Raw genomic sequence first — 57,671 nt, 5'->3', positions numbered from 1 at the left:
CCTAAACTATAAAATCGAAGGCAGCGAAGACTTTCTGACGATTGCCACAACACGTCCAGAAACCATTTTCGGTGATACTGCGATTTGTATCAACCCAAACGACGAACGTTTTCAACATTTAAAAGGAAAAAAAACCATCGTTCCTATTTGTGGAAGAGTGATTCCAATTATCGAAGACGAATATGTTGATATAGAATTCGGAACAGGTTGCCTAAAAGTAACACCAGCGCACGATATGAATGACCGAACGCTGGGCGAGAAGCACAACTTAGAGATTGTAGATATCTTCAATGAAGACGCTACTTTAAATAGTTTCGGATTGCATTACCAAGGGCAAGATCGTTTCGTAGTACGCGAAGCCATCGCCAAAGAATTGGAAACTTTAGGTGCGTTAGCCAAAACAGAAAGCCATATCAATAAAGTAGGAACATCTGAAAGAACCAAAGCCGTAATCGAACCACGTTTGTCCGATCAATGGTTTTTGAAAATGGAAGAACTCGTTAAGCCTGCCATCACAGCGGTATTAGAAACCGAAGAAATAAAATTATATCCAAAAAAATTTGACAACACTTATCGTCATTGGTTAGAAAATATCCGCGATTGGAATATCTCACGCCAACTTTGGTGGGGACAACAAATTCCTGCTTACTATTACGGCGACGGAAAAGAAGATTTCGTAGTAGCTGAATCTATCGAGGAAGCACTAATCTTAGCAAAATCTAAAACCGGCAACCAACAATTGACAACCGACAACTTAACACAAGATGTTGACGCGTTAGATACTTGGTTTTCATCTTGGTTATGGCCTATGGCAGTTTTCGGTGGTATCATGGATCCCGAAAGCGAAGATTTTAAATATTATTACCCAACGAATGATTTGGTAACCGGCCCCGATATTTTATTCTTCTGGGTAGCGCGAATGATCATCGCGGGTTATGAATACACCGGGAAAAAACCTTTTACGAATGTATATTTAACAGGATTGGTGCGTGATAAACACCGTCGTAAAATGTCAAAATCACTTGGAAATTCACCTGACCCATTAGATCTGATTGATAAATTCGGAGCCGATGGCGTTCGTGTTGGATTGCTTTTAAGTGCTTCAGCCGGAAACGACATCATGTTCGATGAGGAGTTGTGCAACCAAGGAAAAGCATTCTCGAATAAAATATGGAATGCGTTCCGACTCATTCAAGGTTGGGAAGTTTCCAGTGCAATTCCACAACCTGAATCGTCTAAAGTAGCCATCGAATGGTATGAAGCGAAATTGCAACAAACGCTATTGGAAATTGAAGACCATTTCGAAAAATACAGAATTTCAGATGCTTTAATGTCGATTTACAAATTGGTTTGGGATGATTTCTGCTCTTGGTTTTTAGAAATGATTAAACCGGCATACCAACAACCTATTGATAAAGTTACGTTCGATAAAGCGATTGAAATGCTCGAAAGCAATTTGAAATTATTGCACCCGTTTATGCCTTTCTTAACCGAAGAAATTTGGCAGATTACAGCGCAAAGAAATACTGAAGAAGCTTTGATTATCTCAGAATGGCCAAAACCAAAAGCTTTCAACGCAAACTTAATTTCAGATTTCGAAACGACTATCGAAGTGATTTCCGGAATAAGAACGATTAGAAAAGAAAAGAATATTCCGTTCAAGGATGCGATTGAACTCAAAGTCATCAACAATGATAAAAGCACAACTTATTTCGATTCGGTAATTACCAAATTGGGGAATATTTCAGACTACACCTACGTGAATGAAAAAGTTGATGGTACTTTATCATTCCGCGTAAAATCAAATGAATATTTTATTCCGATTACTGGTGCAATCAATGTCGATGAAGAAATCAAAAAACTGACAGAGGAATTGAATTATAATCAAGGTTTTTTAAAATCGGTTCAGGCCAAATTATCGAACGAAAAGTTTGTAGGTGGTGCACCGGAAAAGGTCCTCGAAATGGAACGCAAAAAAGAAGCCGATGCGCTTGCCAAAATTGCTACAATTCAGCAGAGTTTAGCAGGTTTGAAATAATAGAAAAATCCCGGTGTGACTATGACATCGGGATTTTTTTATCGCTTGATGATTTTTTGGTTGACTACCTGATGTGGTAAAATAATTTTCAGGAAATAAATGCCTGAAGCCAAATCACCCAAATAAAGTGACGCGGTTTGGGCAGTTCCTTCCCAATTTTTTGTCATAAGCTGCGCTCCGGAAGCGTTGAATAATGCAATAGATTTTATAGTAGAAAATTCACTCAAGTCGATTGTGAGTTCGTCGGTTGCAGGATTAGGATAAACTACTGTCTGCTGCTCCAGAAATTGTGCTGCCGCAAGCGTAGAGGTATTTCTGAGAATCACCAATCCGTTGTTGTAATCAGCGATGGCCAAGTCTTTGCCACCATCATTATTGACATCGCCCACGGCCAGCCCATCAATATCGTAATGCGTAGCATAAGGAATAGCGTGATTGGTATAATTGTAAAACAGGTTGTTGCTATCCTGCTCGTAGCAACTTACGCGTAAAGCACCGCCGTTTACAACGATGATTTCATTTTTTGAATCGTTATTCAAATCAGCAATAGCGATGGGCTCGACGCAATCATAAGCATCAACCAAAATCACGTCATCCAATAATCCGGATGCATTCTGATACCAAATGATTATTTTGCTGCGTGGCACATTTCCATAATTGGTTGCCGCAATATCAATGAGGCCGTCGTTGTTTAAATCGCCTACTGCAATGCCGTATAGGTATGGCGATGAACCGCTTATCATTGGCGCATCATATTCGGTATGATTACCGAAACTGCCTGTGTTGTTTTGATAATAAATATGGATGCTTGCAGTTGTTGCATAAACAAGGTCTTTAAGTCCATCATTATTCATGTCTGCTACGGCCATTTCCCTGTATGGTACTGCTGGTTTGGGAAAGGTAACGGCGTAGAAAGTACCCGGAGAAGATTGAAAAAAAACTTTTAAATCCTGCTGATAGCTTGTGCTGATAGCAATATCGGGAAGCGTATCGTTATTGAGATCGCTCACTTCGAGGGAATTCACCGACAGGTTGGTTTCTATTTCTGTCAAAGCATCAAGTGTGCCCGAGTCGTTCTGATAGAGAATGCCGATTTTCGTACCATAGCCCAAAACAACATCATTGCGTGAATCATTATTAAGATCGATGATTTTCAATGAAGTAATGTTTGCTCCCGAGCTTGTCGATTGGTAAGGGTATTTTGCCGGCGCATCGAGATTGCCTGCCGTATTTTGCAAGTATACTAAAATACGGTAATCGTTTTCGAGGTCGAAATAGAAACCATTACCCAATGCAACGTCATTCAATCCGTCGTTATTGAGATCTCCAATTGCTACTGCATCTGCCGAAGATCCGGTGACTGTAGCCGCAAAAGGGGCGAATTGGATTTGGCTGTGAAGGCTACCGGATAAAAAAACGGCAATCGCAGCGAGTATAATTCTTTTGATTAACATGTGGTAATTCTAATTAGTTTTTAATGGCTTCGTCATAACGCTCCCCAACTTTTTTCCAATTAATCACATTAAAAAACGCATCAATATATTTTTTGCGTTTGTATTGATAGTTCAAGTAATACGCATGTTCCCAAACATCTAAAGCCAAAATCGGAGTGCCTTTTATCACAGCATTCGACATCAAAGGATTGTCTTGATTGGCGGTGCTTGTGATTTGTAATTTTCCGGCTTTATCAGTAACCAGCCAAGCCCAACCCGAACCAAATTGCTTCGAAGCGGCATCTTCAAATTGCGTTCTGAAACCTTCAAAAGATCCAAAATCTCTATTAATCGCCACAGCCAAACTATCTTTAGGTTTTGCGGCAGGTTTCGAAGCCATGTTTTCCCAAAATAAACTGTGATTGTAGTAACCACCGGCATTGTTTCTTAAATCGGCATTGCTTACATCCAGTTTTTTTAGCACTTCTTCTATCGATAATTGATCGAGTTCTGTTCCCGCAATGGCTTTGTTTAAATTGTTGGTATACGTGAGGTAATGTTTAGAATAATGCAACTCCATTGTAAGTGCATCAATATTGGGTGCTAAGGCTTCATAACTATATGGTAGCGCCACCATTTTGAAAGTTCCGTCGTCAGCTTTAACATCTTCTGGGCTTCCAATGAGCATTTTTTCTTCTTTTGATGGAAGCGGAACTTCGACAACTTCTGTTAGTTTTTTGTTATTGCAAGAAACCAACACAAGGCAAATTACGCTTATGAAAATGAAGTGTTTTTGTTTCATGGATTTTATTTTTTGGCTAGTGCTAAAATAGCTTCAATGTATAATTCTTTAGCTTCGTCGGAAGACAAATGACTAATTTGCATCCAAGCATTGGTTTTGAATGCATCTCGAATATGATACGTATTGGTTTTGGAAGGATCTAAAGTACCGAATGTAGCTTGCTTATAATAAGCATACAAACGCAATTGTACATCTTGTGGAAGCGATGCTTGCGACATGTCGTCTGCAATAGCAACGGCTTCTTCAAAACGTGTATTTAAATCTTTTGTGGTCATGCAGTTTTTATAGCAATAATGGTTTTTCCACCAACAGCAACTTCGTTGAGTTTGACGTTGATTTCGGTACCTAAAGGTAAAAATAAATCGACTCTTGAACCAAATTTTATAAATCCGGCATCGGTTCCTTGAACGACTTGCATTCCGGTTTCCGCATAATTGACTATTCTTCGGGCTAGTGCTCCGGCGATTTGGCGGTATAAAATTTCTCCGAAAATACGATTCTCCACTACGACAGTGGTTCTTTCGTTTTCAGTACTGGCTTTTGGATGCCATGCTACCAAATATTTTCCGGGATGGTATTTACTGAAATTAATTTTTCCATTGACAGGATAGCGTGTCACATGCACATTAATCGGCGACATGAATATGGAAACCTGCAGACGTTTGTCTTTAAAATATTCATCTTCGAATACTTCTTCAATCACAACTACTTTTCCATCAACCGGTGCAATAATATGGTTGTCATTAATCGCAACATCTCTTTTTGGATTTCTGAAAAATTGCAATATCAATAATAGCATGATTACAATTAAAACTTCGACTGCTTTTTTTACCCAAAAAACATCAATGAATCGATCTGCTAATAATAAAAATAGTACCGTTAGGGTAGTGGCAATCAGAATAATTTTTCCGCCTTCTTTATGAAACATAATTTAAAATTTGATACAACAAAAATACAAAAGGTCCTGCAAATATAATACTATCGAGGCGGTCTAAAATGCCACCGTGTCCGGGCATGATTTTTCCGCTGTCTTTTACACCCGCAACGCGCTTGAATTTAGATTCGATTAAATCGCCTATAGTTCCTAAAACACCCACGATTATTGCGATAATCACCCAATAGATAATAGGTTGAAATATGTAATATTGTGCAATGAATACACTAGAAATAACCGCGAAAACCAATCCACCCAAAAATCCTTCAATGGTTTTTTTTGGGGAAATACGTTCAAACAACTTTCTTTTTCCTATTGATTTCCCTACAACATAAGCCATCGTGTCATTAATCCAAATTAAGATAAATAACCCAATAATTATTTTAGGATTGAAGATAGTATCAATTAATGGCAATCTGGTAATTAATAAAAAGGGGAAAACGATATAACCAATCAGGTATAAATACTTTGATGCTATGGTGAGATCAGCTTCTTTATTTTCGAACAAAAACAACATGGCTTTTATCGATATAAAAAAAGTGACAATCCAAAAAATGAAATCGATAGTTTGATTTTGTATGAAAAAAGAAAATGCGATGTAAGCCAGTAAAGCTAAAGGAAATGCAATGCGTTTTGGAAGTTTTACAAGATCACAAAATTCGCTGACGGTTAGCATTAGCAATATACCAAATAATGCTAAGAAACTGTTGAGATATAAAGTGGCTGAAATTAATATAGCGATATATAAAACACCGGAAAGCGCTCTTGTTAGAGTTTCGTTCATTTTAAAGATCTTCTAAAAGAAGTAAATACAAGTTTTTTGCAGAACTACCATATTGTAAAAAGTCTTCTTCTTTGGCTTTTTCAAAATATTTTATAGTAGTGATATTCGTCGGATAATCTTTGTCGTATTTCTTTTTAATGGCTCTGAGACCATCGCTTTTGCTTTCTAAAATTTGACTCGTAGTAGCCAAAATCACCATATTGACGGGCAAATCATTGGGTTTGTTTTGCTTAATTTGATTCGATGAAAACAGAATGGAGCCTTCGTCAGCAATTAGATTTTCGCAACTAGCCAAAAGGAATTTTGGTTCTGTAGTGTTTTTGTAAACGAGTTTGTTTTCATCGAGCATCGTGAATAGTTTGGGTTCAAAGCAAGCTGCTTCTGATTCAAACCAATCATTTTCTTCTAGTATGTGTTCAAAATGATCTTTGACTTCGGTTAAATCTTCGCAGTACAAAAATTTACCACCGTTTTTCTTGAAGTTGAAGGTGAACTTTTCATCAGCGGGAGCCGATAAATGTGCTTGTTGAGTGTTGAACTCACTTTGCTTTTCCTCGTCTGAGGAATCATTACCTGCGCCGAAAAATTTTCTGAAAAGACTCATATAGGGGGTACTCGTTATTAAAATAATTTGGAAAACATCCAAAGATAAAAAAATCTTAATTCAAATGTGAGATTGAATTAAGATTTTTTAAAATTTTCGCTTTTTATTGAAGATTATAAATCCATTTCTTCTTGCAGATTCGAATCGAATTTTCGCTTTCCAAAAATAGCTTCCAAATCATCTTTAAATATCACTTCCTTTTCTATCAGAATATCAGCAAGTTGGTTCAATTTATCTTTGTTTTCTTCTAAGATTTGTATGGCTCTTTCGTATTGACTTTCAATCAATGCTGAAATTTCTTTATCGATGACCATTGCGGTTTCTTCTGAATAAGGTTTTGAGAAATTATATTCGCTTTGACCTGAGGAATCATAATAAGTCACGTTTCCGATTTTTTCATTCAAACCATAAATCGTAACCATCGCTCGAGCTTGTTTGGTTACTTTTTCCAAATCGCTCAAAGCACCTGTAGATATTCGATTGAAAGTTACTTTCTCCGCAGCTCTTCCACCCATAGTGGCACACATTTCATCCAACATTTGATCCGGACGAACAATCAATCGCTCTTCGGGTAAATACCATGCTGCTCCAAGACTTTGACCGCGCGGAACGATAGTCACTTTCACTAAAGGTGCGGCATGCTCTAACATCCAACTTACTGTTGCATGTCCAGCTTCGTGTATCGCAATGGCTTTCTTTTCATCGGGCGTCACGATTTTGTTTTTCTTTTCTAATCCGCCGACAATTCTGTCTACAGCATCAAGGAAATCTTGCTTATCAACGGCTTCTTTGTTGTTTCTGGCAGCAATCAAAGCCGCTTCGTTACATACATTAGCGATATCAGCACCCGAGAAACCTGGAGTTTGTTTGGCTAAAAAGTCGGTATCTAAATTGGGTACTTTTTTAAGTGGTGCTAAATGCACTTCAAAGATTTCTTTTCTTTCACGAATGTCTGGTAAATCAACAAAAATTTGTCTGTCGAAACGCCCGGCACGCATTAAAGCTTTGTCTAAAACATCAGCTCTGTTGGTTGCGGCAAGTACAATTACATTCGAATTGGTTCCGAAACCATCCATTTCTGTCAAGAGCTGGTTCAAGGTATTTTCACGTTCGTCATTGCCACCCGAAAAATTGTTTTTTCCACGGGCGCGACCGACTGCGTCAATTTCATCAATAAAGATAATAGCTGGTGATTTTTCTTTCGCTTGTTTGAATAAATCGCGCACTCTCGATGCGCCAACACCTACAAACATTTCCACAAAATCAGAACCTGACAAGGAGAAAAAAGGTACTTGAGCTTCACCGGCAACCGCTTTGGCAAGCAATGTTTTTCCGGTTCCTGGAGGTCCGACCAACAAGGCGCCTTTTGGGATTTTCCCACCCAAATTGGTGTATTTTTCAGGGTTTTTCAAAAACTCAACAATTTCTTGTATTTCTTCTTTAGCACCTTCCAATCCAGCAACATCTTTAAAAGTAGTTTTGATATCGGTTTTCTCATCAAACAATTTTGCTTTCGATTTTCCAATATTGAAGATTTGTCCGCCGCCACCTGGGCCACCGCTGCTCATACGTCGCATGATAAAAATCCATATGCCGACAATGATTAGGATGGGCAATAAGTTGAATAAAATTTCCGACCAATTGCTTTTTGGTAAGAAGTTGTAGTCTTTCAATTTTCCTTCAGCCACTGCCGTTTCTAATTTCTTTTGGAAAATTTCATCGTTCCCAATATCAAAAACATAATGTGGGCCTTTGGTGTTTGGTCGGTTCAATAAATCTTTGGCTACGGCTTTGTGCGTGGCAAGTTTTAAAGCTTCTGGTGTTAAGTAAACTTCCGCTTCTGATTTATTGTAAACAATTACTTTTTGAATGTCGCCATGCTCTAAATACATATTGAATTTAGACGAAGTTGTTTTGGCTAATTCCTGAAAGTTTGATCCGCCAGTAGCAAAGCTTATAAATAAAAAAAGCAAGATGACGCCGCCATATAGCAACCACGGACTTACTTTTAATTTATTTGGATTTGGTTTATTGTCGTTGGCCATTTTCTTCGGTTTAGTATTTATTTTCTATGGTAGTGATTTTGGCATCGCCCCAAAGGCTTTCGATATTATAGTATTCACGGATGTGTTTTTGAAATACATGCACCACAATATTAACATAATCCATAAGCACCCATTCGGCATTATCCGAACCTTCTACATGCCAAGGTTTGTCTTTGATTGCTTTTGAAACTGTTTTTTGAATGGAGTTAACAATCGCGTTAACTTGTGTATTTGAATTTCCGTTGCAGATAATGAAATAGTCACATGCGGAATTGTCTATTTCTCTTAAATCTAAAATGTCAATATCGTTCCCTTTTACTTCTTCAATTCCTTTGATGATATTAGCTAATAATACATCATTATTAATTGTCTTTTTCGCCATTTATTATTTTATATATGTTTGCAAAGTTATCATTTTTTGTGATTAATTTTGAACCTTAACATAAGATTAAATTCCCACTTACAAATAATTCCGATGCGCTTAGTCAAACTCGATGCCATAGATTCTACAAATGATTTCCTCAAAGATTTAACGCGGCAGCAAATGGCGGAAAATTTTACGGTCGTTACGGCTGAAAATCAAACCAAAGGCAAAGGTCAAATGGGTGCAGTTTGGAATTCTGAAGTAGGCAAAAACCTTATTATGAGTGTTTTGATTAAGGATTTTATTTTAGATTCAAAGGATGTTTTTAATTTGAATATTGTGGTTTCATTGGCGGTTATTAAAAGTTTAGAAAGTTTGAATATTCCGAAACTCAGCATCAAATGGCCTAACGACATTATGTCAGACCATAAGAAAATTGGCGGGATTTTGATTGAAAACAGTTTCAAAAGTGACAATTCGATTGATTCGATTGTGGGTATTGGACTCAATGTAAATCAAATTCATTTCGAAAACCTGCCGCAAGCTTCTTCATTAGCATTACAAACCAATACTGTTTTTGACAAAGATGTATTGTTGCATTTGATTGTCGACAATTTAAAATCGACTTTAAAATCTTGGAATACAGCAGCAGTTTCGTTAAAAGAAAATTACACGAATCGACTTTTTAATAAAGGTGTATTGATGCCATTTCAAAAACCAGATCAATCTATTTTTATGGGGATGATTTCCGGCGTAACAGCAACCGGGCAATTGGAAATGCTTTCCGACCAAGGCTTGCCTTTGGATTTTGATGTTAAAGAAGTCAAGATGATTTTTTAATATTCCGCTTTTACACTTTAAGTTCCTTATGCTTGAATGATAGTACTTCTGCTTCAAAAGAAATATTATTTTGTTTAGCAGTATAATAAAGATTGTAGATATGATTGCTTTTGGTAATTTTTTCAGCGATTTTTCTTGACAATTCCAAGTCATTGTTTTTGACTAAAATAATATTGATTTTCTTTGCTAAAATTGGAATTAAATACTTTTTATATTTTGGATTGTGGCAAGTTATTTCTATTTTATCAATAACATCAAATGCCAAATCATATTGTTTTTCATTGTAATAAGTCGCGGCTAAATTCAATCGCGCTTCTTCAAAAGTATTTGAAATGGCCAATGCTTTCAAGTAATATTCTTTGGCTTTTTCTTTGTCGCCTAGATATTCATAACAAACGCCTAAGTTATTAATCACCTGAATTTGATACGGTGCTTTTTGATAAGCACTTTCAAAATACGCCATACTTTGATCCATTTCATTTCGATTGAAACTCGCCATGCCTTTAAACCAATCAATCGGAATGCTTGTCGGATCAATCGTATAGAAATAACTGCTCGCTTTATTGGCATAATATAAAGTTTCATCCCATTGCTGATTGGCTTTAGCGGCATACATTTTCACGGTTTCCATTTCGCCTTTCAATCGAAAACCACTAACTATTAAGGAATAAAAAGAAGCTGCTGCAGCACAATACATTAAAATATTAGCACCCATTTTCGGTTCCGATTTCAACTCTTTTTGCAGATAGTAACTTGATGTTGTTATCGCAAAGAAAAGCATCAATAGGATTTGATGTTCGATTCTTTCCATAGGAAAATCAAAAAAGGAAATTACAAGATATCCTGAAATGCCGGCGAGTATATAAATGAAATTCCATCTTTGAACCGATTTAGTGTTCCGGATTAAATACAACAATTGATAATAAATAATCCCAAAAATGAAGCAATAAGCCATCAAACCCAAAACCCCATTTTCACATAAAATAGTTAAAAAATCATTGTGAGGCCGTTGCAAAGTATCGATGCCGTTGGTAATAGTAAATTCCTCAAATTGATTCAATCCGTATTTAGGGAAATTCACTTGCCAATTGCCTAAACCAACACCCAAAACCGGATTTTCTTTCCACATTGATATAGAATTATCCCAAAATTTTGTTCTTGAAATCAAGGTTTTATGGCTAGTAATTCGACTGAAGTATAGCTCAGCAGTATTTTTTTTAGAATCCGAAATTTCTTGTGTTTTTGGTATAATAAAATGAGTGTAAATAACAACAGACAATAGCACTAGCACAATGCTTCCAATGCCGAAAACTCTTTTTCGAATGTTGTATTTAATTTTTAAATAGCTACATCCAACAACCAATGCAAAAACCACTACAGCCAGCAAAACGGCTCTGGTTCCTAATAGTAACAACATCGGAAAAGCACTGACGATGGCAATGATTGAAATTATTTTGATTTTTTTCGATTGTAATAAACCCATCAAAAAAAACGGAAAGCAAAGAAAAAGTATAGAAGAAAGCAGGTTTTTATTAGCAAAAAAACTTTTAATTAATCCAGCGCGTCGGAATATTGCTTCGCCATCGATGGTTTTTTTAATAAGATGATAATAGGCACCAAGTGCAGCAATGATACCGATGCCGATACAAGCTTTAATTAAAAGATTGCTGTCGATTAATTGATTGTAAAGCGCATGAATCGTGACGATTAAAAACGAAAAAATCACCAACTGTTTCGATAAAACATAGTGACTTTCTGAAGTAAAATTCCCGTAAGTAGAAACCATCGACAGCAATAAAAAACTCGCAATTGCTATATATAACGGGTTTTTATAAGGTATGAAACGTTGGTTTTTTGGAAAATACAACAACAAAACGACAACCAATAAAAAAATGCTGAGATAAAGTTGTCTTGGAATTAAAACCGGATCAATAACGAAATAAAAATGAACAAATGGCAGCAATAATAAAAAAATAAAATAGGCTTTTTCTATTATTTTGGCTTTCATTTCTTTGTAGTTTGTTGCAGTCAAATATACACTAAAAAGGAAATGTTCTTATGAATTATTTAGGTTTACAAAGAAAATTTTTCGCCTAAATAAAATTTAATCAATGCATTATTATACAACAATTCGTATTTCGATTGAATCAATTGCGCTTGCGAATAATTGTAACTCGCTTTGGTTGCATTCAATTCGTTGATGTTGATTTTCCCCAATTCAAATTTTAAAGCATCCGCTTGGTAACTTTTTTCAGAAAATTCAAAAGCGATTGAAGATGCTTCATTTTTCTTCATCGAAGTTTTCGTATCCGTGATGGCTTTCATGACTTCTTTTGAAAGTTGATTTTGCTTGATTTCCGTGTCGATTTTCGATTGTTTGTATTGTATTCTCGAAGTTTTAATTTTCGAATGACTTTCCAATTGACTGAAAATCGGAACGACCAAATTGAGTCTGAAAATATTCACTTCATTATTTTTCAACTGATCTTTAAACGGAAGCAAATCTTCTTCATTGTCCTGATATTGCGTTTTAGTATATTGCGATCCGTATTGCGCCCGCATCGATAACACCGGATAACGTGAAGCTCTTGCTATTGCCAATGCTGCTCGCGCCTTTTTTTCTCGGAATTTACTCATCGCTAAAGACGGATTCAAATCGAGTGCTTGCTTGATTAAATCGTATTGGTTTTGCTCAGTTTCAACCTTTGCATCGAGTTGCAAAATGGGTTTGATTAAAGTAATTTCCTTATCTAACGGCAAGTTCATCAGCTGTTTCAAACTCACCATATTGTCGGTTAAATGATTTTGGTTGGTAAGTAAATTAAGTTCTTCCGATGCTTTTTGCGATTTGATTTTAAACACTTCGCCTTCGGCAATCGTACCGGCTTCAAATTTTAGTTGTGCCAATTCTAATTGCTTCTGGCTTGATTCGATTTGCTTTTCATTCGCGGCAATGATTTCTTGTAAATACAAAATCGTGATGAATTTTTCAGCGAGGTCAATCGTCATTTCATTGGTTACTTTCTGAACATTCGATTGGTTGATTTTGTATTCTTGTTTGGTGTATTTAATCGTATTCAACGCAGTAAAACCAGCAAAAAGATTGTAAGATGCATTGATGTAACCCACATAATTTTTGATGTCGGTGTTGATGAAAAGATTCGAATTCGGATCCACTTCACGGCCCCAAGAATTTTTATTTTCAGCCGTTCCGTAAATACTCGGAAGCAATTTTCCATAGCTCGAACGGTATTGCGTTTTGGCAATGAGCTCACTGTTGATGGCTGATTTCAAGTCCAAATTGTTAGCCATGGCTTTGTCAAGACAATCTTGAAACGACATCATGTCTTGCCCGAATGTCACATTCGAAACAATAAAAAACAGTATGAGTATTCGTTTTTTCATTAGTTGACGTTATTGTCGATCTTGTTAAATAATTTTTTGATGATGTATTGATAGAGTTGCATTCTTTCAATAATCACTTCGCCTTTGAGTTTGTATCCTGCTTTGAGGCTGATGTGCGGATTGTATTTTTTAATAGTAGCCAAACAATAGAACGTTTTATCTACATCTGAAGGTGAAACATACGTGATTTTTCCTTTGATAGCGCCATATCTATAGTAATTGTAAGCATCCAACTTTAAGTTGATTTCTTGTCCGTTTTTGATGTACGCCAAATCTTTTTCATCCAAAACTACTTTAGCATAAAACGCTTCTTTTTTGGGTGCAATAATTGTCAACAAATCGCCTTTGCTGAGGATTTCTATGTTTTGTTTGGCGTTGAATAAATTCGATATTGTGCCATCAATCGTACTCAAAATCACCATTTTTTTCAATTCATCTGCGATGTAAGTCAGGTTGTATTTTCCGTCTTTGATTTGCGTTTCCAATTCCACCAAGTCGCGTTTGTAGTTTTGCAATTCATTATCAACGTCAATGATGTTGCGTTGTAAATCGTTTTTCGAACGTTTGTAATTGTTTGAAAGGTTCTCGAAATCGTAGTTTTTAGCACCGTAATTCGATTTTCCTTCGACTTGCGATTTCTTGTCGTCGATATTCCTGTTTTTCGTATCGGTCATTTCGTATCGAGAAATAGCACCTTTGGCAAACAAGATCGAATCGGTTTTGAATTTATCGGTCAAGATGGAACTTTGCTGCGAAGACAAATTCAATTTGTTGTTCAACGCTTCAATTTCTAAAGCCGTTTTCTTACGGTCGGTTTTGTAAATACCCGATTGAATACGCAACAATTGAATCAACGAAGATTTGCGATCGTCTGTGTTGGCAATCAGTTTCTTGATGATATCAATCTTGTGCGTTTTCGATTCTAAGTCGGTGTTTAATACATTAAAATCAGATTCTGTCTTTTTGTTTTCCAGTACAAAAAGCGTATCGCCTTTTTTGACTTCTTGCCCTTCTTTGACGGCAACTTTCAAAACTTTGACTTCGTTGGGTGCGCTGATTTTCAATTGTGGTGTGTCAGAGTAGATTTGACCTTCCTTGAAACTTACGGTATCGTTTAACCTCAAAGCAAAAATCAATACAACAACAACAATTAAAAAAGCAACTAGAATCTTATTAAGTATTTTAATAAAATTGATCGACCTCGTGTTGTAATATGTAGAGTTCTCCATTGGTTATTTTATATTTTTTCGTGAAGTTAATATTTTTTATAGGTTCGTGTGAAATGATGATGTATGTTTTATCACCATCATTATCGATCAAAGTTTCTACTTTGCTTCGAGATTCTATATCCATTCCTGAAAGCACTTCATCAAGAATAATGATTTCTGTTACGGCGAATAAAGCACGCAAGAGTAGAATTTTTTTACGTTGTCCGGTAGAAAGGTTTTTACCATTTTCGTTGATGATAAAATCCAAACCGTCTTCTTTGGAAGCGATGAAATCATAGAAATTGATATCTTTCGCTTTGTCGAGAATGGATGAGAGATCGATGTCTTTTCCTAATGCAATATTATTATAAATACTGTCATTAAACAAGATGTCTTCATTGGTTACCAACAAGATTTTTTCTCTCATTTTCTCTTCATCGTAGAATTTCTTATCCCGATTGTTGATTAAAACGGAACCCGAATCCGGATGATAGAGTGTTGTCAGAATTTTGCTGAAGGTAGATTTCCCAGATCCATTTTGTCCTTCAATTTTAATTTTCTCCCCTTTTTTGATTTTTAAGTTGATGTCTTTCAAGACAAATTCATTCGGCATATAACCATAATGGATTCCTTGAAATTCAATCTTATCAATCGTAAAATCTTTAATGCCTTTAGTGGCTCTGACTTTCGTGTCTTCATCAAAATCTAAATATCTTTTTAGGATGACTTCATTTTCCTGCAAGGTCATGTTATCGTCTAAGATGCCTTTCAAAGAAGAAAATATTTTAGAAGACAAAGCGATGAAAGTTACAATCTGACCTAAAGTAATAATCTGTGTTTCTATCGCCGATGTTGTTAAGAACACCATAATCAATACCGATGAGAAGATGATAATCACGGCCACAACGAATTTGTTGACCAAATCAACATAACCGTTTCGCAACTGAATTCTCAAATAATCATTGATGCTTGAGTAAATTTTATTCGAATGAAAACGTTCAATTTTGAAACTTTTGATCACCTGAATTCCTTCCACTTTTTCCATCATTTTAGAGATGAAATCGGCTTTTCTGATGTAACGCAATCTTTCGTTTTGTTTGAGATAAGGTGTGATGAATTTAAACCAAACCACAAACAATATCATAACGGCTAAGACAATTAATGTTAGCGTTTTATCGATAAAAAACAATATGAATAACGAATAAACAGAGACACTCAAATCGACTAAAATTCCCGTAAAAAACTTCATGAAGAAGGTTTTCAGTTTCATCGAATCGCTCACACGCTCCATCAAATCTCCTTTTTTGTATGAATGAATGTAAGCCAGTGAAGAGCTGTTTATTTTTTCATCGAAAGAAAACAAGAAATAACGATCTAATGCATTACCCAAGTGAATGCTCACGTAGTTTTTGTATAAGGTCGTAAACAAGTCGAATACTTTATAGATTCCTAAACCAACCGCAAACAAAATAAGGGTGTTCAAATTGTAGGTTGGTAATACGTTATCAATTAATATCTGATTCGTAAATACGGCTATTTGCGCTGTTGTTGCAGAGAATAAAGCCGCAAAAATATAGATATACCAAAGTTGTTTGTAATCGCCCAATTGTTTGAAAAGTTGCCAATACAAACTTCCTTTTGTTTCTTCAGGAAAGGTAACTGTGGCTTCTTTTTCTTCGTTCGATTTGACTACTAAAATTAGTGGCGCTTTGTTTTTGATTTTGCCTTTTTCTAATTCTAATGTTTTGAAGTTATTCGGAACACTTGAAATTTCTTGATTTCTCAATAAATCAGTTAAGAAGCTTTTTTCAGCATCGAAATCTTTGAACCCGAAACTTTCTTTTAAGTATTTGAAATAAGTCAATTTATTGAAAACCGTCGCATGACCATTCTCATTAATGGCTTCATCCAAATTGATTTTGTATTCTTTGAGATCTTCCGAACAAATCGCTACAATTTTGTCTTCAGTTTCAGCAAAATCCCAATCGGTTTTATTGCTTAAAGCTTTGTTTTTGATTTCTTGTAAGGACAAAAAATACTGACTTCCTTTATTTGGATCGTAGACTTTAAATTTTTTCCCTTTGAGTTCGTTGACTACAATATAGCGTGAACCATTCTTGTGTTTTACAGGAAGAATAAAAGGAAATAAATCTTTGATGTTGGCTTCGTTGCCTACGATGTAATTGGCATCCAAAAGTTTGAAAGTAGCATCAAATCCGTTAGCGTCTAGGAAAGTTTTTAAATCGGTAAGCCGAGATCCTTTCTGATCTAATGGAATGTTTTCTTCGATATAATTACGAGAAATACTTTTCTCATAAATATTGAAAACCGTTTTAATTGCGCTGATTCCGCAATCATTACTCTTGAGTTGTTGGTCTGTCTTTGGCATAGATTTGGGGTTTATCTTAGTCCAATTATTTCATTAATTATATGTTACTAAAAAGTTAATTAAATAATCTGAAGCAATATTAGATAGAATAAATTATACCGTCTAAAAATTTCTATAACTAACCTGAAAACTCGATAAAATGCTAAATTATATGCATTTAGCGTAGTTCGTCGAAATAAAAAGCCTTCCAGCGAAATACTAGAAGGCTTTTTTTATTTGACATGCTAATTAGTTGTTATAACTTATTCATATTCAATGCTAAAGTTTCTAAAAATTTACTGATTGGCCCTTTAATCATCATCGCCATCATCGCATTGAATTCGCCTTCAAAAAACAATTGAACCTCTGATTTATCATCAGAAACGGCATCAATTTTAGCAGTTAAAGTAAATGGTAATTTATCACTTGCAGCACCAAGTACTATTTTATTCGGTGCTATTTTCTCTTTCATTTTCAATTTAATTTCGGGCATGCCTTTCAAACCAAATAGGAAAGCATCGTCTCCGATTACTTCAAATTTCGCAATACTTTCGGGCATTAATTTTTCGAAATTCTTTACATCAGACAACGAATCGAATAGGTGTTGTGCTGATTTTTCTACGCTTACTTTGGGACTTTCTAAGTTCATGTTGTTTTAAATTATTTTAATATTCAATAGCAATTACTGAATATTCTATGCTGTTATAATGTGGTTTTTTTGATTTCAAACTAAACTTCGATGCCCCAAGAATCCGGTGCAGCACTCCATTCTTTTAAAGCGTTTTGTTCTTCTTCGGTGATGTACTTTTTGGCAACGGCTAAGTTCAATAAGTTTTGGTAGTTGCTCAACGTATACAAATCGACGTGCGCGTTTTTGAAGTTTTCTTCAGCAATATCAAACCCATAAGTAAAAATAGCAACCATGCCTTTTACATTAGCACCCGCATCTTTTATCGCTTGAACTGCGAGTAAACTACTGTTGCCAGTACTGATTAAATCTTCCACCACCACCACGTTTTGGCCTTTCTGTAAAAAACCTTCCACTTGATTTTGACGGCCGTGTTTTTTAGGTTCAGGACGCACATACACAAACGGTAAACCCATATATTCAGCGACCAACATACCGATTCCGATAGCTCCGGTTGCCACACCAGCTATGACATCGGGCTTCCCAAATTGCTTTTCGATGTTTTTAGAAAATTCTTCTCGAATATAATTTCTTATCGCAGGAAAAGACAGTGTGAGTCGATTGTCACAGTAAATTGGAGATTTCCAGCCCGAAGCCCAAGTAAAAGGATTTTTAGGATTCAATTTAATTGCATTTATTTGCAAAAGCAATTCGGCTGTTTTTTCGGCAGTGTCCTTATTAAAAATCATAGATACAAATGTATAAAGTTTTTGTCAACGATAAACCTTTTTTTTTAACAAATCAAATCGTTAAAGAGACTGATTTTAAAATGTTTTTATTGGAAAGCACAGATATCAAGAAGCTTGTTGTTAATATGTATAACAACAAAATTAAGAAATGTTATCTGTATTATCCTGATGAAAAAGCCATGTTTAAAAAATTGAAGGAAAAAATCCCGGTTCAAAGAGCCGGCGGCGGATTGGTGTACAATAAAAAAGGCGAAGTTTTATTTATTTTCAGAAACGGAAAATGGGATTTACCCAAAGGTGGCAAAGAGAAAAGAGAAAAAATGAAACTCACGGCCATGCGTGAAGTCGAAGAAGAAACCGGTGTAAACTTATTGACGATTACCAAAAAGCTACAAAAGACCTATCATATTTTTAACCGCAATGGTATTTACAAACTCAAAATTACGCATTGGTACGAAATGCAATCTGATTATGAGGGGATTCCAGTCGGTCAAGCTGAAGAAGGTATTGAAAAAGTATCTTGGCTCAATCCTGAGCAAATTAAAGAAGCATTGCTCAATTCGTATGAAAATATCAAATTATTATTTGAATAAGAGAAACTCCTTTAATAGGAGTTTTTTTATTGCCATTCTGTACGTCTAAAGATTTACCTTTGTACCATGAAAAATCAACACCATTCCAACAATATTCTACTCAATTTAGGCATCGAAAACCTCAATGACATGCAAGTCGCTGCGCAAGAAATCATACTACGCGACAATAATGTTTTATTGCTTTCACCAACAGGTTCGGGAAAAACTTTGGCTTTTTTGCTTCCGATTTTTGAAATTTTGGAACCTGAAATCAAAGATGTTCAATGTTTAATTCTAGTGCCTTCCCGTGAATTGGGTTTGCAAATCGAACAAGTCTGGAAGAAAATGGGCACTGATTATAAAGTCAATGTTTGTTATGGTGGACATTCGATTGATACGGAAATCAAAAACCTAAGCAATCCGCCGGCTGTTTTGATAGGAACGCCAGGCAGAATTGCGGATCACCTAGATCGCGGCACTTTTAAAACCGAAGCCATTCAAACTTTAATTCTCGATGAATTCGACAAATCATTGCAATTGGGTTTCCATGAAGAAATGTCTTTCATCATCAACCGATTGACGAAACTCAACAAACGCATTCTAGTTTCAGCCACATCCGATATCGAAATCCCAAAATACACACGCGTCATTCACCCGACGGTTTTAGATTTTATTCCTGAAGCTGAAGAAAAAACGAACCTGTCGCTCAAAATGGTGGTGTCGAAAGAGAAAGATAAAATCAACAGTTTGTTTCATCTGATTTGTTCTTTAAATTCAGAATCAGCGCTGGTTTTCTGCAACCACCGCGATGCCGCAGAGCGTATTAGCGACACTTTAAACGAAAAAGGAATTTACGCAACCTATTATCATGGTGGCATGGATCAAGACGAACGCGAACGCGCTCTAATTCAATTTCGAAATGGAAGCGTAAGTTATTTGGTGACCACAGACTTAGCCGCACGAGGTTTGGATATTCCCGAAATGAAACACGTTATCCATTATCATTTGCCTTCAAAAGAAGATGAATTCACGCACCGAAACGGAAGAACCGCACGTATGTTGGCTTCGGGAACGGCTTACATCATTATCCACGAAAGCGAAAAAAAATTAGATTACATCGATTACGGCATGAAAGTTCTGAATGTCGATAATAATACAAAACTCCCAAAACCGCCTGAATTTCAAACCATCTACATCAGCGGTGGCAAGAAAAATAAACTCAACAAAATTGATATTGTCGGTTTCTTTTCTCAAAAAGGAAAACTAGAAAAAGGCGATTTGGGCTTGATTGAAGTCAAAGATTTTATTTCTTTTGCAGCTGTAAAAGCCACTAAAGTCAAGGATTTATTGAAACTAATCCGCGACGAGAAAATGAAAGGAAAGAAATTTAAGATTGAAGTCGCTAGGAAAGTAATTAAGAAAGAAGAAGATTAGACTATAAGACTATAAGATTTTAAGACTATAGGATCGAATCTCATAGTCTTAAAATCTTACAGTCTTACAATCTATTTTTTCACTCGAACCGCATCGGGTACCAACATCTCATACTCGCCACCATTGCGAATCACATCACGCACAATACTCGAACTGATATAAGACGTTTTTGCCGCGGTCAATAAGAATACGGTTTCTATTTTAGAAAGCCTTCTGTTGGTGTGTGCAATCGCTTTTTCGAATTCGAAATCGGCGGGATTTCTTAGTCCACGTAAGATGAATTCCGCTTTGAGTTTTTTACACAAATCAATCGTCAAACCTTCGTAAGTCACTACCGAAACCGTTGGTTCGTCAGCGAATGCTTCTTCGATGAAACGTTTTCTTTCGTCGAGCGTGAACATATACTTTTTCTCTGCATTGATTCCAATCGCCACCACAATTTCGTCAAACAAAGGAATGCTTCTTTTGATGATGTCGTAGTGCCCAAGTGTTATTGGGTCGAAGGAACCTGGAAATATGGCTTTTCTCATTTTTTTTGGAGTTGCTGAGTGACTGAGCTTATGAGTCACTGAGTTTTTACTTTTTATACGATAACATTTCTGTTACTATTTTATATTTCGTTTTTGAAAATCAGGAGCTATTTACTTCGTCAGTTCGCTCTTTAGGAGCTCGGGTCCTGCTATCCGCCATATCTTTTGCGCCGAAAACCGGCACAAAAGGATAAATGCTGCTATCAGGGCTAGGGTTTCTCGTCAACCAAGACAAACTCAGAAACTCAGCGACTCAGGCACTCAGAAACTATTTCAAAGCTAACTCAATCGCATTGGTGAATAAATCTTCGAGCGAAATCCCCGCAACTTTCGCCTGCTGTGGAATTAAACTTTCAGTCGTCAAACCCGGAATCGTATTCATTTCTAACATATACGGTTCGCCACCAACGAGGATGAATTCGCTTCTCGAAAATCCTTTCATCTTTAAAATTTCATACGCACGTTTGGCTACAGCATTGACTTTTTCTGTGATTTCAGGCGAAATTCTCGCCGGTGTAATTTCCTGTGATTTCCCTAAATATTTTGCTTCATAATCGAAGAAGTCATTGTCGGAAACTATTTCTGTAATTGGTAATACCGTTACTTTTCCTTGATAATTGATCACCCCAACAGAAACTTCGGTGCCATCAAGGAAACTCTCGATGATGATTTCGTTGCCTTCTTTGTAGGCGACTTCAATAGCAATCGGCAATTCGTTTTCAGATTTTACTTTTGAAATTCCAAAACTCGAACCTGATTTATTGGGCTTTACAAAACATGGTAATCCGACTTTGGCTACGATAGCAGCAGTATCGATGTGTTCGCCTTTGTTGAGATAATAGGATTCGGCGCATTTGATGCCATACGGTTTTAACACGGAAAGCAAATCACGTTTGTTGAACGTTAATGCGGCTTGGTAATAATCGCACGAAGATTGTGGAATTTCGAGCAATTCGAAATAGGCTTGCATGAGTCCGTCTTCGCCCGGTGTACCGTGAATCGCATTGAATACTGCATGGAATTTTATTTTCGCACCGTTGATGCTGACTGAAAAATCATTCTTGTCAATCGGATATTCGTTGTTGTTGTCATCGACATACACCCATTTTTCTTTGAAAATGTGGATGCGGAATCCGTGGTATTTGGTTTTGTCTAAGTATTGATAGACTACGTTCCCGCTTTTGAGTGAGATTTCAAATTCGCTGGAATAGCCGCCCATGATGATGGCAATGTTTTTCATAAATGGATTTTAAGATTTTAAGATTTTGAGACTGTAAGATTTCAAGATAGCAAGATCGGTCTTATAATCCTACAGTCTTACAATCTTATCGTCAGACCCTAGCCCCGATAGCAGCGGTATCCTTTTGCGCCGTTGTTCGGCGTGAAAGATTTAGCGGATAGCGGGATTAGCTCCTGATTATAAATTTAAACAAAATTATCATTTTTTTTGAAACGGAAACCCTTTATCTTTGTCGAAACAATTTTGACATGAGTTTAAAGGATTATCTGAAGAGCCGGGTTTTTGTCGTGCAAGTTTTGATTGGCGTTTCGATCATTGCCGTTTTGAGTTATTTGTTCTTTCATTGGCTGACGTTTACTACCGATCACGGCCATGAAATTACGGTACCGGATTTGCGCAAACTTAGCGAACAGCAGGTAGAAGAGAAGTTAGATGATCTTGATTTGGATTATGTATTGCTCGACAGCGTTGATTACAACAAGGATTTTCCGAAGCATAGTGTCGTAGAGCAAGATCCGATTGCGGGTTCGAAAGTGAAGAAGAACAGGAAGATTTATATTAAGATCAATTCGTCGGGTTTTACGATGGTGAAAATCCCGAATTTGATTGAGAAAACCTATCGACAGGCGGTACCGACTTTAAAATCGTTAGGCTTGGAAGAAGGTACGATTACCTACAAACCTTATTTAGGAAAAGATATGGTGCTCGAAATGCGTTGGAACGGCAAGAAGCTGAATCCTGGCGATAAGGTGTTTAAATCTTCGAAAATCGATTTGATATTGGGCGACGGAAAAGTGGGTTTTGATGATACCCAACTTGATAGTATTCCGCCAGCAACTGAAACTCCAGCCAATGCAAACTAACGACGACAGTCCTGAATTGGAGGACGAATTATACGAGCATTTCCGATTTGATGTTCCCAAAGGACAATTGCTGTTGCGGATAGACAAATTTTTGATGAATTTGATTCCGAATGCAACAAGAAATAAAATCCAGCAAGCGGCAACGAATGGTGATATTTATGTGAATGATGTTGCTGTAAAATCGAATTATAAAGTCAAACCGCTTGACGTTGTGCGCATCCTTTTAGCGCATCCACCGTTTGAAAATCGCGTCGATCCTGAGAATATTCCGCTTGATATTGTTTATGAAGATGCTGCTTTGTTGTTAATCAACAAGCCACCGGGATTGGTCGTGCATCCGGGTCACGGTAATTATACCGGTACTTTGGTGAATGCTTTGGCGTATCATTTCGAAAATCTGCCGATGAATAGCAGCGAACGTCCGGGCTTAGTGCATAGAATTGATAAAGACACTTCAGGACTTTTGGTAATAGCCAAAACCGAAGCGGCGATGACACATTTGGCGAAACAATTTGAAGCTAAAACTTCCGAAAGAGAATACATCGCGATTGTTTGGGGCAACGTCAAAGAAGATGAAGGCACGATTGAAGGCAACATAGCACGACACGTGAAAGATCGCATGCAAATGGCAGTTTTTGCCGATCCTGAAATCGGAAAACCGGCCGTGACGCATTATAAAGTTTTGGAACGTTTTGGTTATGTAACGATGGTTTCTTGTATTTTGGAAACCGGAAGAACGCACCAAATCCGTGTGCATATGAAACACATTGGGCATCCATTATTCAATGATGCTCGTTATGGTGGTGATTTGATTTTGAAAGGGACAACGTTTACGAAATACAAACAATTTATCGACAACTGCTTTAAGATATTGCCGCGTCAGGCTTTGCATGCTAAGACTTTAGGATTTGTGCATCCGACGACGGGTGAAATGATGCGCTTTGATACTGAACTTCCTGATGATATGAAGGAACTCATTGAGAAATGGCGTGGATATTCTAAGTCGAATGCGGCAGGCGAGGAGGAGGAATAGACTGTAAGACTGTAAGATTTTAGGACTGTAAGATCGAATCTTATAATCTTGAAATCTTACTGTCTTAAAATCTTACTGTCTTAAAATCTTACTTACAATCCCGCTTTAAAAGTATCTCCTTGCTGAATATCCCCCGATTTAAATCCACGATTGAACCAATACATGCGCTGTTCAGAAGTTCCGTGTGTGAAACTATCAGGATTTACATGTCCTTGCATTTTTGTTTGAATGGCGTCGTCACCAACAGCATTGGCGGCACTTAACGCTTCTTCGATATCGCCAGGTTCTAACATCTGATTGACTTTTTGATCGTAATGTGTCCACAATCCGGCGTAGAAATCAGCTTGGAGTTCTAATGCGACGGATAATTTGTTGGCTTCGGCTTCTGATTTTCCTTCTTGCAATTGTCGCATTCTGGTGGAGGTTCCTAATAGATTTTGCACGTGATGACCCACTTCATGTGCAATGACATAAGCAATGGCAAAGTCGCCACCTTCGGCTCCAAAGCGCGATTTTAATTCTTCGAAAAATGCCAAATCCATATAAACTTTTTTGTCGGCAGGGCAATAGAATGGACCGGAAGCTGCAGTTGCAGAACCACAACCGGTTTCAACATTGCTCGTAAACAAAACCATTTTTGGGTTTTCGTAGGTGAGTCCGTTTTCTTCAAATACTTTTTTCCAAATGTCTTCTGTATCGGCTAGAATGGTGGCGCACAATTCGCCCATCTCTTTATCGGCAGGCGATAATTCTTGAGTGGTTTGTTCTGTGGTTTGACCTTGTTGCATTTGTTGTAACATAGGTGCCAATTGTTTGGAATTTTCTCCGCCAAACACATTTATCAGTAAAATAATGATGCCGATTAATCCGCCACCTAATGCTACTTTTCCGCCTGAAACACCGCGTCGGTCTTCCATATTATCGCTTTGTCTTCTGCCAATCCATTTCATGATTTTATGATTTTAAATTAAACTTTAACCCATTTTGCTATAATCATTTCCAACGTGTCTTTGATAATTGGTTTTGACGCGTAATCATCCATACCAACTTCCAAACATTTTTCTCTTTCACCCACAACAGTTCCTGCGGTTAATGCGATAATCGGAATGGCTTTGGTTTGCATTTCGCGTATCTTTTGAGTGGCCACATAACCATTCATTACGGGCATTTGCACATCCATAAAAATAATATCGATGTCATATTCTTGGAATTTGCCAATCGCATCCTGACCATCAATGGCTTCAATGATGGTAGCGTTTGGCAGAATTTGTTTGATTAAAGTTTTAGCTAGCAGCATATTGATTTTATTGTCTTCTGCGATTAAAACATTGACAATAGCACTTAAATTATTGGCATAAACATTTTCTCCTTTAACAATTGCTGATGGTTTGGTTGTGTTTCCCGCATCTTTGTCGGTCGCGATTTCTAATTCTACATCGAAGAAAAACTCACTGCCTTCTCCAAACCTACTGATAAGTTGCAAGTGGCTTTCCATAAGGTTTAACAGCTGATTCGATATGGATAATCCCAAACCAGTTCCGCCGAATTTTTTGGTCGTCGAAGTATCTTCTTGCGAAAAAGCTTCAAATATTTTTTCCTGATTGTTTTTCTTGATGCCGATCCCGGTATCTTTTACAGAAAATCGAAACATGGCTTTGTGTTCGTTTTTCTTGATGATGTGAATTTGAAATTCTATTGTCCCTTTTTCGGTAAATTTAACCGCATTGCTCAACAAGTTGATTAAGACTTGCTTCAATCGAATGTAATCGATATAAATGAATTGTGGCACTTCTTCGTCGATGTCTAAAATCAAATCGATGTTTTTGAGATTCGATTCATACTTAATCAATTCAATGACTTGATGCGACAAATCGATGATATTGTATTGCTCTACATTGAGCTCAAGTTTTCCGGATTCAATTTTAGAAAAATCGAGAATGTTGCTGATGACTTCCATCAATAAATTCGCCGATTGGTTGATCGTGTCCATATATTGTTTCTGGAAATCTTCGAGTTTGGTATTCATCAGCAAATCGGTAAAGCCAATGATTCCGTTGAGTGGTGTACGAATTTCGTGACTCATATTAGCCAAAAATTCCGACTTGGCTTTGTTCGCCGCTTCAGCAATTTCTTTTTCTTTGAGGATGTTCTCGGCTAATTTTCGTTCGGTAATATCGATAAAGATACCGCCGACAAACTCAATTTCACCATCTTTAATAATAGGTTCACCAAATTCTTCGACCCAAACCGAATGCCCGTTTTTGTGGATGATGCGATAGGCGAGATGCACTTTTTTTCGTTCACTGAATAACTTCCTCGCCACACCCAAAAATTCATCAATATCTTCGGGATGCACCAAATCGATGTAGTATCTTTTGTTTTCTAAAAAGTCCGCTTTGGGATAACCGGTGAGGTTTTCGATTTCATCATTCAAATATATTTTCGACCATTTTTCATCATACTTTGAAAGGTAAACCGTTCCCGGAATGTTGTTGGCTAAAAGACGGAATTTTTCTTCACTTTGGTGAATTTCGTTTTCATTGTCAAGTCGCTCGATCGCGGAAGTGATATTACTCGACAAAATCTGCAGCATATTGATTTCGTCGTCCGACCAAGTTCTTTCTTCATCAATTACGTCGAGACCAATAAAACCGGTAAATTGATCTTTAACGAAAAGTGGAAAAATCAGAATAGATTTAATTTCATTATTGAGCAACAAGCTTTTGAGAACGCCTTCTTCTAATTTTCTGGTGTGGGCTTTAAACAGCTTGCGTTCTTTGGCTTTACTAACGATTTCATGGAAATCTTCATGACTGAAATAACGCAAAGGTGTGATTTGCAATGCAACATTTTCTTTGCCCCATTTGTATTTCTGACGGAACAAATTGGTGGTCGCGTCGTTTTCATAATAATAAAGATGGTCAACATTAGTGACGTTTCCTATAATTGGAAAAGCGTCTTTGAAGATTTGTATTTGCTCTTTTGTATTGATGAATTTATCAGTAAACATCAGCATCGCGGAAAGCAATTCACTTTTGTAAACCAACTTCTTTTCGGCTTCTATACGCAATTGCGATTCGAGGGCGACGATAATTAAATCACTAACCGATCTTGAAAAAGCTACGTCTTCATTGTCCCATTTTTTTATTCTACCCACCGATTCAAAGCAAATGATACCTCGAAGTTGACCATTAATAAAAACCGGCGTATCGAGTATCGAGCAGATTTTGTTTTTCGGAATATAATCCAAACACAACTCTTGCGTAATGGGATTGTTGTATACATCATTAGCAATGACTTGCATTTCGTTTTCGATGGTTTCGAAATAAATTGGGTATTGACTTCGGGTTAATGTAAATCCTTTTTCAAATTTGTTTTTATTAACTTCATACAGATTCTGACATTTGAGTTTGTCAGGAAAATAATTCCAAAAACTGGCACGTTCGATTTCCATTGTTTTGGAAGCGATTTCTAAAATTTCTTTAAGAATGCTGTCGAAATTCTCTTGACCGGAATAACTTTTGGCCATGAATTTTTTGAGCGTATCATTGAATTTTTGAATTTTCTCCTGGCTTTTAATTTTAGAAAATTCAATATTTTTAAGAATCGTAATATCTCTGGCAATAGCTGAATATCCTATGGTTTTACCAGCGTTATCTCTTTTGGCATTGACCTTTTGCGATACCCAAAATTCTTCGCCATTTTTTTTAAATACAGGAAATTCAATGATGTCATGGTCATCGCGTTGAAAATCAATAGCATCAAAATATTGTAATACTTTCACTACATAATCGGGTCGAATGAATTCTGTAAAATGGCGGTTCATGACTTCTTTAGCACTGTAGCCCAAAGTTTTTTCGCAGAATTCATTGATGTAAGTAAAATTCCCTTCGCTATCGGTTTCAAAAATAATATCATTGGCCGATTGCACCAGGTTTTTATATTGGTCTTTTACTTGAACTTGTTCGGTAACATCTTGGCCAATTCCGATGACCAAATCGTCGTTGAACTTTTTGTCTTTCCATTGGATGTATTTGTAGTCGCCGTTTTTGCATTTGAGTTTTCGAATGTGCGAACGGTTGTCGACGTATTCTTCATGATAATCTTCACCGATAAAATCAGGATCTTCAGTCAAAACCCAAAACCCAAAACCCAACATTTCTTGTGGTGTATATCCTAAAATTTCGATGACTGATTCGCTGCAAAAAGACACTTCTCCTATTTTGTTGGTGGCGATGGTAAGCGAATTTCCTTTGTTGACAATCTCATTGGTAAACCTGAATTTATCCTGAGTGTTCAGAAAGGTGATGTGTTGGATGTAATGAATGAACATAATCAGGAAACAGTAATTGAGTAAAATCAATGTCAGATTGAACGGCATCCATTCCTGATGGATCGTTACACAAAGAAAAGTGATGACGATGCTCACAAATACCCAATAGATTTTGACGGGCTTCAATATTTGAAATGAAAAGAAAAAAGCCACCACAAAGCCCAGTATTGGGATAACGTCAGATCCATGCAGCACCATATTGTGCGCTATAAAAGCAAAGTACAATAGAAAGAATCCAATGAAAGTAGCATGGTTGTATCGATTGAAGAATTTATTCTTTTTGGTTAAAAAATAAAGCGAAATCAATACAAACCCGATGATAAAGCTTGAAGCGAGTTGGCTTCTGGATCTGACAGAATAGATTTCGAAGATGATTTCAAAAATCGGCAAAAGGATTCCGAGGAATAAGAAGTACAACTGGTATTCTTTATCAAAAGATTCGAGTTGCATGTAATTTTCAACATTTTTGTGGTGAAAACGGTTGTTGATTTTAAAGAAATTGAAAGCTAAAAAACCCAACAAAAAAAACAGTAGTGGAAGAATGACCCAAAGCACGTTCGCCTGATTGGTGATAAAATCGATTGTTTTAAGACTTTGATACAAAGAAGTATTGGCGTTGAAAGTTGTTTCATTAGATGAAATCAAATTCGAAATTGTACTTCCGTCAAATGGTATAAATCGCATTGTTTAATTTACTTTCAGTTGCTGTTTTATTGCTCGGTCTTCGGATTAGAAAAGTATGAAAAAAAGTTATACAAAAACTATTTATATTCTCAATTGAGATGTTTTGTTTTGGTTGAATCTGTTTTTAGAATTTATTCATTTGACACTTCTTCTGATGCTATTTCCGGTGTTTCATCGCCAATGATTTCGCTGTAAACGCAATAGTACATCGAATAGATGAATGGAATGGTGAAAAAGATTCCAATACACAATCCAAAAATACCCAACATCACCATAATGCCGGAAACAATCAGCAATCCGAATAAGATAAAAAATTGCTTGGAAACGATGAGAATACTGGCTTCGATGGCTTCCATGGCTTTCAAATCACCAAAGATAATCAGCGGAATCACCAAGAAAGTTAACACCGCAAATGACAAACTAATCACTATGCCGATCCACTGAAAACCAACCCATTGCAGGCCTGAAGAAAAAATATTAGAAAAAAAGGCGATGATCAGCGCAGCAAGAACAATTTCCTTGAAGTGTTTGCTGCGATAGTAATCAAAAACAGTTCCGACAGAGTAATTGTGACCTTTAGCAGCAGATTGCGCCATTTTAATAAAACCCGCGGTTAATGGACTGCAGAAAGCACCCGCAATCGATGCAAAAATAACGTAGCCTACGAGCCACATGGGCGACATATTTTCGACTCTAAATTGCGATAACGTATCGGTAGAAAATGCAATTCCAACAATGCCCACAGCAATAATTCCGATAACAATAAACATTAATATGGTAATCAGCAACATCGCTATTCCGGCGTTTAAAGCTATTTTTTTATAGTTTTCGAAAGCTTTGTTGAAAACGGTTCCGAAGTCGATATGGTATCCGTTGGCTTTGATATTCTCAAGGGTTTGTTTTGTAGTTTGCATGGTTTGTTTTTTTTGTTTTGTTGTTTCAATGATACGATTTTTTGTTTAATCGTGAAATCGTTTAACCGTTTATTTGTTTAATCGAAGAATCGTATCATTTGGATGTTGGTTTTTAGGAGCTATTTCCCGCTTTCCACTAAATCTTTTGCGCCGAACCACGGCACAAAAGGATATCGTTCCAATCGGGGCTAGGGCAATATCGTAGCGTGAAGTCGCGTGAGATTTGATATTAAGAGGAGGACAGCCAGTGGCTGTCAGGTATTTTACAGTTGATTAAGAAATTTAATGTTCCTATTTAATCGGAATTGCGTGAGGGATAGAACAATTGTCTGAGCTCTTTTTGTGGCGGCGTTCGACGCAAAAAAGCGAGTGTGAAAGCCCGACCCTTGTGGTCACGCCCAAAGTAAAAATCGAAGAACCAACTTTTCACAAATAAACAATTCCTTCGATTAAACGATTCCACGATTCTAAAACCAATCGAGCAGTTTCCGAGCCAATGAAAGTTTACCTTGATAAGGCGCATAGCGAAACGGTAAATCAAGCCAATTCGATTTTTTAACGATGGCTTTTCGGTGCGAAAACGTATCGAAGCTCCAACGCCCGTGATACGCACCGATTCCAGAATGACCAACGCCGCCAAAAGGCAAACGTTTGTTGGCAAAATGAATGACCGTATCGTTGATGCAACCGCCACCAAACGAATAATTTTGAATCACTTTTTTACAGAAAGCATCATGGGTTGAAAAGACATACAGCGACAAAGGTTTTTCGTATCGGTCGATGATTTTTGAAAGATCATCTTCGGTTTCGTACGACAAAATGGGTAGTATTGGGCCGAAAATTTCGTCTTTCATAATCAAAGATTCAATGCTGGGTTCATCAATGATTGTTGGTGCGATGTATAAATCTTCTTCATTGGTTTGGCCACCAAAAACTATGTTGTTGCCTGGCATCAATTGGGTAAGTCGTTGCCAATTTTTGAGATTGACGATGCGGCAAAAATCTTCTGAACTTTGCGGGTTTTCGCCGTAAGCACTTTTGATGGCTGTGGTTAATAAATTGATGAAAGTGGTTTTGACTTTAGCATGAACCAACAAATAATCAGGAGCAATGCAAGTCTGTCCGGCATTGATGAATTTTCCCCAAACGATGCGCTTGGCGGCCAATTCTAAATCGGCGGTTTCATCAATGATGCACGGGTTTTTTCCGCCCAATTCGAGTGTGGTTGGTGTGATAAATGCGGCGGCGGCTTGCGCTACGATTTTGCCAACTGCGGCGCTTCCGGTAAAGAAAATATAATCCCAACGTTGTGTGAGTAAGTTTTGAGACACAGTGCTATCGCCTTCGATGACTTCGACTTGTTGCTTTTCAAAAACTTTCGCAATGATTTCGGCTGTAATTTTAGAAGTGTTCGGTGTGAGTTCCGATGGTTTTAAAACCACTTGGTTTCCCGCTGAAACTGCCGCAATTAAAGGGCAAAGCGCCAATTGAAACGGGTAATTCCACGGTGCGATAATGAGTACTTTTCCGTAAGGTTCTTTGTAAATAAAATCGCTCGATGGAAAATTTAAAATCGCAGGAAAAACGCTTTTAGGTTTAGACCAACGACGCATGTTTTTGATGGTCGTTTTTAATTCGGATTTTACAAAACTGGTTTCTGTGAGCACACCTTCGAAAAAGGGTTTTTTAAAATCATCATACAGTGCTTTAAGAATCTGATCTTCGTGAGTTTCGATTTCCTTGAGCAAGTGAATTAGTAATTGTTTTCTAGAGTTGATGTCGGTTTTGTAATTCATTTTATAAAACTTTGCCATTATACTTTAAGCACAAATGCACGAATTTATTTAATTCGTGCATTGCTATTATAATCGTTAAGGTTGCGATTTGCTATAAAAACGCCCAACGGAAACCCATATTCAAATCGATTTGTTTACTGTCGTTAATCAGCGCACTAATTACAGAGCCTGAACCCATATAGAATCCGCCCAATCTGAAACCAAGTCCAGTATTACCGCCTGAAAATTCGTTATGAGAAAACGGGATATAAGCTTCGAAAAAACCGAGGTTTACTCTTGGAATGATGCTGAAACTGTTTTGTGCCGTGATTTGTGAATTGCCATTGTTGTCTTGGAGTTTTTGTTGTAGCTGCCCTGTGATGAAGAACTTGGTGTAAATTTTAAAGTCTGCGTAAATATTAAATGTAGTAGGAAGTTTTACTTTGAAATCTTGGCTTATTTTATTTTCTTCTAAATAGCCAGGATGGCTTAAAAGGATTTGTTCAACATCCTTAAGGCTATTGACATCCTGAAATTCGCTTAAATCTAGCCCAAGTCCAGGCTCTTGTATCTTGAGCGTATAAGAATCAGAAGCATTGTCACTATCACTGAAAGTCATGCTTCCTATATTTTTCAATGACATTCCTGCATTGATTTTATATTTTTTAGGATCGCTTGGATCTTTCCATTGGTAGTTGACTCCAAGATCCGTTGCGAATCCGTGTAAACCACCAAAAACGGAACTGGTATAATCGCTGAAATCGGTTCCGTTGTCAGACAGATTTCCTGAATATGAAAAGTTAAGTTGAGCATTTGCATTGTTAAGATAAGCGCCGGTTGGTCCGGTTGTGATTGTCCCACTAAAAGCGTCAACACCTAAATTGGTATAAGAACCGGGAAACAATAATTTCATGGTAATACCCGCATTGAATTTATGTTGATCATCTTCAAAAACAGTTCTTGCTGCAGAAAGACCAATTTCTCCCCAAGAAGTACCTGTAATTCGTTGGTTATAATCATTGCTTATCGTGTTTGAACCAATAACTACTAGGTCATTGGTGTTTAGGAGCGCATCACCAAGATTCGGGTCAACATCAATCACATTGGCTTTTACATATCCTTTCGTAGTAAATGCAAAAACCCATTTTTCCCAACGCATTGCAGCACCCGGACCAGCAAATTCTAAATCTACACTAGCATTGACTGCTGAACTTCCTTCAAATATCAAATCTTCAAGATCCGTATCCGAATTGAGGTCGCTTAAACTGACAATATTATTTGAAAAATTGAAACTCATACCGTAGATATTCACTTCAAATTTTTTGGAAAGGTTCGAAAATTCGGCGGGATTGAGTGCCCCATTGAGTATTCCTGCCCGACTTGAAGTGTTGACTCCAATAAAATGATCTTGAGCAAAATTAGTGGTGGCGTTAACCAACAATATAAAGAGAAGTAGGTTTTTCATGATGTATGGGTTGATTGTTTAAAGGTAAAATCAATGTAGAATAAAGGTAAAAATACGATTTAAAGTTTCTTAAATAGCATTCCACACCGAATTATTTGGCACTGCAGCTACAATTTCAAGTTTCTCTTTAGAAACCGGATGAATAAAAACCAATTTCCTCGCATGAAGATGAATCCCGCCATCAGGATTACTGCGGTCGAAACCATACTTCAAATCGCCTTTAATTGGACTGCCGATCGCTGACAACTGTGCGCGTATTTGATGGTGTCTTCCCGTATGCAAATCGATTTCAAGAACGAAATAAGAGTTGAGCTCTTTGATAATTTTGTAGTCGAGTTTGGCCATTTTACTATCAGGAACTTCTTTGAGATGCGCTTTCGAAGTATTGTTTTTCTCATTGCGTTTTAGGAAATGCACGAGCGTATCTTCGGCTTTTTCGGGTTTGTTTTTAACTACTGCCCAATAAGTTTTCTGGGTTTCGCGGTTGCTGAACATTTCGTTGAGTCGTGTTAATGCTTTGCTGGTTCTGGCAAAAACTACAATACCTGTAGTCGGACGATCGAGTCGATGCACTACGCCTAAAAACACTTCACCAGGTTTGTTGTACTTGTCTTTGATGTATTCCTTGACAACTTCCGAAAGCGGTTTATCACCGGTTTTGTCCCCTTGCACAATATCGCCGACACGCTTGTTGATGACAATGATGTGGTTGTCTTCGTGGAGGATTTGGAGGTTGGTTTTATTAGATAGTTCTTTCAAAAGAATAGTTGGATTATGAGACGTTAAGACTGTAAGATTTTAAGACCCTAAGATTTACTTTAGTGTAATTTGGAAGCTGTATATCATTTTTGTGAGTGCATTAATTTTTGAGAGTAATGGATTTAAATTTTCATCTGTAATAAATCCGAGGTCTGATGAAATTAATAATTGTGTCTCGATTTCATAAGCTGAACCAATCGCAATCTCTAAGAATCGTGCAAAGTCTTTATTTGATTTTCGTGATGAACCTTCAGCTATATTTGATGGAATAGAAACAGCAGCTCGTCTTAGTTGATTGATTAACTCGAATCTTTCTTCATTTGGAAAATTACTTGTCAATGTATAAACTTGTGTACAGAAAACCCTACTTTGTTTCCAAATCTCTAATTGTTTGAATTGGTGCATATACTAATTTTATGGCGTTTAAATAATCTCATCTTACAGTCTTACAGTCTTACAATCTTACAGTCTAATCTAATACTGCTCCGATGCATTCGGAAAATCCCTCGATTTCACATCACTAACATACTGCCCAATTGCACTTGTCATTTGCTCGTATAAATCTAAATACCTTCTCAAAAATCGTGGACTGAACTCATTGTTCATTCCCAACATATCATGAATGACCAATACTTGCCCATCAACACCACCACCAGCACCAATGCCGATTACGGGAATCGAAATGCTTTTGGCTACACGTTCTGCCAAATGCGCAGGAATTTTTTCAAGAACAATCGAAAAGCAACCTAAAGTTTCGAGCAGTTTAGCATCTTCGAGTAGTTTTTCAGCTTCTTCATCTTCTTTCGCGCGAACGGTATACGTTCCGAATTTGTATATCGATTGTGGGGTCAATCCTAAATGTCCCATTACGGGAATTCCGGCATTGAGTATTTTTTTAATGCTGTCTTTGATTTCACTTCCGCCTTCCATTTTTACAGCATGCGCACCGCTTTCTTTCATAATTCGAATCGCCGAACGCAAGGCTTCTTTCGAGTCAGATTGGTAGCTTCCGAAAGGCAAATCGACTACAACTAAAGCCCTTGTAATAGCGCGAACCACGCCCGAAGCGTGATATATCATTTGGTCTAACGTAATCGGAAGTGTCGTTTCGTGGCCTGCCATGACATTACTCGCGGAATCTCCAACGAGAATCACATCGATTCCGGCAGCATCTACGATTTTGGCCATGGTGAAATCGTAGGCGGTCAACATCGAAATTTTCTCACCATTTTCTTTCATTTCAATCAATGATTTGGTGGTGATTCTTTTGTAATCTTTTTTTGCGACAGACATAGGTTTGTTTTTTAATCGTGTAAAAGTAATAAAATCGAATGGAGTATTTAATGTATTAAAGTCAATTCGCAAGTTGGTTGTAACAATTTTTTTAAAGCATTTACTAATGTTTTGATTTTTGGATGTATCACTTAAAATTTGAACTCATGATGACTAATTTTAAAACATGGAAAAAACTTAACGAGAGTACTTATGCTTTTTATAAGCATGACGAAAAAATGGGAGAAATGACTATTGAAATGACTGTTTTTGAAAGAAAAGCAATCTTTCAAATTAAAGAAGAGCAGTACATTTTAAAACACACAGGTTTTTGGAAAAGCAATATCGAAATCGAAGACGCTTCAGGAAATATCGTTTTAAAAACCTATAACGAAAAATGGTATGTCAATGCAGCGGTTATTGAGTTTGACGACAAAAAACTAAAACTCATCGTTCGCAATAATCCTATGGCTGAATACGCAATTGTCGATGGCGATAAAGAAATCTTAGCCTATGGTTTGGATACTGATGATGGAAAAGCAACGACTAGAATTCAAACTTCCATTCACAACAAATCCTATTTGCTCGATTTTTTTCTTTGGTATTTATTTGTTCCGATTGCACACGAAAATATGGGAGATAACTTTACCTTCACCATGTTATTAATGACCCAATAAAAGCATCATGAAAAAAATAGCACTCGTTATCATCTTTATTTTCAGCATTAATAGCAATGCACAGAATGAAGACGTTAAACACACCGTCGAAACTTTTTTTGAAGGATTTCAACACCGCGACACACTGTTGTTGCATCAGGTTTGCGCCGACAAAATGATTTTACAATCGATTACCGAAAACGAAAAAGGCAACCAATTCAGCGAAGAATCTACCAAAGAATTCTATCAAACCATCGCAGCGATTCCGAAAGATTTAATATTCCGTGAGCAATTGTTGAGTTTCACCATTCAAGTTGATGGCTCAATGGCGCATGCTTGGACACCTTATGAGTTTTTCGTTGATGGCAAATTAAGCCACAAAGGCGTCAATGCTTTTACGCTGTTTAAGGAAAAAGACCGTTGGAAAATCGTTTATATTATTGATACGAGAAGGAAATAGATTGTTAGACACGCCTGCGGCTTTGGACATGCTACGCTTTTGGATGTTTAGATTATTAGATTTTGCGTGTTGTTGAAATTGGGTGCCTAGCCCTGATAGCAGAGGAAATCCTTTTGACTTGCTTCTTTAGCAAGACAAAAGATTGCAACGCATAGCAGGTTCCCGGCTCCTAAAAAATCCAAAAGCGCAGCGCGTCTAACAATCCAATAATCCAATAATCTTTTTTAGAAGCTGAAAAACATTAAATTTGCCAGATTAAATCACACATCAATTGAAAAAAATCCTCATCATTGACGACGAAGAAAAGCTTCGTGGACTGTTAGCCCGCATCGTAAAATCGGAAGGTTTTGATGTTTTTGAAGCATCCGATTTGAAATCTGGGTTTAAGAAATTAGAGCAAATTGATATTGATGTGATTCTATGCGACGTTAAGCTTCCCGATGGGAATGGCGTTGATTTTCTTCAAAATATAAAAACGAGTTTTCCACAGACGGAAGTTATTTTACTAACGGCTTTTGGCAAAATTTCCGACGGCGTTCAAGCCATGAAAAACGGCGCTTTCGATTATATTGTCAAAGGCGATGATAACGATAAAATTATCCCGTTACTATACAAAGCATTAGAAAAAGCACAACTGCAAAAAAAAGTGCTGCAACTCGAAAAACGCATTGCCGATAAATATTCTTTCGATACTATTATAGGCAAATCCAAAGCATTAGAACAAGTAATTGATTTGGCCAAAAAAGTGGCTAAAACCAATTCGACCGTTTTACTTATAGGAGAAACAGGTACTGGAAAAGAAGTGTTTGCGCAAGCCATTCATGAAAACAGCCATCAAGTTGGAAAATCATTTGTAGCATTAAATTGTAGCACCTTCAGCAAAGAAATTCTCGAAAGCGAGTTGTTCGGACACAAGCAAGGTGCGTTTACAGGTGCCGTAAAAGATAAAAAAGGTTTCATCGAAGAAGCCAATGGCGGGACTTTATTTTTAGATGAAATTGGCGAGATGCCTTTAGAATTGCAGGCTAAATTATTGCGGGTTTTAGAAACCAACGAATACATTCCTATTGGCGATACGATCCCAAAAAAGTCTAATTTTCGATTGATTGCAGCTACCAACAGAGATTTGAAAGCAGAAAGCGATGCACATCGTTTCCGTTCGGATTTGTATTTTCGATTGAATATTTTCGAAATTGCGATTCCACCATTGAGAGAAAGAGTTAAAGATATTGCGCCATTAACCACTTATTTCGTCCAACAATTTTCTGAAAAAACGAATAAAAAAACATTGCAGATTGCTCCCGATTTTATCCAAAAATTAGAAGCCTATCATTGGCCGGGCAACGTTCGGGAATTAAAAAACATCATCGAACGCTCGGTTATTCTAGCCAATGACGACTGCCTGACTTCAGCTATTCTGCCTTATGAAATGCAGCATCAGGAAAATAAGAACAACAAATCGATGTCGGCTTTCTCGATGCAAAGTATCGAAAAACTGCACATTCAAAAAGTACTCAATTATACCAAAGGCAACAAAGCCGAAACGGCCAGATTATTGGAAATTGGAATCGCTACATTGTATCGAAAAATTGATGAATACAATCTGTAAAAATAGGGTTGACATTTTTTAAATGACAAATAAAAAATATAGTTATGCACGCTAATACTTCAACATTTCATTCCAAAATTACATTAGCGGGTTCATTAATAGCCATAGGAATTGTGTTTGGCGATATTGGAACTTCTCCACTATATACACTTAACGCAGTTTTTCATGACAAAGTAATTTCTGAAGCTATAGCATTAGGCAGTTTGAGTGCTATTTTTTGGACCTTGTTTTTTCAAACCACTTTGAAATACGTCATCATTACGCTTCAAGCAGACAACAACGGTGAAGGCGGAATTTTTTCATTATACGCATTGATTAGAAGGTATTTTGGGAAATGGCTCATTTTTCCGGCCATGGCAGGTGGTGCATTTTTAATTGCAGACGGAATTATAACGCCACCAATTTCAGTAGCATCTGCAATAGAAGGTGTTCAAAGTGTGGTTCCGGGATTTAATACAGTTCCGTTTGTCATCGCCATTCTGATTGGATTGTTTGTTTTTCAACAATTCGGAACCGATAAAATCGGGAAAATATTTGGTCCAGCGATGGTGGTTTGGTTCGGATTTATCGCTGTAATTGGTGCCATGGCATTGGCTGAAAATCTATCGGTTTTAAAAGCATTAAATCCGTATTACGCCTATAAAATGTTGGTGCTTGAACCTGGAGGGTTTTGGTTTTTAGGAAGTATTTTTCTGTGCACAACCGGAGCTGAAGCATTGTATAGTGATATGGGACATTGTGGTAGAAACAACATCCGCATCAGTTGGATTTTTATAAAAATCGCTTTGGTTTTGTGTTACGCCGGGCAAACTGCTTGGTTGATGGATCATGTAGGTGAAACCATCGGAACATTGAGTCCATTTTATCATATCGTACCACCACAAATATTTTGGTTGGCCTTAATCATAGCTACTTTGGCAACTATAATTGCATCGCAAGCCTTAATTAGTGGTTGTTTTACGTTGATCAACGAAGCCATTCGATTGGATATCTGGCCAAGGCATCTCGTATTGTTTCCCGGGAATATAAAAGGGCAACTGTATATTCCTGCCATTAATTGGTTTTTAATGATGGGCTGCATCGGAATGGTTTTGTACTTTAAAGAAAGTACCAAAATGGAAGCTGCTTTTGGATTGAGTGTGACTTTAACGATGATTATGAGTACGCTTTTAATCAATTTTTATTTGCGTGCAAAACGAGTTAACCTACTGTTAGTTTCCTTTATAACTGGTTTATTTATTTGTATCGAAATGAGTTTTCTAATTGCCAATCTTCAAAAAATTGCGGAAGGTGGATGGATTACACTTTTAATTGGCGCACTATTGTTTATGGTCATGTTTGTCTGGTGGAAAGGTAAAAAAACCAAAAATGCCATTATGGCTTTGGCTGCCATCGAAAACTACATTCCGGTTTTGAAGCAATTGAGTATTGATGAAAGTATTCCAAAATTTGCTACTAATTTGGTATTCCTGACAGCGTCTCCATCCAAAGGAAAAGTTGAGCAGAATGTTATCGATTCTATATTAAATCAAGGAACACCTAAGCGCGCCGATATATACTGGTTCGTACACGTCAATGTTACCAACGAACCCTACGGATTGAATTATGATGTGGATACTTTGGTGAAAAATGACATTTATTTTATCGAATTTAATCTCGGATTCAGAGAAGAGCCACGCATAGATTTCTATTTCCGGCAAGTGGTGTCAGAAATGATAAAAAACAAAGAAGTAGATGTTTCTGAAAGAAAGGAATTTAATTATCAAAAAAATACGATTGGTGATTTTAAATTTGTTGTCCGCGACAGCTTTTTATCGTTTGATAATAATATGACCTTTTGGAAAAATTTTATTATGAAAAGCTTCTACAATCTAAAATATCTGAGTGTCAAGGAAGAAGTCAATTTCGGATTAGACAGAAGCAACTTAATTATAGAAAAATACCCATTAATCATTTACCCGTATGGCGCGAATAAATTGGTTCGAAAATAATCATTACCGTTTCATTTTAATAAAAGCTTATCAAAACGATAGGCTTTTTTTAGGCTTTATTTTGACTTAAAAGTATCAAATATCTATTTTTCAGCAGTTTACAAAATTTAAATTTTATTGGAACATCTTTTGGCATTGGGGGTGAAAATAAATAAAAAACCACCTTATGCGAAATCAAGTCACCACCGTTTACAAGCAAGCCGAACGCTTTGCTGAAATTACCAAAACAGCCATCGTTTCGGGTAACATTGCAAGAGCAAAAAAATGTATGGCGCTTGCCGAACGTTTGTTTACTAGCGGCAGTTACGAAACCAAAAACGCCATTGCCAACGTTTATGTTTTTTCGGTTTCCACTTTTATGGAATTGCGTCATTGCACCATTTCCAATCTCTTTCCGAAATCATTGAAAGACGAATATCTCAAACAGATTAATGCAACATCAGTTTAACTATAAATGTAAAATTATGGCAACAACAATCCTATTGTATGCATTAGGCTTCGTGCTTTTTGCAATCTTCTTCAAAGCGATCTCCTTTTTCGAAAAAATCTAATTTATGACACTACTCTTTATCATCGCTATAGCCGTATTCGTATATATCTGCTATGTTTTAATTAAACCCGAAAAATTCTAAACATGAAATCGCTGCTAAAAAAAAGTTTTTTACAAAAAAACACCTATAAAAATGAAGCGATACCATATATAACCTCTTATAAATAAATTTTATATATATGAATTCAGAAATACTAGGAATTATAGTTATATACGGATTGGTCATGCTTTTGGCTATTCCGTTAGGTCGATATATCGGCAAAATATTCAATTATGAAAGCACTTGGTTGGATAAAATTTTCAATCCAATCGATCAGTTGTTTTTCAAAATCGGTGGTATTAATCCAACTAAGGAAATGAATTGGAAACAACATTTGACAGCACTTTTGTCGATCAATGTCGTTTGGTTTATCATTTCGATGTTGGTTTTAACCAATATGGTTTGGTTGCCTTTAAACCCCGATGGTAATCCATCAATGAGCGGCGATTTGGCTTTCAATACCACCGTCAGTTTTATCACCAATACCAATTTACAACATTATTCAGGCGAAACCGGGTTGTCGTATTTAGGTCAATTAACTTTAATGCTGTGGCAATTTATCAGCGCCGGTTGTGGTATGGCGATTTGTGCTGTGGTTTTTATGGCGATGAAAGAAAAAACATCCGAAACTTTGGGCAATTTCTACAGTTTCTTCGTTCGAGCTTGTACACGAGTTTTATTGCCTTTGTCATTTGTAGTGGCCATTATTTTGGTAATGAACGGAACGCCAATGACTTTTGAAGGAAAAGATACGATTACTACTTTAGAAGGGAAAACTCAAAATATCAGTCGTGGTCCAGTTGCTGCATTTGTTGCTATCAAACAATTAGGAACCAATGGCGGTGGATTCTACGGACCGAATTCCGCCAACCCGATGGAAAACCCAAACTACCTGACCAATATTGTTGAAAATGTTTCGATAGTTTTAATTCCAATCGCGATGATTTTTGCTTTGGGATTTGTTTTGAAACGCAGAAAATTATCTTGGACTATCTACAGCGTCATGACATTAGGATTTCTGGTGCTATTAATCCCTACAGTAATAACCGAAATGAATGGAAGTTCCGCCATTTCCCATTTAGGGATCTCCCAAAACATGGGAAGCATGGAAGGAAAAGAAGTGCGTTTTGGTGCTGCCGCTTCTGCGAATTGGGCAACCTATACGACGTGCACGAGTAACGGTTCTGTCAATGCGATGCACGATAGTATGACACCAATAGCAGGAATGACTACGCTACTCGGAATGATGATTAATTGTTTTTATGGTGGCGTAGGTGTTGGATTTTTGAATTTCTACATCTTCATCATCCTCGGTGTTTTCATCAGCGGATTGATGGTTGGACGAACACCAGAATTTCTCGGAAAGAAAATCGAAGCCAAAGAAATGAAAATCGCTATGATGATTGCTTTGTTGCATCCATTTTTAATCTTGGTTGGAACAGCTTTAGCCAGCAATTTATATGCAGGAAATCCCGAAGCATTATCAGGTTGGTTAGCCAATCCGGGTTACCACGGATTTTCAGAAATGTTGTATGAGTTTACTTCGGCATCAGCCAATAACGGTAGCGGATTTGAAGGTTTGGGCGATAATACGCCATTTTGGAACATTGCTACTGGAATTGTCATGCTTTTAGGAAGATATCTACCAATCATCGGACCGGTTGCTATTGCCGGAATGTTGGCTCAAAAGCAATACATACCAGAAAGCAACGGAACATTAAAAACCGATACTTCAACTTTTGGGTTATTGGTTTTTGCAGTGATTTTTATTGTAGCTGCCTTGTCGTTTTTCCCGGCTTTAACTTTAGGTCCAATCGCAGAATATTTTTCAGCTAAATAATTAAAACATCATGAGTACATCTCAAAATAATTTGTTTCAAAAAGAGTTGGTCAACGAAGCATTCAAACAATCTTTCGTAAAACTCAATCCCAAAATAATGTTCAAAAATCCTGTAATGTTTACAGTCGAAATTGGAACAATCGTCATGTTTTTTGTATGCCTTTGGATTTTATCCGGTGAAGGATCACAGGGAAGTTTTGCTTATAATTTCACCATTTTTTCAGTGCTGTTTATCACGTTGCTTTTTGCCAATTTTGCCGAAGCTATTGCAGAAGCCAGAGGAAAAGCGCAAGCCGACAGTTTAAGAAAAACCCGTGAAGAAACACCAGCCAAATTAGAAAACGGGCAAATCATTTCATCTTCACAATTGAAAAAAGGTGACATCTTTGTTTGCGAATCGGGCGATATCATTGCCACCGATGGTGAAATTATTGAAGGTCTTGCGACTATTGATGAAAGTGCCATCACTGGTGAAAGTGCACCTGTAATTCGTGAAGCTGGAGGCGATAAATCATCCGTAACCGGAGGAACAAAAGTACTTTCAGATAGAATAAAAGTAATCGTTAGTTCCGAACCAGGTGAAAGTTTTCTAGACAAAATGATTGCTTTGGTAGAAGGAGCAAGCCGACAAAAAACGCCAAACGAAATCGCATTAACCATTTTATTGGCTGGATTTACGTTGGTGTTTATCATCGTAACCGTTACGCTAGCGCCGTTTGCAAAATATGCTAATACACCCATTACCATTGCGGCTTTCATCTCACTTTTTGTGTGTTTAATTCCAACCACAATTGGCGGATTATTATCTGCCATCGGAATTGCCGGAATGGACAGAGCCTTACGAGCCAACGTCATCACCAAATCAGGAAAAGCCGTAGAAACTGCCGGCGATATTGATGTGTTGCTTTTGGATAAAACAGGAACCATCACTATCGGAAACAGAAAAGCCACTGCATTTTATCCAACCAAAGGAATTTCACAAGAGGATTTTGTAAAATCGGCGGTGTTGAGTTCACTAGCCGATGATACGCCCGAAGGTAAAAGTATAGTGGAATTAGCAGGCGTTGACGTAGCCAACAAATTATCCATTGAAGGTGCTACTTTAATTAAGTTTACTGCTGAAACCAGAACGTCAGGTGTGGTTTTGAAAGACGGAACCAACATCCGAAAAGGGGCACAAGATGCTGCCAAAAATATAGCACATCAAGCAGGAAATGCTTTTCCAGAAGATACAACCCAAAAGGTAATTGACATTTCTTCAAACGGAGGAACGCCGTTGGTGGTGATAAAAAACAACGAAGTACAAGGCGTTATCGAATTGCAAGACATCATCAAAACCGGAATGAAAGAACGTTTTGAGCGTTTGCGTAAAATGGGAATCAAAACCGTGATGGTTACTGGAGATAATCCATTGACAGCCAAATTTATTGCAGAGAAAGCCGGTGTTGATGATTTTATTGCCGAGGCCAAACCCGAAGATAAAATGAATTACATCAAAAAAGAACAAGCCGAAGGCCGATTGGTAGCCATGATGGGCGACGGAACGAATGATGCTCCGGCATTGGCTCAAGCAAATGTTGGTGTAGCGATGAACAGCGGAACGCAAGCCGCCAAAGAAGCCGGAAACATGGTCGATTTAGACAATGACCCAACCAAACTAATCGAAATTGTAGAGATTGGAAAACAATTGTTAATGACAAGGGGAACACTAACCACGTTCTCAATTGCGAATGATGTAGCCAAATATTTCGCGATTATTCCAGCATTGTTTATCACAGCGATTCCAGCCTTACAAGGGTTGAATATTATGGGATTGCACAGTCCCGAAAGTGCCATTTTATCCGCAGTGATTTTCAATGCGATTATTATTCCGTTCTTGATTCCGTTGGCGTTGCGAGGAGTGGCTTACAAACCTATTGGTGCGTCTGCATTACTTCGAAGAAACTTATTTATTTATGGTTTGGGAGGCGTTATCATTCCGTTTGTTGGAATCAAATTAATCGATTTGGCTGTCTCCATTTTTGTTTAAATAAAAACTTTGTGTCTTACCGCCTTCGTGGCAAAAAAATAACATCATGAAATGAGCGTAACAGAAATGTGACCTCAACCCAAATAAAATAAGCGAATTACATAATACCATTAAAAATCAATAAAATAGAATTATGAAAGAAAATATCATCCCCGCAATTCGACTCACACTTTTTTGCGCCGTCTTTTTCTCCGGAATCTACACGTTAAGCATTTTCGGAATAGCACAATTCGCACCCAATCAGGGAAAAGGTGAAATCGTTTCAGTTAATGGAAAAAAGCATCATATCAATGTAGCTCAAAAATTTACAGGCAATCAATATTTTTGGTCACGACCATCGGCTGTAGATTATAATGCCGCAGGTTCAGGTGGAAGCAACAAAGGAACCAACAATCCTGATTACTTAGCCGAAGTGAATACCAGAATCGATACCTTTTTGTTGAAAAACCCAACAGTAAAGCGAAGTGAAATACCGTCAGATTTGGTCACCGCTTCAGGAAGTGGTATCGATCCCAATATTTCTGTTGAAGGTGCCAATGTGCAAGTCGACAGAATCGCCAAAACAAGAAATCTCGATAAACAAAAGGTTTTGGAATTGGTAGCAAAAAATACAGAAAAACCACTTTTAGGAATGCTTGGCACACAGAAAATTAATGTTCTGAAACTCAACATTGCCTTAGATCAATTAAAATAAACAAACCATTATAAACAATCCTCATGAAATCATCGATTCACGAATACCAAAATTTAAAATTTAAAAAAATGAGAAAAAAAATTACAACAATAGCTTTAGCTTTTATCGGACTGTCTTCATACGCACAAACCGATACAATCTCAAAAAAAACAGCTAAAATTCCATTTGAAAACATGGATTTAACCTGGATTAATGGGCAAAACCGTCAAAAGAATTTTCCATTAACTTTAAAAGATGCCGATGGTGAAACCATCCTTACCGGAGTGACTTATCTCGACACTTATTACAATTACAACTTTGCAAATCCTACTGATAATACGCAAACCATTTCTTCTACAATTGGCCGACACAATGAGTTTACCTTAAACTTAGCGAGCGTTGGAATAGAAACCAATTACAAAAATATTATAGGACGTATCTGGTTGCAATACGGGCAAATGGGATCGATTGTTAATGATCTTGACGGTTCGGTGGCTAGAGGAAGAAACACGAGTATTAACAATTTAAAATACATCAGGGAAGCGGCTGCAGGATATCATTTTGATGTTGCTTATGGATTGAATGTTGAAATGGGAATTTTCATGAGCTATATTGGTTTGGAAAGTTATGTGCTTCAGGAAAACTGGAGCTACCAAAGAAGTATGGTCTGCGATTTTACACCATTCTATTTTTCTGGAGCCAGAGTTCAATTGTATCCAACTAAAAAATTCAAAACAGAGTTATGGTTATTAAACGGTTGGCAAACCTACAACAGTTACAGTAAAGGCCCTGGAATTGGTAACTCTAACTACTATCGTCCAAATGAAAATCTACAATTAGTAGCCAATTTCTATTACGGAAAAGACACGCAGAATCCCGATGAATTTGGCAATCAATCCAACCGAATCCGTTTTCACCATGACAATAGCATCGTGGCCCGTTACTTTAAAAACCCAACTTCAAAAGGAATTTCTCAAGCGGCGTTTAGCATCAATTCACATTATGGTTTCCAAAGCAATAATGAAGCAAATGATAAAGTAAAAGCTTCCGAAAATTTTATGATTGGAACTTCCATCGCCAACAGAATTTGGTTCAACAAAAATAAATTGGCTTTAACTTTAAGAGGCGATTATTTAACCAATCAATCTGTTGTGAATGGCGTAAACACTTCACCGTATTTAGCATTTACACCGGCAGCAACTGGAGATGTTCCGAACAATTATGATGAAGCGATTGCCAATGATGAAAAACTCAGATTGTTCCAATTTACTACTACCTTTGATATCATGCCGAGTGATTATGTGACCTTCCGTTTTGAGTATGGATACAGAAATGCATCGATTCCTTATTTCACAAGTTCAGGCGGAACGACTTCTCCAAGTGGATATACCAACGGGCCAACGGGCACTGAACCATGGGCAGCGGAGTTAAAGAAAAACGAAAACAGATTTACCGTAGCGGTTAATTTTAGATTATAAAAAAGCATCATTTGTTTTGATGGCAAAATCCCGACGGTTATTTTTTTAACTTTCGGGATTAGGCTGTAAATGATTATCGCAACAACCATTCATATGGATTTGGAAAAACAAAATAACGCCCAACACTTTCTCGATTTAATTCAGAAATCAAGAAAAGGAAAGTTTAAAGTCTATATCGGCATGAGTGCTGGTGTAGGCAAAACTTTTCGTATGCTACAGGAAGCACATACGCTTTTGAAAAACGGTATCGATGTTAAAATCGGTTATATTGAAACCCATTTCCGCAAAGAAACGCATGAGTTGCTTGATGGTTTGCCTATAATTCCGCGCCGAACTATTTTCTACAAAGGCAAACAACTCGAAGAAATGGATGTGCAAGCGATTATCAACCTGCGCCCTGAAGTTGTGATTGTTGATGAATTGGCACATAGCAACATCGAAGGCAGTAAAAATGAAAAGCGTTGGCAAGATGTTTTGGAGATTCTCGAAGCTGGAATTAATGTCATTTCTGCGGTCAATATTCAACATATTGAAAGCTTAAACGAAGATGTAAAAAAAATCACCAACGTTGATGTTCAGGAACGAATTCCCGATAATGTATTGCGATTGGCTGATGAAGTAGTCAATATCGATTTGACTTCTGAAGACCTGATTGCACGACTCAAAGAAGGGAAAATTTATACGGAGGATAAAATTCAAACGGCTTTAGCAAACTTCTTTAAATCGGATCAAATTCTGCAGCTTCGGGAATTGGCATTGCGAGAAGTGGCAAGTCAAGTGGTTCGAAAAGTAGAGAATGAAGTGCCAAAAAATATAGCATTACGCCACGAAAAACTGTTGGCTTGCATCAGCAGTAACGACAAAACTGCAAAAATTGTCATCAGAAAAACTGCTCGTTTGGCGGGTTATTATAACAGCAGTTGGTATGTTTTATATGTTGAGACTCCTAAAGAAAGCAGCGACAATATTGCTTTAGACAAACAACGGCATTTGATCAACAATTTTAAATTGGCCACAGAACTGGGAGCGGAAGTGATTAAATTGGAAAACACTAAAATCACCAACGCTATTTTAGAAGTGGTCGAACAAAAACAAATTACCACGGTGTGCATCGGAAAACCGCACTTGAATCTATTTAAAGTAATTTTATCAACGACCATTTTCAATAAATTATTAAACAATTTATCGTCGTCGAATATCGATTTAGTCATTTTATCATAATGCATAATTTTTAGTACAATGAGAATTAAAACCAAATTAAATCTAGGCGTAGGATTGCTGTTTGTAGCCATCATTATCCTTTCGTTGGTTAGTGCTTATTCTGTTTTTTTAATAAAAAAAGACACCCAGAATATTCTGAAAGCCAATTACGAAACATTGGAATATTCCAGAAATATGTTGCTATCGCTCGAGGATATTGCATCCAACGAGAATAAGGCCATTACCATTTTTGAGAACAACCTAAAAAAACAAGTCGGAAATATTACCGAAAACGGAGAAGGTGAAATCACTTTGCAACTTCAAAAAAGCTTTAAACTACTCGAAAATGATCGCGATAACGAAGCGCTAAAGAATCAAATTCGTGAGGATGTTTTTGAAATCATGAAATTGAATCTGAACGCCATCAAACACAAAAGTGATGTCGCCAGAAGAACCGCTGATACCGCCAACTTATGGATTGCAGTTACCGGTACTTTATGTTTTTTGATTGCCTTCAATTTACTGGTGAATCTACCCAATAACATTGCCAATCCGATTAAAGAACTCACCGCGAGTATCAAGGAAATCGCCAATAAAAACTACAAAGAACGCGTGCATTTTATGAACCACAACGAATATGGCGATTTAGCCAAATCGTTCAACACCATGGCGCAAAAGCTCGAGGAATACAGCAGTAGCAGCCTGCATAAATTATCGTTCGAAAAGAAACGTTTGGAAACTTTGATTAATAATATGCATGATCCCATTATTGGTTTAGACCATGACGGAAAGGTTTTATTTGTAAACGATGAAGCCCTTAAAATCATCGGAATGAAATCGGAAGACGTGATTGGAAAATTAGCCACGACTTTAGCATTAACCAACGATTTAATTAAATCTTTAATCGCCAACGATTTGGCCACCGACAAGCAGAAAACGCTACCCATGAAAATTTTCGCCGACGGCAAAGAAAGCTATTTCGAAAAACAAAGCGTCAATATTACTATACAACCTACCGGAGAAGATCGAACCATCGATATTGGCGATGTCATTATCTTACGCAATATCACATTGTTTAAAGAACTCGATTTTGCGAAAACCAATTTTATTGCGACCGTTTCCCACGAACTCAAAACACCTATATCTTCCATAAAAATGAGTTTGCAACTATTAGAAAACGATACCACCGGAGCCATCAATACAGAGCAAAAGCAATTGATCGACAGCATCAAAGACGATAGCCAACGCTTGCTGAAAATCACCGGAGAATTATTAGAATTATCACAACTCGAAACCGGAAACATCCAATTGAATATCGATAAAAGCAATCCGTACGACATTGTCAATTACGCCGTCGAAGCCGTAAAAGTGCAAGCCGAACAAAAGCAAATTCAGTTGACTGTCGAATCAGAACCCAACCTACCCAATGTCAAAGCCGACAGCGAAAAAACCTCGTGGGTGTTGATCAATTTCCTAACCAACGCCATTCGATATTCTTCTGAAAGCAGTAAGATTGTGGTGCATCTCAAGAAGGTCGACAACCAAATTGCGTTTCAAGTCGTCGATACCGGAAAAGGAATCGACAAACAATACAAGTCCAAAGTTTTTGATAAATATTTTCAGATTCCGGGCAGCCACAAATCGGGCACCGGATTGGGATTGGCGATTAGCAAAGAATTCATCGAAGCACAGAACGGCACCATAGGCGTTGACAGCGAGTTGGGATTGGGCAGTACTTTCTATTTTAATTTGAATGAGGTTTAGGAGCTAATCCGGCTGTACCTTACAAAAAAACCACGTCTTGTCCACAATGGTAAAGTCCGGCAAGAGCTTCCGTTGGTCGCTTTCCCGGCCTAACCAAAGTAATGGACAAGACGCGGTTTTGTTTTTCAGTGCCATCCGGGCTATGATTAAGATTCTAAGATTTTAAGACTATAAGATTCGTTCTCTGTCTTGAAGTCTTACCGTCTTAAAATCTTACAGTCTATAAGAACAGTCATCACAATCCCCAAAGTATAACAAACCAAATCGCTCCAAAGGAAACCTTGTCCCAAAGCATAATGTCCGAGAGGTGTATTTCTAATCGCAACAAGCCATTCTGCATTATAGAGCTGCTGCAATTCGATAAGATAACAGAAGAGTAAAGGGAAAATAATTTTCTTGAGATTGCTACCATTAATGAAAAGCAAACGGCAACCAAAATAAACCATCACGGCATATAAAATGTCACCAATAAATAATGGAATCGCATTGATTTTTCTTGATAAAATACCAAGCAATACCACTAACAATGTGATTAAGAAATAGAAAATACGAGTGTTTCTTAGCATTTTTTTGACTTTAAGATTTTAAGACTATAAGATCAAATCTTATAATCCTGTAGTCTTATAATCTCACAATCTCTTCTAACAATCCGCCATATTCACCGCCACCGCCAAACCACCCTCCGAAGTTTCCTTATATTTCGAATTCATGTCTTTGGCCGTTTGCCACATCGTATCGATGACTTTGTCTAAAGGCACTTTGGCGTTTTTAGCGTCAGTTTCCATGGCGAGTTCTGCTGCATTAATCGCTTTAATCGCGCCCATAGTGTTTCGCTCAATACAAGGAATTTGAACCAATCCACCAATCGGATCGCAAGTTAGACCAAGATGATGTTCCATCGCAATTTCGGCTGCCATCAACACTTGATCCGGTGTTCCGCCCATCACTTCCGTTAAAGCTGCGGCTGCCATCGCGGAAGAAACGCCAATTTCAGCTTGACATCCGCCCATCGCTGCGGAAATCGTAGAACCTTTTTTGAAGATGCTACCAATTTCACCCGCAACCATCAAGAATTGTTTGATTTCTTTTTCGCCTGCCTCGTGGTTTTCAATCACTAAATAATACATTAAAACGGCTGGAATCACACCGGCGCTTCCGTTGGTTGGGGCAGTAACAACACGGCCTAAAGCGGCATTGACTTCATTAGTAGCCAAAGCAAAACACGAAACCCATTTGAGGATTTGACGGAATTTGACTTCCGTTTTTCGAATGCATTCAAGCCATTCTTGTGGCGTGTTGTAGTTCGCCAATCCAATCAAGTTTTGATGCATGTCGAAAGCACGGCGGCGTACGTTGAGTCCACCCGGAAGTATGCCTTCAGAATGACATCCAATAAACATACATTCGAGCATCGTGTTCCAAATGCGCATGAGTTCATGATTGATATCGGCTTCGGTGCGCATCGATTTTTCGTTTTCAAAAACGATTTCCGAAATCGATTTATTTTCTTGTATGGTATAATTTAAAAGTTCTTCTGCATTTTGAATTGGGAACGGAAAAGTACGTTTGATTTCTAATTTTTTCTTCGCATTCGGGCGATCTTCCTTCACGACAAATCCGCCGCCGATAGAATAGAAGGTAGCGGTGTATTGGGAATTATCTTCGAGATAGGCTGTGAATGTTAATCCGTTGGCATGAAACGGCAGGAAGTTTTTATTGAAGACAATATCCATTAAAAAGGAGAAAGGAATTTTATGTTCGTTACCTAAATTAATTTCGTTGCTGTCTTCAATTTCTTTGATGATTTCGGCGATGTTTTGCACGGGAATGTATTCGGGATCTTGTCCACTGAGTCCTAACATGATGGCCAAATCGGTGGCGTGACCTTTTCCGGTTAGGGAAAGTGAACCGTATAAATCAATCCTGATTTGGTTGGTTTTGGGCAGTAGGTTTTCATTACGCAATTCACCAAGAAAACGTTCCGCAGCGCGCCAAGGCCCGAGTGTGTGGGAGCTTGACGGACCGACGCCAATTTTGAGCATGTCGAAAACGGAAATGCATTCTTCCATAAGAGTAGATTTGTATGACAAATATAATTGAATGGTTGTATAAAATGAAAGAATGGGTTTTTAAAATTGAGGAATTGTGATTTTTGGGTTTTGATTTTGAGGATTGTCTAATTTTTGGCTCGCAAAGACGCAAAGACGCAAAAGGAAATTCTTTAAAGCATAACGGTTATTGAACTCGGATAACACAGATTTTACAGATTGTCGCGGATTTTTATGTAATTCTTAACAACCCAAAACCAAACAATTTTATTCTTAGAAACTACTTTTGCAGCAAAATAGTGACCATGCAATTCAATAAGTATTACCTGTCTGCCTTTTCGTCTTTTGTTATTTGGGGTTTTTTTAGTTTGGCTTTGAAACCGCTCAAAGATTACGCTTCCTTAGATATTCTATTTTACAGGATTTTTTTAGCAACTGTTTTATTGTTGGTTATTAATCTGATTTTTAGAAAAAAGGAAGTTCAGAATGATGTTGCTGTTTTTAAAAGTTTGGAGAAACCGGTTCGAAATAAAATGATTTTTCTAACCATTGTAGGTGGTTTTTTATTGACTGTGAATTGGTTTCTTTTTATCTACGCCATCAATCATGTCAGTTTGCAGTCGGCTTCGTTCGCGTATATGATCTGTCCGATTTTGACCACTATTTTAGCTTATTTTATTTTAAAAGAAAAACTTAGTCGATGGCAATGGTTTTCTGTGGCACTTTGTGTGGTCAGTTGTGCGATACTGTCGTACGGACACATTACGGATTTGATTTATAGTTTGGTGATTGCGTTTTCTTTTGCGTTGTATTTAATCAGTCAAAGGAAAAACAATCAGTTCGATCGATTTGTGATTCTGACCGTTCAAATGCTGATTGCTTCGTTGGTAATTCTTCCTTTTTTTCCTGTGTATAGCGACACGGTTCCTACAGCGAGTTTGTTTTATGTCTTGCTCGTGGTGATTGTAGTGGTTTTTACAATCATTCCTTTGTATTTGAATTTGTATGCTTTGAAAGGCATGAATTCTTCGGCTGTTGGGATTTTGATGTATACGAATCCATTGATTCATTTCTTTTTGGCGGTGTATTATTTTAAGGAAGAAGTGCAGGTTACTCAGATTGTTTCGTATTCGTTGATTTTGATTTCGATTGTGGTTTTTAATGAGCGGCTGTTGTTTGGAAGAAAAGTTAGACTGTAAGACTGTAAGATTTTAAGACTGTAAAATCGAATCTTATAATCTTACAGTCTCACGATCTTACAGTCCTAGCCCGGATTGGAGGGAAAATCCTTTTTTGCAAAAAAAGATTTGGAAGGAAAGCCGGAAACAGCTCCTGAAAAATGACATCATGTCAGATTTATTGAATAGAAACTGACAATTTATTAAGCCTTTTTTGGTTGGCACAGTGATTGACTAATGCGCGCCGAGTTGAATTAATATAAAAACTAAAAAATATAAAAATGGGTAAAATAATTGGAATTGATTTAGGTACGACGAACTCTTGCGTTTCTGTAATGGAAGGTAACGAAGCAGTAGTAATCCCGAATTCAGAAGGAAAAAGAACCACACCATCGATCATTGCATTTGTGGAAGGTGGCGAAATTAAAGTAGGAGATCCTGCAAAAAGACAAGCGGTGACGAATCCTACCAAAACGATTGCTTCGATCAAGCGTTTTATGGGACATACGTTTTCTGAAACTACAGGTGAAGCGAAAAGAGTTCCTTATTCAGTTGTAAAAGGCGACAACAATACACCACGTGTGGATATTGATGGACGTTTGTATACAGCACAGGAATTGTCTGCGATGACACTTCAAAAAATGAAAAAAACAGCGGAAGACTATTTAGGTCAAACCGTTACTGAAGCGGTTATTACTGTTCCGGCTTACTTCAACGATGCACAACGTCAGGCTACGAAAGAGGCTGGTGAGATTGCAGGTTTGAAAGTAATGAGAATCATCAACGAACCAACGGCTGCGGCTTTGGCTTACGGATTGGATAAAAAAGGCGTGGATCAAAAAATTGCAGTTTACGATTTAGGTGGTGGTACTTTTGATATTTCTATCTTGGAATTAGGAGATGGTGTATTTGAAGTATTATCTACAAACGGTGACACACACTTAGGTGGAGATGATTTTGACCAAACGATCATTGATTGGTTGGCAGATGAATTCAAAGCGGAAGAAGGAATCGATTTGCGTTTGGATCCAATGTCATTGCAACGTATTAAAGAAGCGGCTGAAAAAGCGAAAATCGAATTGTCATCTTCAGCGGAAACTGAAATCAATTTGCCTTACGTTACAGCTACAGCTTCAGGACCAAAACACTTGGTAAAAAAATTAACAAGAGCGAAGTTCGAGCAATTGTCAGACACGTTGGTAAAACGTTCTATGGCACCGGTTGCTAAAGCGTTGAAAGATGCAGGTTTATCAACTTCTGATATTGATGAAGTAATCTTAGTAGGTGGTTCTACGCGTATGCCAAGAATTGCAGATGAAGTTGAAAAATTCTTCGGTAAAAAAGCATCAAAAGGAGTAAACCCTGATGAGGTTGTAGCGATTGGAGCTGCAATTCAAGGTGGTGTTTTATCTGGAGATGTGAAAGATGTATTGTTGTTAGACGTTACACCTTTATCGTTAGGAATTGAAACTATGGGTGGCGTTTTGACCAAATTGATTGAGTCGAATACAACCATTCCAACTAAAAAATCACAAGTATTCTCTACGGCTGCGGATTCTCAACCAACAGTTGAAATTCACGTATTGCAAGGTGAAAGAGCGATGGCTACGGATAACAAAACCATTGGTCGTTTCCACTTAGACGGGATTCCACCAGCTCCAAGAGGTGTTCCTCAGATTGAAGTAACTTTCGACATCGATGCTAATGGTATCATCAAAGTTTCTGCTACTGATAAAGGAACTGGAAAATCTCACGATATCCGTATTGAAGCTTCTTCAGGATTGACTGCAGAAGAAATCGAAAGAATGAAAAAAGATGCAGAAGCGAATGCCGACAGCGATAAAGTAGCAAAAGAACGTGTTGAAAAACTCAATGAAGCGGACAGCATGATTTTCCAAACGGAAAGCCAGCTCAAAGAATTGGGTGAGAAATTATCTGATGATCACAAAACGGCGATTGAATATGCGTTGAATGAATTGAGATTGGCGCACCAAAATCAGGATTTAGCTGCAATTCAAACCGGTTTGGATAACATCAATGCTGCTTGGAAAACTGCTACTGAAGCTATGTACGCGCAAGGAGAACAAGGTCAACCGCAAGATGCACAACCACAAGCGGATGCTCAAGGCGATAATACGCAAGATGTAGAATTTGAAGAGGTTAAATAAATAGGGCCGAGCGTTAAAAAACAGTTCAGTGAACTGTTTAACTTCGTTCAGTTCGGCTAAAGCCTCGGGTTAGCGAAGGAGCCAGGAGGCGTGAAGGCCTTCAGGGTTAAATAATGAAAGCCGGATTAGCAATAATCCGGCTTTTTTATGCGTTATCAGTTTACCTTTAGTTTGTAACCACCTAGATTCATAGGTTATTTCCCCCAGATTTATTTTCTATGTTTCTATGTGGTTATTTTTTAAGTAATTTATTTTTGTAATTTTCGGCAACAAAAAAACCAAATCATGAAATCAAAGATTCACGAATACAAAAAAAAATATAAAAGCATGAGTAAAAAATACATTCTCATCATTGCCTTAATTTTCACGACAACAGCAACGTTCAGCCAGAAAAAGAAACCTGTAAAAACGGCCACTTCATCAGCCTTGGCGAAAGTCAATAATCTTTCTGTGGAGTTGATTAAAAACAACCTCTATCTTTTTGTAAACAATAAAGCAAAAAAAGACACCATGCTGCTTAAAACTTATGCAGGAAATGCTGCGCCGACCGATTGTAAAATCACACCGTTTACAGCCAAAGGAACGCCATTGCATTTGATTTCTTGGTCAGAAAGTAGTATCACGGAAACCAAAGAAAGAACCGAAAATAAAGTGATGGTTTATTCTGAAATTTGGAATACTGCGACAAAAACAAAACCGCTAGCCAATATCCAAACTACGACGAATATTAAAGAAATACAGTGGTTAGACAAACTCAAAAATGCGTCACAAACCGTCGAGAAAAAACGAAACGAAGGTTTTGAATTTGCCTTAACCAAAGAAGGCGATGTGAAACTCAAAAACAAACAAGGAGAAACGAATATGGTTTACAATGCGAGTAGTAATGTGTATCAGAATGCGAAGGATATCGTGAAGAAAAAATAGTTGGCAGTGGTCAGAAAATTAGTGGTCAGTTGCTTTGTGTAATAGAAAAAGCGGTTCCAAATTAGAACCGCTTTTTTATTTTTATATCGGGCGTAACTGAACACTATTCAACTGCCAACTGACCACTTACCTCACCCTAATCTCAAACATCTTATCCCAATTTTTCCCTGTCACGAAGATCGTTTTGGTTTTTGGGTTGTAAGCGATTCCATTTAAAACTTCCGCAGTTCTATTGGTGATTTTTGTTCTTAAACCGGTCAAGTTTAATACACCTTCTACGGCTCCAGTTGTTGGATTAATCACTGCAATGGCATCTTTCTGCCAAATGTTGCCGTATATTTTTCCGTCAATCCACTCGAGTTCGTTGATGCTTTTGATTTTGCTGCTGTTCGTATATACATTCACATAATCCACCATTTTCTGCGTTTCAGGATCCATCTTCCAGATTTTTTCCGTGCCGTCGGATTGGTAAATGTTTTTGCCATCGTTCGTCATACCCCAACCTTCAATCTTTTTGTCGAAAGGAAACGTTTTGAGTTTCTTCAACGAATTCGCGTCGTATATAAAACCAACATTCGATTGCCAAGTCAATTGATAAATCTTGTTGTTGATGACCGTTATGCCTTCACCAAAATAATCATTATTGTCAAGGTTCACTTGCTTGTAAACCTTACCTGTTTTATAATCATATTTTCTAAAATGAGAAGCGCCTTTTTGTCCAGTACTTTCGATTAATGTATCGCGGAAAAACTCAAAACCTTCAGTAAATGCTAACGTATCATGCGCGTAAGTATTCACAATGGTGTAGTTTAATAATTTAGGTTCAACGTTCGAAATCACTTCAATTCTCGCGGTAGTTTCCACATTCTCACCTTCAAAATATACCAAGGCTTTGAGGTTTTGATACCCGAGTTTTTTATCGAGCAAAGGCATCATCACTTTTTCAGCGCTTTTTTTCGAAGCCACTTTCGCATCATTCACATAATAAATAATGCTGTCGATTTTCTTGTTTTGTGCATTTTGTATTTCCAAACCAACCGATTCGTCGGGCGTATATGTTTCCTTAAAAGCCGATGTATTGAAACTAAAAAGGTTTTCATTTTCCTTTTTTGGGTCGTGACAAGACACGATAATCAAGCCTAATAAAATGACCAATAGGGCATTACGTTTTCTCATGATTCAAAATTTAAAGCTGCAATATACAATACAAATTTATATGTTCAATTCTGTTTGCGAAAATACAAAAAGATTGTATATTTGCGCCGGCAAGTCCTACACGACCAGCTCCTGCAAAATCCTCCAGGATGGGAACATAGCAAAGGTATGCGGTTGTAGCGGTGCGATGTAGGTCGCTTGCCATTTTTTAGTCATTGCGAGGTACGAAGCAATCGCATAGTATTATACTAATCTGAACTTGTTTCAGATTTTTTTTTAACTACAACTTTCCTTTAATGAAATTATCTTGGCAAATAGTTCGATTGCATTTAAAGGAGACTTTTTCAATAGCTTACGGCAATTATTCTTTCAGGGAAGCATTAATTATTTCGTTATCCAAAAAAGATTGTAAAGGTTATGGCGAATGTACCGCAATCGATTATTACCAAATAAATTTAGCTGATTTTGTTCAGAAATTGGATGTCATAAAAGCTACTATTGAAAAGCAAAAAATAGTTCATCCAACCGAATTTTACACTTTTCTTCTAACATTAGATGTACCAAGTTTTCTTCGTTCGGCTATCGATTGTGCGTATTGGGATTTGTTTGGAAAATTAGAAAAACAATCTTTTTTAGAATTGAATAGAATAACTACTACCGAGTTGCCAGAATCATCAATAACGATTAGTGTGGCTCCAATAGCGGAACAAATTAATAAAATAGAACAATCATCCTGGACCAAGTTTAAAGTCAAATGCAATCATTTTAATAAAACCGAAGTGCAATCTTTATTGCGGTTGGATAAACAAATAGCATTAGATTCTAACGGCAG

Annotated in this window: 48 protein-coding genes, 1 other RNA gene and 1 pseudogene (1 of these 50 running past the window's edge); 23 read left to right on the top strand and 27 right to left on the bottom strand. The window is 37.3% G+C overall.

Annotated features, from left to right (window positions below; genetic code table 11):
- On the top strand, nucleotides 1–2,038 hold the 3' portion of the coding sequence (locus tag RMO03_RS03280) for a valine--tRNA ligase (protein ID WP_309640656.1). Its footprint begins 596 nt before the window's first position; 2,038 of the gene's 2,634 nt are visible here — the last part of the coding sequence; the start codon falls outside the window, past its left edge; its stop codon occupies nucleotides 2,036–2,038.
- 38 nt (nucleotides 2,039–2,076) lie between these two features.
- Here RMO03_RS03280 and RMO03_RS03275 read toward each other — a convergent pair whose 3' ends face one another.
- The 8 genes from RMO03_RS03275 to rsfS all read right to left on the bottom strand — a co-directional run bounded on the left by RMO03_RS03275 (nucleotide 2,077) and on the right by rsfS (nucleotide 9,022).
- On the bottom strand, nucleotides 2,077–3,492 hold the full coding sequence (locus RMO03_RS03275; RefSeq protein WP_309640655.1) for a T9SS type A sorting domain-containing protein: 1,416 nt from the start codon (nucleotides 3,490–3,492) through the stop codon (nucleotides 2,077–2,079).
- A 13-nt stretch (nucleotides 3,493–3,505) separates the two neighbouring features.
- Entirely contained in the window at nucleotides 3,506–4,273 is a 768-nt protein-coding gene (locus RMO03_RS03270) for a superoxide dismutase (protein WP_309640654.1), read from the bottom strand.
- A 5-nt stretch (nucleotides 4,274–4,278) separates the two neighbouring features.
- Complete coding sequence (locus RMO03_RS03265; RefSeq protein ID WP_309640653.1) at nucleotides 4,279–4,548, bottom strand: acyl-CoA-binding protein; 270 nt, start codon at nucleotides 4,546–4,548, stop codon at nucleotides 4,279–4,281.
- Complete coding sequence (locus RMO03_RS03260; RefSeq protein WP_309640652.1) at nucleotides 4,545–5,201, bottom strand: phosphatidylserine decarboxylase family protein; 657 nt, start codon at nucleotides 5,199–5,201, stop codon at nucleotides 4,545–4,547. Before RMO03_RS03260 ends, RMO03_RS03265 begins: the two co-directional genes overlap by 4 nt.
- Nucleotides 5,191–5,991 (bottom strand): phosphatidate cytidylyltransferase, encoded by an 801-nt coding sequence (locus RMO03_RS03255; protein WP_309640651.1) that lies wholly within the window; start codon nucleotides 5,989–5,991, stop codon nucleotides 5,191–5,193. The genes RMO03_RS03260 and RMO03_RS03255 overlap by 11 nt, the downstream gene beginning before the upstream one ends.
- Before the next feature lies 1 nt (nucleotide 5,992).
- Nucleotides 5,993–6,595 (bottom strand): lactate utilization protein B/C, encoded by a 603-nt coding sequence (locus RMO03_RS03250; protein WP_309640650.1) that lies wholly within the window; start codon nucleotides 6,593–6,595, stop codon nucleotides 5,993–5,995.
- 113 nt (nucleotides 6,596–6,708) lie between these two features.
- Nucleotides 6,709–8,640 carry an ATP-dependent zinc metalloprotease FtsH gene (gene ftsH / locus RMO03_RS03245; RefSeq protein ID WP_309640649.1) on the bottom strand — a complete coding sequence of 644 codons (1,932 nt, stop codon included), beginning with the start codon at nucleotides 8,638–8,640 and terminating at the stop codon, nucleotides 6,709–6,711.
- Between the two features lie 10 nt (nucleotides 8,641–8,650).
- Nucleotides 8,651–9,022, bottom strand: a complete 372-nt coding sequence (rsfS, locus tag RMO03_RS03240) for a ribosome silencing factor (RefSeq protein ID WP_309640648.1) — start codon at nucleotides 9,020–9,022, stop codon at nucleotides 8,651–8,653.
- A 93-nt stretch (nucleotides 9,023–9,115) separates the two neighbouring features.
- Here rsfS and RMO03_RS03235 point away from each other — a divergent pair, with 93 nt between their 5' ends.
- Nucleotides 9,116–9,844: a biotin--[acetyl-CoA-carboxylase] ligase gene (locus RMO03_RS03235; protein ID WP_309640647.1), complete on the top strand. Its 729-nt coding sequence runs from the start codon at nucleotides 9,116–9,118 to the stop codon at nucleotides 9,842–9,844.
- A gap of 10 nt (nucleotides 9,845–9,854) precedes the next feature.
- Here RMO03_RS03235 and RMO03_RS03230 read toward each other — a convergent pair whose 3' ends face one another.
- The 6 genes from RMO03_RS03230 to pyrE all read right to left on the bottom strand — a co-directional run bounded on the left by RMO03_RS03230 (nucleotide 9,855) and on the right by pyrE (nucleotide 18,202).
- Nucleotides 9,855–11,852, bottom strand: a complete 1,998-nt coding sequence (locus tag RMO03_RS03230) for an O-antigen ligase family protein (protein ID WP_309640646.1) — start codon at nucleotides 11,850–11,852, stop codon at nucleotides 9,855–9,857.
- A 65-nt stretch (nucleotides 11,853–11,917) separates the two neighbouring features.
- Entirely contained in the window at nucleotides 11,918–13,249 is a 1,332-nt protein-coding gene (locus RMO03_RS03225; protein ID WP_309640645.1) for a TolC family protein, read from the bottom strand.
- Complete coding sequence (locus tag RMO03_RS03220; RefSeq protein ID WP_309640644.1) at nucleotides 13,249–14,478, bottom strand: HlyD family efflux transporter periplasmic adaptor subunit; 1,230 nt, start codon at nucleotides 14,476–14,478, stop codon at nucleotides 13,249–13,251. The genes RMO03_RS03225 and RMO03_RS03220 overlap by 1 nt, the downstream gene beginning before the upstream one ends.
- Complete coding sequence (locus RMO03_RS03215; protein ID WP_309640643.1) at nucleotides 14,432–16,846, bottom strand: ATP-binding cassette domain-containing protein; 2,415 nt, start codon at nucleotides 16,844–16,846, stop codon at nucleotides 14,432–14,434. The genes RMO03_RS03220 and RMO03_RS03215 overlap by 47 nt, the downstream gene beginning before the upstream one ends.
- A gap of 235 nt (nucleotides 16,847–17,081) precedes the next feature.
- Nucleotides 17,082–17,474, bottom strand: coding sequence for an SRPBCC family protein (locus tag RMO03_RS03210; protein WP_309640642.1), 393 nt, complete (start codon nucleotides 17,472–17,474; stop codon nucleotides 17,082–17,084).
- Between the two features lie 80 nt (nucleotides 17,475–17,554).
- Complete coding sequence (gene pyrE / locus RMO03_RS03205) at nucleotides 17,555–18,202, bottom strand: orotate phosphoribosyltransferase (protein ID WP_309640641.1); 648 nt, start codon at nucleotides 18,200–18,202, stop codon at nucleotides 17,555–17,557.
- A gap of 8 nt (nucleotides 18,203–18,210) precedes the next feature.
- Between pyrE and RMO03_RS03200 the strand changes: the two genes are divergently transcribed.
- Nucleotides 18,211–18,795, top strand: coding sequence for an NUDIX domain-containing protein (locus tag RMO03_RS03200; protein ID WP_309640640.1), 585 nt, complete (start codon nucleotides 18,211–18,213; stop codon nucleotides 18,793–18,795).
- Between the two features lie 66 nt (nucleotides 18,796–18,861).
- The gene (locus tag RMO03_RS03195; protein ID WP_309640639.1) at nucleotides 18,862–20,208 is read left to right on the top strand and encodes a DEAD/DEAH box helicase; all 1,347 of its coding nucleotides are present in this window, start codon (nucleotides 18,862–18,864) and stop codon (nucleotides 20,206–20,208) included.
- 71 nt (nucleotides 20,209–20,279) lie between these two features.
- On the opposite strand, the gene coaD is transcribed toward RMO03_RS03195, so the two are convergent.
- Nucleotides 20,280–20,738, bottom strand: coding sequence for a pantetheine-phosphate adenylyltransferase (coaD, locus tag RMO03_RS03190; protein ID WP_309640638.1), 459 nt, complete (start codon nucleotides 20,736–20,738; stop codon nucleotides 20,280–20,282).
- Between the two features lie 268 nt (nucleotides 20,739–21,006).
- Nucleotides 21,007–21,978 (bottom strand): D-alanine--D-alanine ligase, encoded by a 972-nt coding sequence (locus tag RMO03_RS03185; protein WP_309640637.1) that lies wholly within the window; start codon nucleotides 21,976–21,978, stop codon nucleotides 21,007–21,009.
- A 248-nt stretch (nucleotides 21,979–22,226) separates the two neighbouring features.
- Here RMO03_RS03185 and RMO03_RS03180 point away from each other — a divergent pair, with 248 nt between their 5' ends.
- Nucleotides 22,227–22,841: a PASTA domain-containing protein gene (locus tag RMO03_RS03180; protein WP_309640636.1), complete on the top strand. Its 615-nt coding sequence runs from the start codon at nucleotides 22,227–22,229 to the stop codon at nucleotides 22,839–22,841.
- Complete coding sequence (locus tag RMO03_RS03175) at nucleotides 22,831–23,874, top strand: RluA family pseudouridine synthase (protein WP_309640635.1); 1,044 nt, start codon at nucleotides 22,831–22,833, stop codon at nucleotides 23,872–23,874. The genes RMO03_RS03180 and RMO03_RS03175 overlap by 11 nt, the downstream gene beginning before the upstream one ends.
- Before the next feature lie 92 nt (nucleotides 23,875–23,966).
- On the opposite strand, the gene RMO03_RS03170 is transcribed toward RMO03_RS03175, so the two are convergent.
- From RMO03_RS03170 to panB, 8 genes are all read right to left on the bottom strand, one after another.
- Entirely contained in the window at nucleotides 23,967–24,824 is an 858-nt protein-coding gene (locus tag RMO03_RS03170) for a neutral zinc metallopeptidase (protein WP_309640634.1), read from the bottom strand.
- Between the two features lie 17 nt (nucleotides 24,825–24,841).
- Nucleotides 24,842–28,891 carry a PAS domain S-box protein gene (locus RMO03_RS03165; RefSeq protein ID WP_309640633.1) on the bottom strand — a complete coding sequence of 1,350 codons (4,050 nt, stop codon included), beginning with the start codon at nucleotides 28,889–28,891 and terminating at the stop codon, nucleotides 24,842–24,844.
- 131 nt (nucleotides 28,892–29,022) lie between these two features.
- The gene (locus tag RMO03_RS03160) at nucleotides 29,023–29,805 is read right to left on the bottom strand and encodes a hypothetical protein (protein WP_309640632.1); all 783 of its coding nucleotides are present in this window, start codon (nucleotides 29,803–29,805) and stop codon (nucleotides 29,023–29,025) included.
- Nucleotides 29,806–30,272: 467 nt separating this feature from the next.
- Nucleotides 30,273–31,601, bottom strand: coding sequence for an aldehyde dehydrogenase (locus tag RMO03_RS03155; protein WP_309640631.1), 1,329 nt, complete (start codon nucleotides 31,599–31,601; stop codon nucleotides 30,273–30,275).
- Between the two features lie 91 nt (nucleotides 31,602–31,692).
- Nucleotides 31,693–33,045 carry a hypothetical protein gene (locus RMO03_RS03150; protein ID WP_309640630.1) on the bottom strand — a complete coding sequence of 451 codons (1,353 nt, stop codon included), beginning with the start codon at nucleotides 33,043–33,045 and terminating at the stop codon, nucleotides 31,693–31,695.
- Between the two features lie 69 nt (nucleotides 33,046–33,114).
- The gene (locus RMO03_RS03145) at nucleotides 33,115–33,804 is read right to left on the bottom strand and encodes an RNA pseudouridine synthase (RefSeq protein WP_309640629.1); all 690 of its coding nucleotides are present in this window, start codon (nucleotides 33,802–33,804) and stop codon (nucleotides 33,115–33,117) included.
- Between the two features lie 54 nt (nucleotides 33,805–33,858).
- Complete coding sequence (locus RMO03_RS03140; RefSeq protein ID WP_309640628.1) at nucleotides 33,859–34,209, bottom strand: four helix bundle protein; 351 nt, start codon at nucleotides 34,207–34,209, stop codon at nucleotides 33,859–33,861.
- Nucleotides 34,210–34,278: 69 nt separating this feature from the next.
- Nucleotides 34,279–35,097 carry a 3-methyl-2-oxobutanoate hydroxymethyltransferase gene (gene panB / locus RMO03_RS03135; protein WP_309640627.1) on the bottom strand — a complete coding sequence of 273 codons (819 nt, stop codon included), beginning with the start codon at nucleotides 35,095–35,097 and terminating at the stop codon, nucleotides 34,279–34,281.
- Between the two features lie 146 nt (nucleotides 35,098–35,243).
- Here panB and RMO03_RS03130 point away from each other — a divergent pair, with 146 nt between their 5' ends.
- The 12 genes from RMO03_RS03130 (at nucleotide 35,244) to RMO03_RS03080 (ending at nucleotide 49,366) form a co-directional block, all read left to right on the top strand.
- A complete protein-coding gene (locus RMO03_RS03130; RefSeq protein ID WP_309640626.1) occupies nucleotides 35,244–35,753 on the top strand; it encodes a hypothetical protein in 510 nt (169 codons plus the stop codon).
- 7 nt (nucleotides 35,754–35,760) lie between these two features.
- Nucleotides 35,761–36,192 carry a nuclear transport factor 2 family protein gene (locus RMO03_RS03125; protein ID WP_309640625.1) on the top strand — a complete coding sequence of 144 codons (432 nt, stop codon included), beginning with the start codon at nucleotides 35,761–35,763 and terminating at the stop codon, nucleotides 36,190–36,192.
- Nucleotides 36,193–36,463: 271 nt separating this feature from the next.
- Entirely contained in the window at nucleotides 36,464–37,801 is a 1,338-nt protein-coding gene (locus RMO03_RS03120; protein WP_409024904.1) for a sigma-54-dependent transcriptional regulator, read from the top strand.
- Between the two features lie 44 nt (nucleotides 37,802–37,845).
- Nucleotides 37,846–39,792, top strand: a complete 1,947-nt coding sequence (locus RMO03_RS03115) for a KUP/HAK/KT family potassium transporter (protein ID WP_309640624.1) — start codon at nucleotides 37,846–37,848, stop codon at nucleotides 39,790–39,792.
- A 166-nt stretch (nucleotides 39,793–39,958) separates the two neighbouring features.
- Nucleotides 39,959–40,240, top strand: coding sequence for a hypothetical protein (locus RMO03_RS03110; RefSeq protein WP_309640623.1), 282 nt, complete (start codon nucleotides 39,959–39,961; stop codon nucleotides 40,238–40,240).
- A 106-nt stretch (nucleotides 40,241–40,346) separates the two neighbouring features.
- Nucleotides 40,347–40,424, top strand: coding sequence for a potassium-transporting ATPase subunit F (locus tag RMO03_RS14100; RefSeq protein ID WP_409024905.1), 78 nt, complete (start codon nucleotides 40,347–40,349; stop codon nucleotides 40,422–40,424).
- A 97-nt stretch (nucleotides 40,425–40,521) separates the two neighbouring features.
- Nucleotides 40,522–42,222, top strand: a complete 1,701-nt coding sequence (kdpA, locus tag RMO03_RS03105) for a potassium-transporting ATPase subunit KdpA (protein WP_309640622.1) — start codon at nucleotides 40,522–40,524, stop codon at nucleotides 42,220–42,222.
- A 10-nt stretch (nucleotides 42,223–42,232) separates the two neighbouring features.
- On the top strand, nucleotides 42,233–44,251 hold the full coding sequence (gene kdpB, locus RMO03_RS03100) for a potassium-transporting ATPase subunit KdpB (RefSeq protein WP_309640621.1): 2,019 nt from the start codon (nucleotides 42,233–42,235) through the stop codon (nucleotides 44,249–44,251).
- 133 nt (nucleotides 44,252–44,384) lie between these two features.
- Entirely contained in the window at nucleotides 44,385–44,945 is a 561-nt protein-coding gene (locus RMO03_RS03095; protein ID WP_309640620.1) for a K(+)-transporting ATPase subunit C, read from the top strand.
- A gap of 68 nt (nucleotides 44,946–45,013) precedes the next feature.
- On the top strand, nucleotides 45,014–46,402 hold the full coding sequence (locus tag RMO03_RS03090) for an outer membrane beta-barrel protein (RefSeq protein WP_309640619.1): 1,389 nt from the start codon (nucleotides 45,014–45,016) through the stop codon (nucleotides 46,400–46,402).
- A 93-nt stretch (nucleotides 46,403–46,495) separates the two neighbouring features.
- Entirely contained in the window at nucleotides 46,496–47,623 is a 1,128-nt protein-coding gene (locus RMO03_RS03085; protein ID WP_309640618.1) for a sensor protein KdpD, read from the top strand.
- 18 nt (nucleotides 47,624–47,641) lie between these two features.
- On the top strand, nucleotides 47,642–49,366 hold the full coding sequence (locus tag RMO03_RS03080) for an ATP-binding protein (protein ID WP_309640617.1): 1,725 nt from the start codon (nucleotides 47,642–47,644) through the stop codon (nucleotides 49,364–49,366).
- Between the two features lie 197 nt (nucleotides 49,367–49,563).
- Here RMO03_RS03080 and RMO03_RS03075 read toward each other — a convergent pair whose 3' ends face one another.
- Together RMO03_RS03075 and RMO03_RS03070 are read right to left on the bottom strand one after the other, a co-directional pair.
- Entirely contained in the window at nucleotides 49,564–49,932 is a 369-nt protein-coding gene (locus RMO03_RS03075; RefSeq protein WP_309640616.1) for a DUF2809 domain-containing protein, read from the bottom strand.
- A gap of 75 nt (nucleotides 49,933–50,007) precedes the next feature.
- On the bottom strand, nucleotides 50,008–51,435 hold the full coding sequence (locus tag RMO03_RS03070; protein ID WP_309640615.1) for an L-serine ammonia-lyase: 1,428 nt from the start codon (nucleotides 51,433–51,435) through the stop codon (nucleotides 50,008–50,010).
- A 284-nt stretch (nucleotides 51,436–51,719) separates the two neighbouring features.
- On the opposite strand from RMO03_RS03070, the gene RMO03_RS03065 reads away from it, so the two are divergent.
- The 3 genes from RMO03_RS03065 (at nucleotide 51,720) to RMO03_RS03055 (ending at nucleotide 55,684) form a co-directional block, all read left to right on the top strand.
- Nucleotides 51,720–52,613, top strand: a complete 894-nt coding sequence (locus RMO03_RS03065) for an EamA family transporter (protein ID WP_309640614.1) — start codon at nucleotides 51,720–51,722, stop codon at nucleotides 52,611–52,613.
- Nucleotides 52,614–52,873: 260 nt separating this feature from the next.
- On the top strand, nucleotides 52,874–54,760 hold the full coding sequence (gene dnaK, locus RMO03_RS03060) for a molecular chaperone DnaK (RefSeq protein ID WP_309640613.1): 1,887 nt from the start codon (nucleotides 52,874–52,876) through the stop codon (nucleotides 54,758–54,760).
- A gap of 285 nt (nucleotides 54,761–55,045) precedes the next feature.
- Nucleotides 55,046–55,684: a hypothetical protein gene (locus RMO03_RS03055; protein ID WP_309640612.1), complete on the top strand. Its 639-nt coding sequence runs from the start codon at nucleotides 55,046–55,048 to the stop codon at nucleotides 55,682–55,684.
- Nucleotides 55,685–55,810: 126 nt separating this feature from the next.
- Here RMO03_RS03055 and RMO03_RS03050 read toward each other — a convergent pair whose 3' ends face one another.
- On the bottom strand, nucleotides 55,811–56,860 hold the full coding sequence (locus tag RMO03_RS03050) for a glutaminyl-peptide cyclotransferase (protein WP_309640611.1): 1,050 nt from the start codon (nucleotides 56,858–56,860) through the stop codon (nucleotides 55,811–55,813).
- Between the two features lie 87 nt (nucleotides 56,861–56,947).
- Between RMO03_RS03050 and ffs the strand changes: the two genes are divergently transcribed.
- Together ffs and RMO03_RS03040 are read left to right on the top strand one after the other, a co-directional pair.
- An RNA gene (ffs, locus tag RMO03_RS03045) (signal recognition particle sRNA small type) lies at nucleotides 56,948–57,046 on the top strand.
- Nucleotides 57,047–57,135: 89 nt separating this feature from the next.
- Nucleotides 57,136–57,671, top strand: a pseudogene (locus tag RMO03_RS03040) (chloromuconate cycloisomerase); the annotation flags it as partial.

This window comes from Flavobacterium sp., from assembly GCF_031411595.1.
GTDB lineage: Bacteria > Bacteroidota > Bacteroidia > Flavobacteriales > Flavobacteriaceae > Flavobacterium.
The sequence above is the reverse complement of the archived record's forward strand: the minus strand, read 5'-3'. Positions and strand labels throughout refer to the sequence as shown.

Excerpts from the sequence above, each read along its gene's own strand:
- RMO03_RS03275 (WP_309640655.1), bottom strand. The coding sequence starts at position 3,492 with ATGTTAATCAAAAGAATTATACTCGCTGCGATTGCCGTTTTTTTATCC.
- RMO03_RS03270 (WP_309640654.1), bottom strand. The coding sequence starts at position 4,273 with ATGAAACAAAAACACTTCATTTTCATAAGCGTAATTTGCCTTGTGTTG.
- RMO03_RS03265 (WP_309640653.1), bottom strand. The coding sequence starts at position 4,548 with ATGACCACAAAAGATTTAAATACACGTTTTGAAGAAGCCGTTGCTATT.
- RMO03_RS03260 (WP_309640652.1), bottom strand. The coding sequence starts at position 5,201 with ATGTTTCATAAAGAAGGCGGAAAAATTATTCTGATTGCCACTACCCTA.
- RMO03_RS03255 (WP_309640651.1), bottom strand. The coding sequence starts at position 5,991 with ATGAACGAAACTCTAACAAGAGCGCTTTCCGGTGTTTTATATATCGCT.
- RMO03_RS03250 (WP_309640650.1), bottom strand. The coding sequence starts at position 6,595 with ATGAGTCTTTTCAGAAAATTTTTCGGCGCAGGTAATGATTCCTCAGAC.
- ftsH (WP_309640649.1), bottom strand. The coding sequence starts at position 8,640 with ATGGCCAACGACAATAAACCAAATCCAAATAAATTAAAAGTAAGTCCG.
- rsfS (WP_309640648.1), bottom strand. The coding sequence starts at position 9,022 with ATGGCGAAAAAGACAATTAATAATGATGTATTATTAGCTAATATCATC.
- RMO03_RS03235 (WP_309640647.1), top strand. The coding sequence starts at position 9,116 with ATGCGCTTAGTCAAACTCGATGCCATAGATTCTACAAATGATTTCCTC.
- RMO03_RS03230 (WP_309640646.1), bottom strand. The coding sequence starts at position 11,852 with ATGAAAGCCAAAATAATAGAAAAAGCCTATTTTATTTTTTTATTATTG.
- RMO03_RS03225 (WP_309640645.1), bottom strand. The coding sequence starts at position 13,249 with ATGAAAAAACGAATACTCATACTGTTTTTTATTGTTTCGAATGTGACA.
- RMO03_RS03220 (WP_309640644.1), bottom strand. The coding sequence starts at position 14,478 with ATGGAGAACTCTACATATTACAACACGAGGTCGATCAATTTTATTAAA.
- RMO03_RS03215 (WP_309640643.1), bottom strand. The coding sequence starts at position 16,846 with ATGCCAAAGACAGACCAACAACTCAAGAGTAATGATTGCGGAATCAGC.
- RMO03_RS03210 (WP_309640642.1), bottom strand. The coding sequence starts at position 17,474 with ATGAACTTAGAAAGTCCCAAAGTAAGCGTAGAAAAATCAGCACAACAC.
- pyrE (WP_309640641.1), bottom strand. The coding sequence starts at position 18,202 with ATGATTTTTAATAAGGACACTGCCGAAAAAACAGCCGAATTGCTTTTG.
- RMO03_RS03200 (WP_309640640.1), top strand. The coding sequence starts at position 18,211 with ATGTATAAAGTTTTTGTCAACGATAAACCTTTTTTTTTAACAAATCAA.
- RMO03_RS03195 (WP_309640639.1), top strand. The coding sequence starts at position 18,862 with ATGAAAAATCAACACCATTCCAACAATATTCTACTCAATTTAGGCATC.
- coaD (WP_309640638.1), bottom strand. The coding sequence starts at position 20,738 with ATGAGAAAAGCCATATTTCCAGGTTCCTTCGACCCAATAACACTTGGG.
- RMO03_RS03185 (WP_309640637.1), bottom strand. The coding sequence starts at position 21,978 with ATGAAAAACATTGCCATCATCATGGGCGGCTATTCCAGCGAATTTGAA.
- RMO03_RS03180 (WP_309640636.1), top strand. The coding sequence starts at position 22,227 with ATGAGTTTAAAGGATTATCTGAAGAGCCGGGTTTTTGTCGTGCAAGTT.
- RMO03_RS03175 (WP_309640635.1), top strand. The coding sequence starts at position 22,831 with ATGCAAACTAACGACGACAGTCCTGAATTGGAGGACGAATTATACGAG.
- RMO03_RS03170 (WP_309640634.1), bottom strand. The coding sequence starts at position 24,824 with ATGAAATGGATTGGCAGAAGACAAAGCGATAATATGGAAGACCGACGC.
- RMO03_RS03165 (WP_309640633.1), bottom strand. The coding sequence starts at position 28,891 with ATGCGATTTATACCATTTGACGGAAGTACAATTTCGAATTTGATTTCA.
- RMO03_RS03160 (WP_309640632.1), bottom strand. The coding sequence starts at position 29,805 with ATGCAAACTACAAAACAAACCCTTGAGAATATCAAAGCCAACGGATAC.
- RMO03_RS03155 (WP_309640631.1), bottom strand. The coding sequence starts at position 31,601 with ATGAATTACAAAACCGACATCAACTCTAGAAAACAATTACTAATTCAC.
- RMO03_RS03150 (WP_309640630.1), bottom strand. The coding sequence starts at position 33,045 with ATGAAAAACCTACTTCTCTTTATATTGTTGGTTAACGCCACCACTAAT.
- RMO03_RS03140 (WP_309640628.1), bottom strand. The coding sequence starts at position 34,209 with ATGCACCAATTCAAACAATTAGAGATTTGGAAACAAAGTAGGGTTTTC.
- panB (WP_309640627.1), bottom strand. The coding sequence starts at position 35,097 with ATGTCTGTCGCAAAAAAAGATTACAAAAGAATCACCACCAAATCATTG.
- RMO03_RS03130 (WP_309640626.1), top strand. The coding sequence starts at position 35,244 with ATGATGACTAATTTTAAAACATGGAAAAAACTTAACGAGAGTACTTAT.
- RMO03_RS03125 (WP_309640625.1), top strand. The coding sequence starts at position 35,761 with ATGAAAAAAATAGCACTCGTTATCATCTTTATTTTCAGCATTAATAGC.
- RMO03_RS03115 (WP_309640624.1), top strand. The coding sequence starts at position 37,846 with ATGCACGCTAATACTTCAACATTTCATTCCAAAATTACATTAGCGGGT.
- RMO03_RS03110 (WP_309640623.1), top strand. The coding sequence starts at position 39,959 with ATGCGAAATCAAGTCACCACCGTTTACAAGCAAGCCGAACGCTTTGCT.
- RMO03_RS14100 (WP_409024905.1), top strand. The coding sequence starts at position 40,347 with ATGACACTACTCTTTATCATCGCTATAGCCGTATTCGTATATATCTGC.
- kdpA (WP_309640622.1), top strand. The coding sequence starts at position 40,522 with ATGAATTCAGAAATACTAGGAATTATAGTTATATACGGATTGGTCATG.
- kdpB (WP_309640621.1), top strand. The coding sequence starts at position 42,233 with ATGAGTACATCTCAAAATAATTTGTTTCAAAAAGAGTTGGTCAACGAA.
- RMO03_RS03095 (WP_309640620.1), top strand. The coding sequence starts at position 44,385 with ATGAAAGAAAATATCATCCCCGCAATTCGACTCACACTTTTTTGCGCC.
- RMO03_RS03090 (WP_309640619.1), top strand. The coding sequence starts at position 45,014 with ATGAGAAAAAAAATTACAACAATAGCTTTAGCTTTTATCGGACTGTCT.
- RMO03_RS03085 (WP_309640618.1), top strand. The coding sequence starts at position 46,496 with ATGGATTTGGAAAAACAAAATAACGCCCAACACTTTCTCGATTTAATT.
- RMO03_RS03080 (WP_309640617.1), top strand. The coding sequence starts at position 47,642 with ATGAGAATTAAAACCAAATTAAATCTAGGCGTAGGATTGCTGTTTGTA.
- RMO03_RS03075 (WP_309640616.1), bottom strand. The coding sequence starts at position 49,932 with ATGCTAAGAAACACTCGTATTTTCTATTTCTTAATCACATTGTTAGTG.
- RMO03_RS03070 (WP_309640615.1), bottom strand. The coding sequence starts at position 51,435 with ATGGAAGAATGCATTTCCGTTTTCGACATGCTCAAAATTGGCGTCGGT.
- RMO03_RS03065 (WP_309640614.1), top strand. The coding sequence starts at position 51,720 with ATGCAATTCAATAAGTATTACCTGTCTGCCTTTTCGTCTTTTGTTATT.
- dnaK (WP_309640613.1), top strand. The coding sequence starts at position 52,874 with ATGGGTAAAATAATTGGAATTGATTTAGGTACGACGAACTCTTGCGTT.
- RMO03_RS03055 (WP_309640612.1), top strand. The coding sequence starts at position 55,046 with ATGAAATCAAAGATTCACGAATACAAAAAAAAATATAAAAGCATGAGT.
- RMO03_RS03050 (WP_309640611.1), bottom strand. The coding sequence starts at position 56,860 with ATGAGAAAACGTAATGCCCTATTGGTCATTTTATTAGGCTTGATTATC.